The sequence below is a fragment of the Nocardia sp. XZ_19_369 genome (genome assembly GCF_015355715.1).
GTDB lineage: Bacteria > Actinomycetota > Actinomycetes > Mycobacteriales > Mycobacteriaceae > Nocardia.
The window spans coordinates 513,990-569,180 of the sequence record NZ_JACVED010000007.1 but is presented as its reverse complement, the minus strand read 5'-3'; the positions used below and the strand labels follow the sequence as shown (position 1 = coordinate 569,180).

Annotated in this window: 60 protein-coding genes and 3 pseudogenes (2 of these 63 running past the window's edge); 32 read left to right on the top strand and 31 right to left on the bottom strand. The window is 65.7% G+C overall.

All coding sequences use genetic code 11. The features are described from left to right. Window positions 1-108: the 5' portion of a transcription elongation factor GreA gene (greA, locus tag IBX18_RS27905; RefSeq protein WP_040738717.1), read on the bottom strand. It extends 387 nt beyond the left edge of the window; the window shows 108 of its 495 coding nt (coding positions 1-108); it begins with the start codon at window positions 106-108; its stop codon lies beyond the left edge, outside the window. A gap of 299 nt (window positions 109-407) precedes the next feature. After that, entirely contained in the window at window positions 408-905 is a 498-nt protein-coding gene (locus IBX18_RS27900) for a DUF4307 domain-containing protein (protein WP_228541809.1), read from the bottom strand. Between the two features lie 117 nt (window positions 906-1,022). Here IBX18_RS27900 and mca point away from each other — a divergent pair, with 117 nt between their 5' ends. Together mca and IBX18_RS27890 are read left to right on the top strand one after the other, a co-directional pair. After that, window positions 1,023-1,889 carry a mycothiol conjugate amidase Mca gene (gene mca / locus IBX18_RS27895; RefSeq protein ID WP_194836433.1) on the top strand — a complete coding sequence of 289 codons (867 nt, stop codon included), beginning with the start codon at window positions 1,023-1,025 and terminating at the stop codon, window positions 1,887-1,889. Continuing rightward, window positions 1,889-2,155: a hypothetical protein gene (locus IBX18_RS27890; RefSeq protein ID WP_194836432.1), complete on the top strand. Its 267-nt coding sequence runs from the start codon at window positions 1,889-1,891 to the stop codon at window positions 2,153-2,155. The genes mca and IBX18_RS27890 overlap by 1 nt, the downstream gene beginning before the upstream one ends. Before the next feature lie 25 nt (window positions 2,156-2,180). On the opposite strand, the gene rnc is transcribed toward IBX18_RS27890, so the two are convergent. Further along, window positions 2,181-2,915, bottom strand: a complete 735-nt coding sequence (rnc, locus tag IBX18_RS27885; protein WP_194836431.1) for a ribonuclease III — start codon at window positions 2,913-2,915, stop codon at window positions 2,181-2,183. Between the two features lie 406 nt (window positions 2,916-3,321). On the opposite strand from rnc, the gene IBX18_RS27880 reads away from it, so the two are divergent. Further along, window positions 3,322-3,612, top strand: coding sequence for a hypothetical protein (locus IBX18_RS27880; RefSeq protein ID WP_194836430.1), 291 nt, complete (start codon window positions 3,322-3,324; stop codon window positions 3,610-3,612). A 10-nt stretch (window positions 3,613-3,622) separates the two neighbouring features. Here the strand turns inward: IBX18_RS27880 and IBX18_RS27875 are convergent, their stop codons facing one another. After that, the gene (locus IBX18_RS27875) at window positions 3,623-4,015 is read right to left on the bottom strand and encodes a VOC family protein (protein ID WP_194836429.1); all 393 of its coding nucleotides are present in this window, start codon (window positions 4,013-4,015) and stop codon (window positions 3,623-3,625) included. Between the two features lie 432 nt (window positions 4,016-4,447). Here IBX18_RS27875 and IBX18_RS27870 point away from each other — a divergent pair, with 432 nt between their 5' ends. Next, entirely contained in the window at window positions 4,448-5,026 is a 579-nt protein-coding gene (locus IBX18_RS27870) for a TIGR03086 family metal-binding protein (protein WP_194836428.1), read from the top strand. 4 nt (window positions 5,027-5,030) lie between these two features. On the opposite strand, the gene IBX18_RS27865 is transcribed toward IBX18_RS27870, so the two are convergent. Further along, a complete protein-coding gene (locus IBX18_RS27865) occupies window positions 5,031-5,216 on the bottom strand; it encodes a hypothetical protein (protein WP_194836427.1) in 186 nt (61 codons plus the stop codon). A 342-nt stretch (window positions 5,217-5,558) separates the two neighbouring features. Here IBX18_RS27865 and IBX18_RS27860 point away from each other — a divergent pair, with 342 nt between their 5' ends. Then, a complete protein-coding gene (locus IBX18_RS27860) occupies window positions 5,559-6,479 on the top strand; it encodes a serine hydrolase (RefSeq protein ID WP_194836426.1) in 921 nt (306 codons plus the stop codon). On the opposite strand, the gene IBX18_RS27855 is transcribed toward IBX18_RS27860, so the two are convergent. Beyond that, a complete protein-coding gene (locus tag IBX18_RS27855) occupies window positions 6,431-7,375 on the bottom strand; it encodes a LysR family transcriptional regulator (protein ID WP_228541951.1) in 945 nt (314 codons plus the stop codon). The genes IBX18_RS27860 and IBX18_RS27855 overlap by 49 nt on opposite strands. A gap of 89 nt (window positions 7,376-7,464) precedes the next feature. Between IBX18_RS27855 and IBX18_RS27850 the strand changes: the two genes are divergently transcribed. The 7 genes and pseudogenes from IBX18_RS27850 (at window position 7,465) to IBX18_RS27820 (ending at window position 13,090) form a co-directional block, all read left to right on the top strand. Next, window positions 7,465-8,445, top strand: a complete 981-nt coding sequence (locus IBX18_RS27850; protein WP_228541808.1) for an MBL fold metallo-hydrolase — start codon at window positions 7,465-7,467, stop codon at window positions 8,443-8,445. Between the two features lie 172 nt (window positions 8,446-8,617). Further along, window positions 8,618-9,352, top strand: a complete 735-nt coding sequence (locus tag IBX18_RS27845) for a hypothetical protein (RefSeq protein WP_194836424.1) — start codon at window positions 8,618-8,620, stop codon at window positions 9,350-9,352. A gap of 415 nt (window positions 9,353-9,767) precedes the next feature. Further along, window positions 9,768-10,406 carry a virulence RhuM family protein gene (locus IBX18_RS27840; protein WP_194836423.1) on the top strand — a complete coding sequence of 213 codons (639 nt, stop codon included), beginning with the start codon at window positions 9,768-9,770 and terminating at the stop codon, window positions 10,404-10,406. A gap of 227 nt (window positions 10,407-10,633) precedes the next feature. Continuing rightward, a complete protein-coding gene (locus IBX18_RS27835; RefSeq protein WP_194836422.1) occupies window positions 10,634-11,185 on the top strand; it encodes a hypothetical protein in 552 nt (183 codons plus the stop codon). A gap of 85 nt (window positions 11,186-11,270) precedes the next feature. Then, window positions 11,271-11,432 (top strand): annotated as a pseudogene (locus IBX18_RS27830) (DUF255 domain-containing protein); the annotation flags it as partial. Window positions 11,433-11,483: 51 nt separating this feature from the next. After that, entirely contained in the window at window positions 11,484-11,786 is a 303-nt protein-coding gene (locus tag IBX18_RS27825) for a hypothetical protein (protein ID WP_194836421.1), read from the top strand. Beyond that, window positions 11,783-13,090, top strand: a complete 1,308-nt coding sequence (locus IBX18_RS27820) for a recombinase family protein (protein WP_194836420.1) — start codon at window positions 11,783-11,785, stop codon at window positions 13,088-13,090. The genes IBX18_RS27825 and IBX18_RS27820 overlap by 4 nt, the downstream gene beginning before the upstream one ends. A 126-nt stretch (window positions 13,091-13,216) precedes the next feature. Here IBX18_RS27820 and IBX18_RS27815 read toward each other — a convergent pair whose 3' ends face one another. The 8 genes from IBX18_RS27815 to IBX18_RS27780 all read right to left on the bottom strand — a co-directional run bounded on the left by IBX18_RS27815 (window position 13,217) and on the right by IBX18_RS27780 (window position 18,030). Continuing rightward, window positions 13,217-13,759 (bottom strand): hypothetical protein, encoded by a 543-nt coding sequence (locus IBX18_RS27815; protein WP_194836419.1) that lies wholly within the window; start codon window positions 13,757-13,759, stop codon window positions 13,217-13,219. A gap of 792 nt (window positions 13,760-14,551) precedes the next feature. Beyond that, window positions 14,552-15,700: a hypothetical protein gene (locus IBX18_RS27810; RefSeq protein WP_194836418.1), complete on the bottom strand. Its 1,149-nt coding sequence runs from the start codon at window positions 15,698-15,700 to the stop codon at window positions 14,552-14,554. Window positions 15,701-15,925: 225 nt separating this feature from the next. Continuing rightward, window positions 15,926-16,447, bottom strand: a complete 522-nt coding sequence (locus IBX18_RS27805; RefSeq protein WP_194836417.1) for a hypothetical protein — start codon at window positions 16,445-16,447, stop codon at window positions 15,926-15,928. Window positions 16,448-16,526: 79 nt separating this feature from the next. After that, window positions 16,527-16,793, bottom strand: coding sequence for a hypothetical protein (locus IBX18_RS27800; protein WP_228541807.1), 267 nt, complete (start codon window positions 16,791-16,793; stop codon window positions 16,527-16,529). An 86-nt stretch (window positions 16,794-16,879) separates the two neighbouring features. Further along, entirely contained in the window at window positions 16,880-17,098 is a 219-nt protein-coding gene (locus tag IBX18_RS27795) for a hypothetical protein (RefSeq protein ID WP_194836416.1), read from the bottom strand. Beyond that, window positions 17,095-17,349, bottom strand: a complete 255-nt coding sequence (locus IBX18_RS27790; protein ID WP_194836415.1) for a hypothetical protein — start codon at window positions 17,347-17,349, stop codon at window positions 17,095-17,097. Before IBX18_RS27790 ends, IBX18_RS27795 begins: the two co-directional genes overlap by 4 nt. Further along, window positions 17,346-17,603: a hypothetical protein gene (locus tag IBX18_RS27785; RefSeq protein ID WP_194836414.1), complete on the bottom strand. Its 258-nt coding sequence runs from the start codon at window positions 17,601-17,603 to the stop codon at window positions 17,346-17,348. Before IBX18_RS27785 ends, IBX18_RS27790 begins: the two co-directional genes overlap by 4 nt. Continuing rightward, complete coding sequence (locus IBX18_RS27780) at window positions 17,596-18,030, bottom strand: DNA-directed RNA polymerase subunit beta (protein WP_306796447.1); 435 nt, start codon at window positions 18,028-18,030, stop codon at window positions 17,596-17,598. Before IBX18_RS27780 ends, IBX18_RS27785 begins: the two co-directional genes overlap by 8 nt. 284 nt (window positions 18,031-18,314) lie before the next feature. Between IBX18_RS27780 and IBX18_RS27775 the strand changes: the two genes are divergently transcribed. From IBX18_RS27775 to IBX18_RS27755, 5 genes and pseudogenes are all read left to right on the top strand, one after another. Next, window positions 18,315-19,520 (top strand): helix-turn-helix transcriptional regulator, encoded by a 1,206-nt coding sequence (locus IBX18_RS27775; RefSeq protein WP_194836412.1) that lies wholly within the window; start codon window positions 18,315-18,317, stop codon window positions 19,518-19,520. A 1,152-nt stretch (window positions 19,521-20,672) separates the two neighbouring features. Continuing rightward, window positions 20,673-21,116, top strand: coding sequence for a hypothetical protein (locus IBX18_RS27770; protein WP_194836411.1), 444 nt, complete (start codon window positions 20,673-20,675; stop codon window positions 21,114-21,116). A gap of 132 nt (window positions 21,117-21,248) precedes the next feature. Continuing rightward, window positions 21,249-22,697, top strand: a complete 1,449-nt coding sequence (locus IBX18_RS27765; RefSeq protein WP_194836410.1) for a cell division protein FtsK — start codon at window positions 21,249-21,251, stop codon at window positions 22,695-22,697. Window positions 22,698-23,002: 305 nt separating this feature from the next. Further along, window positions 23,003-24,688, top strand: coding sequence for a helitron helicase-like domain-containing protein (locus IBX18_RS27760; protein ID WP_228541806.1), 1,686 nt, complete (start codon window positions 23,003-23,005; stop codon window positions 24,686-24,688). Window positions 24,689-24,834: 146 nt separating this feature from the next. Further along, window positions 24,835-26,911: pseudogene (locus IBX18_RS27755) on the top strand (thioredoxin domain-containing protein). A 10-nt stretch (window positions 26,912-26,921) separates the two neighbouring features. Here the strand turns inward: IBX18_RS27755 and IBX18_RS27750 are convergent. Both IBX18_RS27750 and IBX18_RS27745 read right to left on the bottom strand, forming a co-directional pair. Next, window positions 26,922-28,508: an adenylate/guanylate cyclase domain-containing protein gene (locus tag IBX18_RS27750; protein WP_194836409.1), complete on the bottom strand. Its 1,587-nt coding sequence runs from the start codon at window positions 28,506-28,508 to the stop codon at window positions 26,922-26,924. 96 nt (window positions 28,509-28,604) lie between these two features. After that, complete coding sequence (locus IBX18_RS27745) at window positions 28,605-29,228, bottom strand: hemolysin III family protein (RefSeq protein ID WP_107660924.1); 624 nt, start codon at window positions 29,226-29,228, stop codon at window positions 28,605-28,607. Window positions 29,229-29,442: 214 nt separating this feature from the next. Between IBX18_RS27745 and IBX18_RS27740 the strand changes: the two genes are divergently transcribed. Next, window positions 29,443-30,222 carry an isoprenyl transferase gene (locus tag IBX18_RS27740; RefSeq protein ID WP_107659192.1) on the top strand — a complete coding sequence of 260 codons (780 nt, stop codon included), beginning with the start codon at window positions 29,443-29,445 and terminating at the stop codon, window positions 30,220-30,222. A gap of 30 nt (window positions 30,223-30,252) precedes the next feature. Then, window positions 30,253-30,864: a hypothetical protein gene (locus tag IBX18_RS27735; protein WP_228541805.1), complete on the top strand. Its 612-nt coding sequence runs from the start codon at window positions 30,253-30,255 to the stop codon at window positions 30,862-30,864. Window positions 30,865-30,870: 6 nt separating this feature from the next. On the opposite strand, the gene coaA is transcribed toward IBX18_RS27735, so the two are convergent. Then, window positions 30,871-31,803 (bottom strand): type I pantothenate kinase, encoded by a 933-nt coding sequence (gene coaA / locus IBX18_RS27730; protein WP_107659191.1) that lies wholly within the window; start codon window positions 31,801-31,803, stop codon window positions 30,871-30,873. Window positions 31,804-32,038: 235 nt separating this feature from the next. On the opposite strand from coaA, the gene IBX18_RS27725 reads away from it, so the two are divergent. After that, window positions 32,039-33,235 carry a DUF885 domain-containing protein gene (locus IBX18_RS27725; RefSeq protein ID WP_194836408.1) on the top strand — a complete coding sequence of 399 codons (1,197 nt, stop codon included), beginning with the start codon at window positions 32,039-32,041 and terminating at the stop codon, window positions 33,233-33,235. Window positions 33,236-33,555: 320 nt separating this feature from the next. Here IBX18_RS27725 and IBX18_RS27720 read toward each other — a convergent pair whose 3' ends face one another. Then, on the bottom strand, window positions 33,556-34,005 hold the full coding sequence (locus tag IBX18_RS27720; protein WP_135233228.1) for a nitroreductase family deazaflavin-dependent oxidoreductase: 450 nt from the start codon (window positions 34,003-34,005) through the stop codon (window positions 33,556-33,558). An 18-nt stretch (window positions 34,006-34,023) separates the two neighbouring features. Beyond that, window positions 34,024-34,482, bottom strand: a complete 459-nt coding sequence (locus tag IBX18_RS27715) for a PaaI family thioesterase (protein ID WP_194836407.1) — start codon at window positions 34,480-34,482, stop codon at window positions 34,024-34,026. A 95-nt stretch (window positions 34,483-34,577) separates the two neighbouring features. Here IBX18_RS27715 and IBX18_RS27710 point away from each other — a divergent pair, with 95 nt between their 5' ends. From IBX18_RS27710 to IBX18_RS27700, 3 genes and pseudogenes are all read left to right on the top strand, one after another. Continuing rightward, window positions 34,578-35,210: a TetR/AcrR family transcriptional regulator gene (locus IBX18_RS27710; RefSeq protein ID WP_194836406.1), complete on the top strand. Its 633-nt coding sequence runs from the start codon at window positions 34,578-34,580 to the stop codon at window positions 35,208-35,210. 9 nt (window positions 35,211-35,219) lie between these two features. After that, window positions 35,220-36,515, top strand: coding sequence for a serine hydroxymethyltransferase (gene glyA, locus IBX18_RS27705; protein WP_147133938.1), 1,296 nt, complete (start codon window positions 35,220-35,222; stop codon window positions 36,513-36,515). Between the two features lie 244 nt (window positions 36,516-36,759). Continuing rightward, window positions 36,760-37,551 (top strand): annotated as a pseudogene (locus tag IBX18_RS27700) (SGNH/GDSL hydrolase family protein); the annotation flags it as partial. Window positions 37,552-37,606: 55 nt separating this feature from the next. Here the strand turns inward: IBX18_RS27700 and IBX18_RS27695 are convergent. The 5 genes from IBX18_RS27695 to IBX18_RS27675 form a co-directional block, all read right to left on the bottom strand. After that, window positions 37,607-38,350 (bottom strand): ESX secretion-associated protein EspG, encoded by a 744-nt coding sequence (locus tag IBX18_RS27695; protein WP_194836404.1) that lies wholly within the window; start codon window positions 38,348-38,350, stop codon window positions 37,607-37,609. Further along, window positions 38,347-39,564, bottom strand: a complete 1,218-nt coding sequence (locus IBX18_RS27690; RefSeq protein WP_194836403.1) for a hypothetical protein — start codon at window positions 39,562-39,564, stop codon at window positions 38,347-38,349. The genes IBX18_RS27695 and IBX18_RS27690 overlap by 4 nt, the downstream gene beginning before the upstream one ends. A 22-nt stretch (window positions 39,565-39,586) precedes the next feature. Further along, on the bottom strand, window positions 39,587-40,174 hold the full coding sequence (locus IBX18_RS27685) for a DUF3558 domain-containing protein (protein WP_194836402.1): 588 nt from the start codon (window positions 40,172-40,174) through the stop codon (window positions 39,587-39,589). Further along, window positions 40,171-40,560: a hypothetical protein gene (locus IBX18_RS27680; protein ID WP_194836401.1), complete on the bottom strand. Its 390-nt coding sequence runs from the start codon at window positions 40,558-40,560 to the stop codon at window positions 40,171-40,173. The genes IBX18_RS27685 and IBX18_RS27680 overlap by 4 nt, the downstream gene beginning before the upstream one ends. Before the next feature lie 170 nt (window positions 40,561-40,730). Further along, complete coding sequence (locus tag IBX18_RS27675) at window positions 40,731-41,927, bottom strand: FAD-dependent monooxygenase (RefSeq protein WP_194836400.1); 1,197 nt, start codon at window positions 41,925-41,927, stop codon at window positions 40,731-40,733. A 111-nt stretch (window positions 41,928-42,038) separates the two neighbouring features. Between IBX18_RS27675 and IBX18_RS27670 the strand changes: the two genes are divergently transcribed. After that, window positions 42,039-42,770: a TetR/AcrR family transcriptional regulator gene (locus IBX18_RS27670; protein WP_194836399.1), complete on the top strand. Its 732-nt coding sequence runs from the start codon at window positions 42,039-42,041 to the stop codon at window positions 42,768-42,770. Between the two features lie 52 nt (window positions 42,771-42,822). Continuing rightward, window positions 42,823-43,242: a limonene-1,2-epoxide hydrolase family protein gene (locus IBX18_RS27665; RefSeq protein ID WP_194836398.1), complete on the top strand. Its 420-nt coding sequence runs from the start codon at window positions 42,823-42,825 to the stop codon at window positions 43,240-43,242. Between the two features lie 10 nt (window positions 43,243-43,252). Here the strand turns inward: IBX18_RS27665 and IBX18_RS27660 are convergent, their stop codons facing one another. Continuing rightward, window positions 43,253-43,963 (bottom strand): helix-turn-helix domain-containing protein, encoded by a 711-nt coding sequence (locus IBX18_RS27660; protein ID WP_194836397.1) that lies wholly within the window; start codon window positions 43,961-43,963, stop codon window positions 43,253-43,255. Window positions 43,964-44,201: 238 nt separating this feature from the next. On the opposite strand from IBX18_RS27660, the gene IBX18_RS27655 reads away from it, so the two are divergent. Next, a complete protein-coding gene (locus IBX18_RS27655; RefSeq protein ID WP_194836396.1) occupies window positions 44,202-45,386 on the top strand; it encodes a cytochrome P450 in 1,185 nt (394 codons plus the stop codon). Window positions 45,387-45,400: 14 nt separating this feature from the next. Beyond that, on the top strand, window positions 45,401-45,607 hold the full coding sequence (locus tag IBX18_RS27650; protein ID WP_194836395.1) for a ferredoxin: 207 nt from the start codon (window positions 45,401-45,403) through the stop codon (window positions 45,605-45,607). A gap of 39 nt (window positions 45,608-45,646) precedes the next feature. Here the strand turns inward: IBX18_RS27650 and IBX18_RS27645 are convergent, their stop codons facing one another. Next, complete coding sequence (locus tag IBX18_RS27645; protein ID WP_107659177.1) at window positions 45,647-45,919, bottom strand: hypothetical protein; 273 nt, start codon at window positions 45,917-45,919, stop codon at window positions 45,647-45,649. Between the two features lie 316 nt (window positions 45,920-46,235). Between IBX18_RS27645 and IBX18_RS27640 the strand changes: the two genes are divergently transcribed. The 3 genes from IBX18_RS27640 to IBX18_RS27630 all read left to right on the top strand — a co-directional run bounded on the left by IBX18_RS27640 (window position 46,236) and on the right by IBX18_RS27630 (window position 49,317). Beyond that, a complete protein-coding gene (locus IBX18_RS27640; RefSeq protein ID WP_147133975.1) occupies window positions 46,236-47,621 on the top strand; it encodes a PhoH family protein in 1,386 nt (461 codons plus the stop codon). A gap of 214 nt (window positions 47,622-47,835) precedes the next feature. Continuing rightward, window positions 47,836-48,357, top strand: a complete 522-nt coding sequence (locus tag IBX18_RS27635; protein ID WP_228541803.1) for an LGFP repeat-containing protein — start codon at window positions 47,836-47,838, stop codon at window positions 48,355-48,357. Between the two features lie 102 nt (window positions 48,358-48,459). Further along, the gene (locus IBX18_RS27630; protein ID WP_306796446.1) at window positions 48,460-49,317 is read left to right on the top strand and encodes an acyl-ACP desaturase; all 858 of its coding nucleotides are present in this window, start codon (window positions 48,460-48,462) and stop codon (window positions 49,315-49,317) included. A 347-nt stretch (window positions 49,318-49,664) separates the two neighbouring features. On the opposite strand, the gene IBX18_RS27625 is transcribed toward IBX18_RS27630, so the two are convergent. Together IBX18_RS27625 and glpX are read right to left on the bottom strand one after the other, a co-directional pair. Beyond that, entirely contained in the window at window positions 49,665-51,068 is a 1,404-nt protein-coding gene (locus IBX18_RS27625) for a class II fumarate hydratase (RefSeq protein ID WP_194836394.1), read from the bottom strand. A gap of 203 nt (window positions 51,069-51,271) precedes the next feature. Then, window positions 51,272-52,315, bottom strand: a complete 1,044-nt coding sequence (gene glpX / locus IBX18_RS27620; RefSeq protein WP_107659175.1) for a class II fructose-bisphosphatase — start codon at window positions 52,313-52,315, stop codon at window positions 51,272-51,274. Between the two features lie 189 nt (window positions 52,316-52,504). On the opposite strand from glpX, the gene IBX18_RS27615 reads away from it, so the two are divergent. Together IBX18_RS27615 and IBX18_RS27610 are read left to right on the top strand one after the other, a co-directional pair. Beyond that, a complete protein-coding gene (locus IBX18_RS27615) occupies window positions 52,505-53,071 on the top strand; it encodes a DUF4245 domain-containing protein (protein ID WP_194836393.1) in 567 nt (188 codons plus the stop codon). Between the two features lie 104 nt (window positions 53,072-53,175). After that, entirely contained in the window at window positions 53,176-53,397 is a 222-nt protein-coding gene (locus IBX18_RS27610) for a hypothetical protein (RefSeq protein ID WP_194836392.1), read from the top strand. On the opposite strand, the gene IBX18_RS27605 is transcribed toward IBX18_RS27610, so the two are convergent. The 3 genes in view from IBX18_RS27605 to xseA are tightly spaced (at most 2 nt apart) and all read right to left on the bottom strand, a layout consistent with a single transcriptional unit that may run on beyond the window. Then, window positions 53,394-53,738 (bottom strand): VOC family protein, encoded by a 345-nt coding sequence (locus tag IBX18_RS27605; protein WP_194836391.1) that lies wholly within the window; start codon window positions 53,736-53,738, stop codon window positions 53,394-53,396. The genes IBX18_RS27610 and IBX18_RS27605 overlap by 4 nt on opposite strands. Then, window positions 53,735-53,983 carry an exodeoxyribonuclease VII small subunit gene (locus IBX18_RS27600; protein ID WP_194836390.1) on the bottom strand — a complete coding sequence of 83 codons (249 nt, stop codon included), beginning with the start codon at window positions 53,981-53,983 and terminating at the stop codon, window positions 53,735-53,737. Before IBX18_RS27600 ends, IBX18_RS27605 begins: the two co-directional genes overlap by 4 nt. A 2-nt stretch (window positions 53,984-53,985) precedes the next feature. After that, window positions 53,986-55,191 carry the 3' portion of an exodeoxyribonuclease VII large subunit gene (gene xseA / locus IBX18_RS27595; RefSeq protein WP_194836389.1) on the bottom strand. 135 nt of this gene lie beyond the right edge of the window, so 1,206 of the gene's 1,341 nt are visible here — the last part of the coding sequence; the start codon falls outside the window, past its right edge; the stop codon is at window positions 53,986-53,988.

The window sequence follows — 55,191 nt, the reverse complement described above, 5'->3', positions numbered from 1 at the left end:
GTTGATCTCGGCAGCGATAACGGGACGATTGGCAATGAGCGCATCGAGTTCGCCCTTGAGCCTGTCGTGCGACTCCGGGGTCAGCCAAGTCACTTGCGTCTCAGTCATCTCGATCACTCCCTAGTAGTTGTTCCCGGCGGGCCGGGATTCCCTGATAACTGCCGCAGTACCCACCCGTAGGGCGGGCACGCACCAGTCGACGGCTAGAGCGATCCTGGGAAGTTCATCGAACCCCGACAGACCCGGTTCCGGACAAAGCTCGTAACCCGGAACAGATAGCGCTGGCCGCCAATGCAGCAAACACGGCTCCGAACCCCGGAACCGTGTATCAGGCCATTTTAGCATGAATCACAAACGTGCAGGTCGGAGTTAATTTCGAGGACAACCGCTGCGGCAAAAGCGGCAAATCACCCTGCTCGAAGATAGCTGGGCACCTCGGCGCTGCAGCCGTAGATACTGCTCGACGCCGGTCGCGAGGACGCCTTGACCGTGGTGGTCTGCTCGATCGTGCCGCTGGTAGACGGGGCGATCAGGACCTCTCGACGGCCGACCTCGACACTGTCGCGTGCCATGGCCCGAACGAAGCATACGACGGGCTGTGCGGGATCTTTGCGGGTGACCTTGATCCGGATCGTCATCGTCGAGTCGTCGACCACGACGTAGCCCAGTTGTTCGGACTCGATGTCCTTGGGGCCGTACTTCTGGTAGCCGATGTAGGCGATGCCGCAGCCGAGCAACACCACAACGAGGCTGAGCGTCACCGGCAGCCAGCGGCGGTCGACCGGAGGTTTGGTGCCGTACCGGTCGGTCGGCCTGTTATGCGTCGCCGGGACCGTGACGCCAGCAGCGGTCGCGGATTCATCGGGCGCGTCCGCACCGGGCGAGGTTCCATCGCGCTGGCTCAAGGTCGCTCCCGGGGGGTACGTCGGAACAAAAGTCGGTCGAATGGAACTATAGGGAACGAAGACCAGACACCCGCGAGCGAGAGCGATGGTGAACGAGACGTGAGTGGCCTTCGCCTCATGGCGGTGCATGCCCACCCCGACGACGAATCCAGTAAGGGTGCCGCGACGACCGCCCGGTATGCCGACGAAGGACACGACGTCCTCATCGTGACGCTGACCGGTGGTGAACGCGGCAGCATCCTGAACCCCGCGATGGACACCCCCGGTGTCCTCGACCGGATCGACGAGATCCGCCGCGAGGAGATGGCCGCCGCGGCGCGTGCGCTCGGCGTGCGCCAGCACTGGCTCGGATTCGTCGATTCCGGTCTGCCGGAGGGTGATCCGCTGCCGCCGCTGCCCGAGGGCAGTTTCGCGACGGTGCCGCTGGAGGAGTCCACCGAGGCGCTCGTGCGGGTGGTGCGCGAGTTCAAGCCGCACGTGATGACGACCTACGACGAGCTGGGCGGCTACCCGCACCCGGACCACATCCGCTGCCACGAGGTGTCGGTCGCGGCGTTCGAGGCGGCGGGCGACCCGGCCCGGTTTCCCGACGCGGGCGAGCCGTGGACGCCGCTGAAGCTGTACTACGACCACGGGTTCACCGCCCGGCGGATGGAAGTCTTCGCCGAGGAGTACGAGCGGATGGGTGAGCCGTTCCCGCTGCAGGAGTGGCTGGACCGGATGCGCAAGTACGTCCCGGAGCGCGGCGACGTGTTCTCCAGGGTCACCACTCAGATCGACTGCGCCAAGTACTTCCCGCAGCGCGACGACGCCCTGCGCGCGCACGCCACCCAGATCGACCCGAACGGTGCGTTCTTCGCCATCCCGCTCGAGCTGCAGCAGCGGCTCTGGCCGACCGAGGAGTTCGAGCTGGCCAAGACCAGGGTCAAGACGGCGCTGCCGGAGACCGATCTGTTCGCCGGCATCGAAGACGAGCAGCGGTGATGCTGGTTCTGCTCGCCCAGACCCCCGGCACCCCGACCGGGCCGGAGTTCGGCAAAGCCTCCCCGCTCGGGTTCTTCATCATTCTGATCCTGCTCGCGGGCACGGTCCTGCTGGTTCGGTCGATGAACAAGCACCTGAAGAAGCTGCCGGCGACCTTCGAGCCGGACCACCCGGAACCGGACCAGGAGGCCGACGAGGGAACCGAGCGCGGCATCACCACCCGGCCCGACGAGGCCGAGCCGGATGGGCGGACCGACAAGACCTGATTCGCGCGAGCGCGACGCGCAGGTCTTACTCGTCGTCGTCCGGCGCCAGCGCGGCGTAGGCGGCCGCGGCGGCGTTCTGCTCCGCTTCCTTCTTCGAGCGCCCCACCCCTTTGCCATAGGCCACGCCGCCGACCACTGCCGTCGCGGTGAATTCCTTGTCGTGGTCGGGGCCGGTGGAGGTGATCTCGTAGCTGGGGACGCCGAGGCTGTGCTCGGCGGTGTGTTCCTGCAGGCTGGTTTTCCAGTCCAGGCCCGCGCCCATCTTGGCGGCGCGCTGCAGCAGATCGTCGAACAGCCGCAGCACCACGGTGCGGGCGACGCCGATGCCGTGCTGCAGGTGCACCGCGCCGAGCAGCGACTCCATGCCGTCGGCCAGGATGCTGGTCTTGTCGCGACCACCGGTGAGTTCCTCGCCGCGGCCGAGGAGCAGATGCGGGCCGAGCCCGCCGGGGCCGAGGCTGCGGGCGACCTCGGCGCACGCGTGCATGTTCACCACCCGGGACCGGATCTTGGCCAGATCGCCTTCGGTGCGTTGCGGATGCCGCAGATAGAGATATTCGGTGACACTGAGCCCCAGGACCGAATCGCCGAGGAACTCCAGTCGCTCGTTGGTCGGCATGCCGCCGTTCTCGTAGGCGTACGAACGGTGCGTCAATGCCAATGTCAGGAGTTCGTCGTCGAGTGGAACACCGAGCGCGGCAATCAGATCCGTGTGGTCGTCGGAGTTCGCGCTGCGGTACGCACCGGATTCGTCCGTCATAAGCTGCACCGCGCGGTGCCGCGCGAAAGTCGGGGCCGCCCATGGGCGATGCGCAGGTCGTCGACCGACCTGCGGGAGACAACGACACCGGCGCCGCGGTGGGCCCTCAACGATCGCACACTCGACCTTCCTGGTAGCACACCTGCATTGCGCTGCACGAACGTGAGTTTACCCACGTGCGGGCAGCGCGAATGCGTGGTCCGAACCAACATGCTGCGGGCGAAACGCCGATGCTGTGACCGTGGTCACACCACTGGCGGAGCCGTAGGATGGAGCGACCTGTCCGGTCGCGTGGCGCAGCGCGAGCTGTGCTCGAAACATCAAGTGGGGGAATATAAATGCGGACCACACCGGCTCGACCGCCGATCTCGTCGAAGCAGTGATCGGTGCGATGGGTATGGCACCGATGACCACGACGCAGGCGTGTGTCGCAGGCCAGCAGGCCGGATCGCCGGTCGGCCTGTGCGTGGTCGGCGGCGCCGACGGCTATCAGGTTTCGGCGATCGGGCAGGGGTTTGTCGGATTCCTCAGCTTCGCAGGGCCGGGTATCGACCGCGATCTCGCCTCGTCGCCGACCGAGGCGGATCCGAGCTGGATCGTCAACGGCATCGGGCGCGGCAGGGTGTGCGTCGTCGCGTATCAGAAAGACGGTGGCGGATTTCATCAGATCGCCGTGGAGTGTCAGAACGTCGACTGACGGCTGCGGATCAGTTGGGGCCCAGCAGGTCCCACCGGTTGCCTGCGATATCGCGAAATACCGCCACCTTGCCGTAGGGCTCTTGCCGTGGCGCGGTGACGAATTCGACGCCGTGCGAGACCATGCGGCGATAGGCCGCGTCGAAATCGTCTACCTGGAGAAAGAATCCGACTCGGCCCGCGGTCTGGTTGCCGACCACGTCGGCCTGCGCGGTGCCGTCCGCGCGGGCGAGCAGCAGCCCCGTCTGGGCGCCGGGCGGGCGGACGACGACCCAGCGCTTCGGTCGCCCGTCGTTGGTTCGGGACGGGGTGTCCTCGATCAGGTCGAAGCCGAGCGCTTCGGTGAAGAAGGCGATCGCCGGGTCGTAGTCCGCGACGACGACGGTGCAGAGGTCGATGCGCATGGTCACGACATGGTAGGCCGCGCCTGCCTGAAGGCGGCTGGTCGCGTGCTGCGAATCGGCAATGCGTGGCAAGTTGTTTCAACCGGGAGTAACAGGATTGAACCGCACCTGAACTGGTTATCGAAATCTGTACGACCGGGGCGGAAATCGGAAGTGATTGTCATCTGGACGCCCACTACATAGCGCGCTCTACGGTCGCAAGGGTGTCTGCGCAACAGTTTTCAAACGTTGTGGGACGAGCGTTGCATGTGCTCGCACCGCATTGCAGACTGTATCCGAGATGTATTCGGATCGCGCATCCGCTTTTTCCCCTGGCCACCGAGAAGCACACTGCTGGCAACCTATTTCGCCGCGAGCAGCTTTCGCAACGGCCTCCGTATGTCGCCCGCCTGTGTTACCAATTCAGCCAGACCGCTCGACCGAAGGAAGCTCATGGACAACGTGATCGGACAGATCGACCGTGCTCTCGACGCGACGAGCGTGATCGTCGCCGCCTTGGACGACAGCTCCTTGGCCGCGCCGACGCCCTGCCGGGAGTGGGACGTGCGCACCGTGCTGAACCACACGGTGGGTGGCATGCACGTCTTCGCGGCCGCGTTGAGCGGCACGGATTCCGGCGCCGATCACGAATCCGATTGGCTCGGCGGCGATCCGCAGGGCGCTTACGCGGCGGCGGCGGAGGTGGACCGCGCGGCCTGGCATCGGCCCGACGCGCTGGACAACACCGTGCACAGTTCGCTGGGTGCGCTGCCCGCGTCGGCGGCCGCCCTGGTGCACCTCACCGAGCTGGTGGTGCACGGCGTCGATCTCGCGGTGGCCATCGGCAGGCCCGATCTGGCCGACGACGAGTTGTGCGGCGAACTTCTCGCCACCATGCAGAGCCGGGGTGGGATCGACCAGTTCCGCGGTCCCGGTGTCTTCGATGCCGAGGTCCCCGTCGCGGACGGGGAGCCCGGGCATCGTCGACTGCTCGGCTATGTCGGCCGGGAAGTGCTGGCCCGGACGCCGTAGCGCGTTAGCGGATCCGCACCACGGTCGAGGCCGCCAGCAGCAGCAGCTCGCGGGCCGCTGCCTGCTGGTAGTCGAGCCGGCCCGCGTGGTTGCGGTGGAGGGTGTGGTGCTCGGCATGTACCGAGGACGTCGCCGCACCGATATTCCGCGCTGCGTCGTCGTTCGGACGTGCGAAGGTGAAAATGCGCATGGCAATTCCGTCCTTTCCTTCATGGCGGGTATTCGGTCCGATTTCCTGCGCGCTCACCGCATTTCGGGCACACGTCGGAAACGTAGCCGGATACGGTGGGTGCGCGTTCCTGCACGCCGGTGTTCGCGGTTGAAAACGGACACCATCGACTCGATGTGTATTCGAGTCGACGGCAGGTAGCGCTACCGGTCGAGCTACCGAATCCGTCGATTCGGTCGCATCGACCGTTGTCCGCGCACCGGCGCGTTACGAACTGTATCGGGTCGAATTCGACCGGCGCATCCTATTTTTCGGCGGCCCGGCTAGGTAGCGCCGCACCGGTTGCGTTCGATCGCGGCCGATATGGCAGCTTGGGCAGTCGTGCAGGAGATCTTTCGCGACGTCGGTGTGCAGGGCTGGGTGCATGCCCGGTGTTTCGACTGCGGCGCGGAGGTGGGCTCGGGCGCCGACGAGCCGGTGGTGCTCGCGTCGGTGGTGAAGGTGCCGCTGGTGCTGGAGTTCGCTCGGCAGGTGGCGGCGGGACAGCTGGATCCGACCGATCGGGTGCGTGCGGGCGGCGCGGATCGCCTCGGCGGGGTCGGCACGGCGGGTTGCCACGACGACGTCGATCTCAGCCTGCGTGATGCCGCCTTCTTCGCCATCACGCTGAGCGACAACACCGCGGCCGATCTGCTGTTCGAGCGGGTCGGCATCGACAATGTGCGCTCGCTGGTCCGCGAACTCGGGCTCGCCGAGACCCGGATCGTCGGTGCGCCACGGCATATCGTGCAAAGCATGGCCGACGACATCGGCGCGCGGGACGCGGCCGAGTTCGCCGAGCGGTTTCCGGCGCTCGCGGCGTCGGAGATCCTGCGTAGCCGGGCGCTGGATCCGCAGCGGACCACCGCGAGCACGCCACGCGAGATGACCAGGCTGCTCACCCTCATCGGCGAGGATCGCGCGGGCCCGGCCGAGGCCTGCCAGTGGGTGCGCGATCTCATGCGCCAGCAGCTCAATTGGCACCGCCTCGCCGCAGCGTTCCCGCCCGAGGTGCAGGTGTGGGCCAAGACCGGCACGCTACCCGGTGTGCGCAACGAGATCGGTGTGCTCGAATATGCGGACGGAAGTCGCTATGCCGTCGCGGTTTTCACCAGGGCAGGCACGCTCGCCCAGCGGCTGCCCGAGGTGGATCGCGCGATCGGCACCGCGGCCGCGCACGCGATCGGCAGCATTGTTCACGGCCTGCCGTACACCACGTTCCACGGCCGCTGCGCCACCTCCTGAACAGCGGCGGGCCGAGAGTTGCCGTCGCCCTGGACAACTCGCACGATCAGCTCCGCGAGATCGGCCACCAAGGGGTGTGGTGCGTGCGCGGGCCAGGCGAGCGAGAGCCGCCACTGCAATGTGCCCGCCGGTAGTGGACGCCAGACGACCCTCGGCTCCTTCTGCGCTACCAGACCCTGGTCGAAGGCGACGCCGCGACCGGAAAGCACCATGCCCAGCACGAATTCGGGGTTGCGGGCGTGCTGCACCCGGGCGGGCCGGAAGCCGTGCTCCCAGCAGGTGCGCAGTGTCGCGTCGTAGAGACCGGGCGCGGCCGCGCGCGGAAAGATCACCAGACCGAGTCCGGCCAGATCGGCGAGGGTGAGCGAAGCACGCACCGCCAGGGGCGAATCGCGCGGCAACACCACCCCGACCGGGGTGTCGACGGCGGGGCCCAGCTCCAGGCCGACCACGTCCACCGGGTGTTGCACCAGCCCCGCGTCGAGCTGCCGGTCGGCGAGCAGGCGGACCTGTTCGGCCGTGGTCAGCTCCTGCAGATCTACGCGCACCTCGCGACTTTCGAACGCGGTGAGGATCGCGGCGAGCACCCGTCCCGCCAGTTCCGGCGGCACGCCGACCCGCAGCTCGTCCATCTCGCCGCGATGCGCCTTGCCGACCAGCGAGGTCGTGCGCTCCCAGCGGGCGAGCAGATCGCGAGACTCGGCGAGCAGGATCTGGCCCGCCTCGGTGAGCTCGACGCGGCGGCTGTCCCGGTCGAACAGCCGCGCGCCCAGATCGTTTTCCAGTGTGCGGATGCGTTGGCTCAGCGGCGGCTGGGCGATGCCGAGGCGTTCGGCGGCCCGGCCGAAATGTAATTCTTCGGCGACGGCAACGAAGTACCGCAGCTGACGCAGCATGTCCACGCTGCGACGATATCGTTTTCGATATCGCCGAGCAGACCTGTCGGTCTTGGACAGCGGTGGCGGTCCTGTGTTCTTGTGCCCGCATGACAGGTTTCGGACGGCGAGAATTCTTCGGTATGACGGCGGGCGCGTCGGTGCTCGCGGGTGTAGTCGCCTGTGGCGGAACGGAATCCGCGAGCCCGGCGGCCGCCACCTCGGTCACCGGTGCTCCGGCGCCCGGTGGCGTGACGCTGCGCTGGTGGGGCAACAACGGCTGGGAAATACGGCTGCCCGGCGGTAAGACAGTTCTGATCGATCCCTGGCTGACCAGGTTCCATACCGGAACCTATACCGCCGCGGGTGCCGACCCGAACACTCCGATCACCGTCGATACGGCGCTGATCGACCGCTACGTGGACAGCGGTGAACTGCGGGCCGACCACATCCTGGTGACGCACGGTCACTACGACCATCTCACCGATGTGCCGTACCTGGCGAAGAAGACCGGTGCGACGGTGCTCGGCACCGAGACTCACCTGAATCTGATGGCCGCGCTCGGTGCCCCCGAGGATCAGCTCGCCATCGCCACCGGCGGTGAGCACCTGCGCTTCGACGGGTACACCATTCGCGTGCTGCGCTCGCTGCACTCGGCGTCCGGGGCCAGGGCCGCGGTGGCGTTCGCCGGTACCCGGACGGGTCTCGGTGCGGAAAAGCTGCCGGAGCCCAAGGTGATTCGGGATCTGGTCGAGGGCGGCACGCTGGCCTACGAGGTAAGCGGTGGCGAGGTGAGCGTACTGAACCTGGGCGGCTCCAACTACATCGAATCCGAGCTGGCGGGTCTGCGCCCGGACGTGCTGCTGTTGCCTGCGGGCGGCGGCAAGATCGTCGACTACGTCGCGCGGCTACTACAGGTGACCGGCGGCCCGCGCTACGTATTGCCCACGCACTGGGACGATTTCGACTATCCGCTCGCCGAACCGGCGCGTGACTGGGGTGGGCTCGAGGCGCTGCGTAAGGCGGTCGCTGCGGCCGGCCCGGCAAGCAAGTTCGTCACCGTCGATCACCTGGAGACCTTCACGCCCTGAGGTGCGCGGCTCGTGAAGTGAGCAGTTTCTGGTCTGGCACATGGGCTCTGCCGGGGCGGAAGGGTGGCGTAACAAACTGGTCGTTCTACCGATACCAGATGCACGCGCTGCGGATGCAGTAGCGAGAACAGCCAATCGGTGGGGAAATCCCTTGGCAGTGAGGAACTTCGAGATGTTCACAAGGAATACCGCGCGCAGTGTCGCGGCGCTGGCCTGTGGGGCGGCCATGCTGCTCGCCGGGTGTGCTGCCAACTCCGCGGATAGTTCGCCGAAGCCCGGCGCGACCGCCTCGGCGACGAGCGCCCCCGCAGTGCCCGCGCCGGTTCCGGGGGAAACCGGCGCACCTGCACCTGCACCAGCCCCCGCGCAAGCACCAGCACCAGCACCTGCGCCCGCACAAGCGCCCGCACCGGCACCAGCACAAGTGCCTGCACCCGCCCCCGCGACCGCTGCCCCCGAGGGCTCGCCCGCCAAGGTCGAACAACCTGTCGCAGGCGCACTTTGGGACCCCTGCTCCCTCCCCGAATCCAAGATCTCCGCCGCCGCACTGGACACGTCCACCAAGAAGCGGCTCACCCACCCCAACAATCCCACCTGGCAAATGTGCCAGTGGCAAGCCATCGACCGTTCCTTCGAATTGGTGATCGGCACCTCCGACCGCACCATCAACGACCTACTCGAACCAGGAACATTCCAAGATCTCCGCCAAACCGAATACTACGGACGCCAGGTAGTCCTCTACCGCTCAGTCCAGGACACCCACAAACGAACCTGCAACATCGGCACCCCCGCCCCCTTCGGCAGCACCGAACTAGCGCTACGCACCACCAAGATCCAAACCGACGCCTTCGACTCCTGCGCCGACGTCCAGCGCATGGGCGCCGCCCTACTCACCTCGCTGCCCTGACCCGAGCGCCTGCACGAGGGTGCTAACCGCTCGGTCGCCGGGTCTTTCACGCCCGGCGACCCAGCACTTGGTCAACGATCGACGCTGCCGTTTGTGTCGTGGTGATCTGCCGAGCCGGTCAGCCTGACCGTCCAATTGCATACGCGGCCCTGTATCCGTCCCGCGGGTACGGTTCGGTGTCGGTCGCACCGCCTACGATTGCGGCGGGATCGAGAATGGCGGTCCCCGGATACGCCGAGGCCCTGCCAGAGGTGGACTCCAGCAGGGCTTCGGATTTGTCTTGGCGGACGTTTCTGGTTGTTCCTACATGCTACGACAAACCACTGACGAGTTCAGTGTTCGGTTGCGGGCTTGTCGGGCTTCTCCTGTTGGCAGCCCTCGGTGTATCTGCCGTACCCGAAAGCAGGAGATCAGGATGGAAGAACCCTTCGGCGCCGAAGCCGGCGCTGCGGAGAACCCCGATGCTCGGGTTGCCGCTGTCACCCCGGGTGAGTTCGTCGTTTACAACACCGAGGACGGTCGCACCGAAGTGCAGCTCCGCACTGTCGACGGCACGGTGTGGCTCACCCAGCGTCAGATGGCCGAACTGTTCGACAAGGACGTCCGGACAATCAACGAGCACATAAAAACCATCTATGCCGATGGCGAGTGTGTGGTGGAGGCAACTACCCGGAAATTCCGGATAGTTCGCGCAGAGGGGGCTCGCGAGGTCGAGCGCGAGATAGAGCACTACAACCTCGATGTCATCCTTGCGGTTGGCTACCGCGTTCGTTCGCCGCGGGGCGTGCAGTTCCGGCGCTGGGCCACGACCGTGCTGCGCGAGTACCTGATCAAGGGTTTCGCGATGAACGACGCGCGGCTGAAGGATCCGCAGGGGGTTGACTGCTTCGATGAGCTGCTTGCCCGGATTCGGGATATTCGCGCGTCGGAGAAGCGCTTCTACCAGAAGGTCAAGGAGGTCTTCTCGGCATCCAGCGTCGACTACGACCCCAAAGCCCCTGTCGCGCAGACATTCTTCAAGACGATCCAGAACAAGCTGCTGCCGCGGCCGTGACCGCGCGCCTGGTGGCGCACCACGAACCTGCAACGTCGGGACACATGACCCAGCGGACGTAAACCGCTGGGCCACTGTCAGATCCGGGCTGCCGCCAGTAGCCGGCCGCTATTGCTGCTCGGCAGTGGTGCCCCGGCGGGGAATGGCTGGATCGAATTCCCTACGGTCCTCGTGATGCCGGCATACCTGGCAGTCTCTACTGATCTGCTGCTCCGAGGAGTCGTGTCATGAAGATTCCAACCCCGTTGTCGTCGACGAGATCTATCCCTGTCACGGATTTCGCAGATCCGTGCACCCGTACTCTGCTGGCGAACAACGGCACCACCACACTTCTCCTGGAGGCCGCCCTGCGCACCTCGGTCACCGTCGTGGTCCAAGACCAATATCTGCAGAGCGCAGGCGAATTGCCGCCGGAGATCGGTCGGGCACTGCAGCTGCAGGGGCAGCATCGGGTGCTGGTTCGGCACTCGATCCTGATGACGCCCGACCAGCGTCCGGTCTCCTGCAATCGCGCAATCATCGCCACGGCACTCGATAGTCCGCTGTCCGCTCTCGGCGACGACCGGTACACGCCACTCGGCCGGACCCTGCTGTCGGCCGGTGTCGAACAGCATCGACAAGTTTTGACCACCGGTCACCATCCATGGCCCCTCACCGCTGAGTTCCGGGCTGCCGCGGGCAAGACCTACCTCGTCGGTATCGACGGCCGACCTCGGCTGCACCTGACCGAGACCTACAACCCGGATCTGTTCTCGGCCGATCTCGACCCGGTCAACTGACCGGACGGTCGGCCGTCGTGCCGCGCATCTCCGGCGGATCGACCACCTACCGACCTGTGCACCGTGATTGTGAGACGGTGGAGTCATGAATCGGCTCGGGAACGCGACCTCTCCGTACCTGCGGCAGCATGCGGACAACCCGGTGCATTGGCAAGAGTGGGATGCGGCGGCGCTGGGGGAGGCGCGGGAGCGGGATGTGCCGATTTTGTTGTCGGTGGGGTATGCGAGCTGTCACTGGTGTCAGGTGAGTTGCGAAGTACCATAGCCTCCGAAAGGTGTTGCTACCTACGGAGATACGATGCAACCAGATGAAGAAGCTCCGGCTGTCGATGGTGCCGTCCTCGCCAAGCTGGATATGGAGATGCGGGGTGTGCCCGCGAACCTTCCGAGTCCGGCCGAGCTGGTCGAGTTCGGCGCGGTCTGCGTTGTGGCCTACGCCCGGATTTCGGACCTGTCCGGCAAGCGGGGGACGAGCAAGAACGCCAAGGGCGTGACCAACCAGCACGCCACGAACCACAGCACCGCTCGGTCATCGTTCGGTACTACACCGATAACGACCTGTCCGCCTCGAAGGATGCCTACCGTCCGGATTTCGAGATGATGCTGACGCACCTGCACAAGGGCACCACTCCGGAGGGATACCCGATTCAAGGTGTCGTCGCCGTGGACGAAGACCGTATCTACAAGCTCCCGGCCCAATGGCAGCACTTCATCGAGGCATTCCGGTCGGCCCCGGACCGAGTGTTCGCCGACGACTACGGCACCCAAGATCTGTACTCGGAGAACTCCGAAATCATCGGCCTGCTTGGTGTCGCAATCGCCATGGGGGAGAACCGGAAACGACGCAGCCGAACTCGGCGTTGGCACGAAGGCCAAGCGCGGCGAGGAATTGCGCACACTGGGGGTCGGGTTTTCGGCTACGAACCGGTACCGGGGAAACCTGGTGAGATTCAGGTAGTCCCGGAGGAAGCAGTGGTCATCCGTAAGGCGGTTGCCGCATGTATCGCCGGGCAGTCTTGGGGCACAATTACGCAGATCTTTCAACAGTCTGGAATACCGACCGCCAAGGGTGGGCCGTGGCGAGATCAGACCGTGAAACAGATCGTCTCGAACCCGCGGAACGCGGGGCTACGAATCCTCGGGGAGAACAGCGATGTCTGCCGGGACGAGCACGGTGAGCTGAAGCTGGGCCAGTGGGACGCCATCATCACCCCGGCCGAGTGGGAGAAGGTAGCCGGGCGCTATCGCCCGCGAAACCGGATCGGAAAGAACAAGCTCCCGAAGGGCGTTGTGTCGCGGGTCTATCTGGGCAGCGGCTTATACCGGTGTGGGAATCTGCTCGAAGACGGACGCCGTTGCAACTGCGTGATGTCCGGCCGAAAGAACGACAAGGGGCGGGCCAAGTATCGCTATGGCTGCCGCCCGGTCACCAATGGCGGATGTGGTGGCGTCTCCGTTGCCGGAGAGTGGATAGACGAGAAGATCTCTGAGCTCGTCTTGCTTGCGCTGGAGCAACGCCCGGAAATTGTGGTGGAACTCCAGTGGGACAAGGAGTCCGAGCTCGAGGCTGCCTTGCGTCGGCGAGACGACTTCGAAACGCGATGGAACCAAGGCGAGATCAGCGACGAGCGGTTTTACCGGATGTTGCCGAGCCTCGATGAGACTGTGAACAAGCTCCGGCGTGAGCGCACCGCGTTTCAGAAGGCCAGCACCGTGCCGGTGGAGACTGCTGCGCAACGTCGGGAGAGATGGTGCAAGCCCGTTGAAGAGGGCGGCTACGACCTCCAGCAAAAGCGGTCAATCCTCTTCGCGGAGTTGGCGGCAGTCGTGATCTATCCAGTCGGCAAAGGGACACAGAAGCGTTCGCTGGACAGCTTCAAGCCAGTGTGGAAGACGGCAGAATAGGCGCGAAACCAGGAATCGAGAGTTGGTCCGTGGGGATTCGAACGATAAATCCGCCAAGATGTCGTTCGTGGCGGAGGTTGGCTGTCGAATCATACGAACAGTTGGATCTTGTTTCTAAAGTCGCGATCACGATCGCAAGAAATCATGTATGGCTCTGAGTTCAAACCGTATCAAGATGGGGACCTTTGTGATGAATTCGATTATCAGATGCCCTGCAGATTGCATAATTCCCCACACTGTGTCCTGCTGCTCCTTTGGCATCTCCAGGAATGCAGTAACCGCCATAGCGCTCTGAATTTTGCTGATTTCACGGACGATCCGATCATTCATCTGCCGGATCTCGTGGACTGTAGGTTCGGATAGTAGGTGCTCGTGTGCGTCGATCACCTTAAAGGTCTCGTGATACGCTGAATTGAGGTGCGCCAAGAATTCTGCTAATACCGCCTCATCATGGTCACGAATGGCTGGCTGTACTTTTTCAAACACAATTTGCATTAGATCTGAACGATCCAAGCTTTTGATGAGTTCGCTAAGTTCCTTGAATCTGTAGGTTTCGAAATCTGCGCGTGTTTTACGTTGCTCATTGCGCCGCGTCGACCGCATGTTCAGCACCAAGATACTGAGGTTGGCAATAGCGGTGAGCGCGGCCGCTATGACGGTACCTGCCAAGAGAGGATTCGTACTCATTTTCACCCGCCCGGAGGTTGTTAGGCTGCATTGGCGGCCGATCGGTATGCCGCTCTTGAATTATCGCAGTTCGAGCTTCAGGTCGTCGCCGTTTTGCGGTGGTCTGCGCCTGTTGTTTCGATGCTGGGTTACGGGCACCTCCGGCGCATTGATGGTGGCAGGTAGCTGACGGAGAGTTGGTCGTAACTGCTTGCCAGAGAGCGGTTTTGCTTGAGTTGGCTGATGCCACGGTCGACTGCGTGGCTGCCGTCGGACCTCGCCACCGCTCGCCGGAGGGTCGCTGTCTCGCGCGGGTGTTGGTGGCGGGAGGAGACGGTGGCAAGCCCCGGAGGGGTGCGGCAGTACATTGGACCCGATCCAAATGGACAGTTTTGCCATGGAGATTCGTTCCTCCATTCTGGTTCTGCGCCGGGGTGCCTGCCCGGGAGCGGAGCGGGAGGGTGGGCACCCCGGGCGGCGCGCATGCGCGCCGCTCTTGACTTAGTAGAGGTGAATTCGGCAAGTTCTCTTTGTTGGGTTTCCGGTTCCCTTTTCCCTTTCTCTCTTCCGGGGGCTCCCAACTTTTTCATCTTCTCTGCTGGGTTGGTCAAAGATTGCGGCACACCATATTCGCGCATATGACCATGTGCCCGCCTGACCGCGACGCGACGGGCAGCATCCCTGGCGCGCGGGACCGGGGCAGGGGCAACGAATCCACGACAGCACGACCAATTACAGGCAATCCGGTGACGAACCAAGGTGCCACCGAGGACGGCTTGCAGCGCCGCTGAGTCGTCAGCGGTTGCGTGGCCCTATTTCGGGTGTGCGTGGGTCCCGCCCTTGTCCAGTGCCGCCTCGTTCGACGCTGGGTGCTTGTCCAGGCGGAGTCTGTACAGCCGCCTCCGGTGCCTGTGCGTGCGACAGTCCTAGTCGGACATGCTTTGGCACCTGAGCTTGATTCAGCATCTCGCGATACGCCGCGTCCCGCGCCTGGTCCAACTCGGCCTTAGTCCGCGCGGCCTCTCGCGCTTCGGCTTCTCGCTGCTGTGCAGCTGTCTCCCGAGCCTTGTCGGCAGCGTCAGCCAAGTCCGGGGTAGTCCGCTCCCCAATCTCGACGGCTCGTTGCTCTCTAGGCTTATCAGGCACCGGAAACGGGAATTCCCGCGCCGCGAGACGGGCGGCGTCACGTTCCACCTGTTCGACCAGGGCTGCTTTAGCGGCTTCGGGCGACTCTCGTCCCGGAGTGGTCTTCTCGGGTGCTTTGCCCATGGACTGCACGGAGCCGATCTTTAGCCGTTCCTGGAATTCCCTTACGGTTTTTTCGGCAGCTTCGCGGTTAACCCGATCACGCTCGGACTCCGGGGCTTTAGCTCGGTCAGCCGCAGGTGCCTCAATTCGCCGGAGCTGATCAGGAGTCGGGAACTCCAGCGCCACCCGTCTAGCGGCTGCGTCGCCAGCGGCTCTAGCGCGGTCGGCTTCCTCCCGCGCCTTCACGATCTGACGGATGTTCGCGAGCCGTAGACGAGCGCGCTCTTTACGATCACGTGCCTTGGCGATCTCTGCAATTTTCTCCCGACGATTTTCTAGTGCTTGCGCTTTCCCTTCCCGTGCCCTCTCTCTGACGCCGGATAGTTCGAGCTGTTGGCCTAGCCCTCGCTCTATGGCAAGTCCTTTAGCCCACACCTCGCGTGCCTCGGCTCGAGAAATTTCGAGATGTGTGAATCTGCCGGGAAAGTCTCGCTTCAACCCATTTATGAGTTCTTGGCATCGTTCGGATACCCCCTCACGCTCAACTGAGCGTAGCGTGTGTTCCTGTACAACACCCGTTTCGAGAAGGACTCGCAACACCATAAGTTGCTTTACGTCCTTATCTCCTTCGATTCTGCCCGACTTATCCTCAATGGTGTAGGTAAGCCCTTGCTCCCGCTTCACGTGGTCGAACATAATCCGACCTTGCGGAGTCTTATATACGCGGGAATCGGGGTGATATCCGCGCTGACGATCCTTAAAGTGCGCGTCAAGACCTTTCTCGAAGATCCTTCCACGCTCGTTGCTGCCGAATCCGTCGCGGTCCCTGTCGTACCCGTCCAATCTATGCCCCCCCCGAAAGCGCGAAGCGATATCCAGATTTCCTTCGGTCGTAGCCCCTCAGATCACGGCCGAAGCGGCTCAGCGGCCTTGAGATTCCTTGTGGTACGACGCATACTCGCGAATGGCCGCAGCCATGTAAGAGAACATTCCATCGTGATCACCGGGATGATATTCCATCATGCGGCCAATCAATGCCCACACGATTACGACATCCTCCTCGTCGCCCGTATCCATCTCCAAAGCTGGATTTACGTCGTCATAGAAAGTATGTTCTCGACCGAACCATTCTTCGGCGATAAACTTCGCTCCGGCGAACTTTTCGAAACATGCGCCAATAAAACAAACGAATGAGTCGGCCATGTCGGCGTTCTCGGGAGCCATTGCCGTAGCCATATCGGGGAACAATTCCGCGACAATCGGGTCAAGCCGTTTTACCTCCGGCGAGTCTTCGGGCCACGGCTCCGCAGGAATCTCACGGATGCCCGCGTAGTCCATGAATTTCTGCGTTTGCGCCCTACGGCGTTCGGGGTCGACCCATTTACCCCACTCGGTCCGCTCGACGCTGAGATCCATACTCAATTGCTGTTCGTCATTTCCCATAACTTCTACCCCTTCTCGTTGGGTCAGAACCGTTCAGTGTCCCGTGTGCACAGGTCAAGGTACAAGCTGGTTGCCTCCGTCACGCGGGGTCTGGGGTGTCACTGCTCCACCGTGTCGGGTTGAGAGACCAACGCGCGTAAGTCTCTTCGGGTGACACGGTGATTACGTCGACTACCTGAGTGAGTTCACCAGGGATGGCGTTTCCCTCGAAGTGGGTAACGCTGGGCACGATCACCGCGTCAGCCGTCGCCCGTCGAGCCGCCTCGATGAGTTCCTGTATCGGGTCTGCGGTCTTCTCGCTGAAGGCTACGGTCTTGGCGAGGTTGTAGCCGAGTCGCCTTGCCACGCTTCGTATTTAGTTTTCGTTCCAGCCCTGTGCTACTCCGGCGATGTCCCGCCGGAGGTAGCCGACCGCGATAGGTTTGAGCGTCATCATGGGCCCTCGTAGAGTCGTTCGTTCGGGAGTCGATCCAATCCGGTTGTGGCACCGGGGATCACGCGAACGCTGTCGATGTAGCGCCGCTGCTGTTGCTCCTGGACGAAGAACAGCGCCGAGGTAAGGCAGGCGGCGAAGTCCAGCGATTCACCCCCTAGCGTGACCCGCAGGTGGACGTCCGGCTCCTCCGGGTGCGGGGACAGGTGCGTGCTCACCTGGGCACCTCCGCGTTGGTTCCGGACTCGATGTCTAGGGAAGCCAGTTCACGATGTGCGACCGGTGCCAATCGCCACGAGCGAGCGAACTGGACGTAGCCCTCCTGCTGAAGCCAGGTCATCGTCCGTGCCACCACCCGGCTCGGTTTCCCCAAGTCGGCTGCCAGGTCGTCTACGTCGTGGGCTCGGCCGTCGTCCATCGCACGCATGATCAGTAACTGCGTCTTGGTGAGTTCGTTCCGGTCCCTCATGACGGAACCACCGCATCGGAAGCGTTGGCGGTATCGGCAACCGAGATCCGGTCATCACACACCCGTGCACCACCCAGCGAACAATCTCCCGACATGCCGAGGTGTTCGCCGATCATGCCGTCGACAACAGGGACCGTCACACCGCACGCCCGCGACGGGCATACCACCGCCATCAGCGTGACCGTGGCTGCGCGGAACACCGCCGCGCTGCACTGAGACAGCAACACCGTGCGGTCGATCCTGTCATCAGCCACGATGCACCGCCAACGATCGCGAATCGCGATGGATACCGGTACACTCGAGTATCGCGTCAACGACAACACGGCCGGAGGGCCGAAAGCTGTTGCGTGGTAGTTCTATCCACCGCCTGCTACCGCCGCCGAGTTCGCCGGTCGGCGACGGCAATGCGATCGTTCCCTCACCCCAGAACATGACATTGAGCCGGAAAAGATCCTTGAACAGCCCGGTGTCGTCGTCGGGTACGTCCGGCCGAACCAGGAAGGTCCACCGGTTGGAACCGGCATGTGCCACGATCGGGCCGACCGCGACGCCGTGACACTGCATGTATTGGAGTACAACGATTCCCAACGAACCAGGCATGCTCAGCACGGCGGTGCTCCCGGCGAGGAAGGTGATGCGCCCGGAGCCGGGTGGGTCGATGTTGGCGGCCAGTCCGCACACCAGGCGGTAGTAGACACATCGAGAGACTGGTGTATCCCCAAACGAAATGTTCTTCATCGACCTAGGCCCCCTGCTCGCGTGGAGTGGATTAGGTGGCCCGGCCCCTAGCGGTTCGAAAGGGTGAGGGTGACTCGGTCCGACTCGAGGCACCTACCGGGCACGAGTTCAGATCACCACGGGACGGCCCACTGCCTGACGACTACGCTGTTTCCAAACGCGCAGTTCCCAACTGAAAACACATGGGTGGGTGTGCAGTGGACTTGACATCGACACGATTGATCGGGATGGAACCCGAACGAACAGGACGTGCGCTCAGGCAGCTACGCAATGCGCGTGGGCTTAGCTTGCGAGACCTCGCGAGTCTCACCTTCTGTGACTACTCGTACCTGTCGAACATCGAGGCAGGCCGGCGCTGGCCAAAAGATCGTGGTTGGGCCGAACGTGTCGACCTCGCGCTCGATGCCAACGGAACGCTCGTCGCTGCATGGGATGAAGACCAACGCGACCACGCCCGCCGAAACGACACGATGCGGATGCTGGAACAGGCTCGACGTGACTCCGAAGCACTGCTGGTCTCCCCGGACGGCGCGGAGCTTGAAGAAATACACGACGGCATCATCGACATTGCTAAGAACGCCCGGTTCGAGCCGTATGACAAGACTCTGGCGCGCGCTCTGGACATCCGCGGCGAGTTGATGCGGCGTATCAGAGCAGGTGCGTACAGCCCCGACGACATCCGTGACCTGTACGTCGCGCTTGGGCGTGTCTGCGGTGTCCTCTCCTATCTGACTCTCGACCTTGGGCAAGCAGACACTGCCCGTGTCCACGCTCAGGCGGCATTCCGGCTCGGAGATCGTGCGAATCACGATCAGCTACGCGCATGGGCAAGAGGGACACAGGCCCTGGCGTTCCGGTTCACCAAAGACTTCGACCTCGCAGCAGCTGCCGCGACTGACGGGCTCAAGTACGTCGGCGGTTCGACCGGCACTACTGAACCGCGTCTACTTTGCGGATTGGCCGCGTCGGTCGCCAACCTCGGTGACTCGGTCAGGGCACTGGAACTTCTCGACGATGCTGAGCGGGCACGCGATCACGCCAACCCGGACGAAGTGCCCGGACTATTCACGTTCTCGCCAGCGAAGCAGATTTACTATCGTGGCTTCTCGCTCATGTGGGCTGAGGACAAGCAGACGTTGGTGAAGTCGGTAAAGGCATCTGAGGAGGCCATAGAGGCATGGCAACTACAGAGGTCGCCGGGAGACGAGATGCTGAGCCAGATCTACTTAGCAACGGCGAATGCGCGTTTGGGTGAGCTGGATGCGAGCATCGCAGCGGTATCGCCAGTCCTTGCCAATCCGATCAGCGCCCACTTTTCGTGGGTTCGGAAGCGGCTCAAGCAACTAGACGGCTTGCTCGGCAAGCACTTCGCGGATTCAGTGGATGCGGGGGACATGCGCGAGACGCTGGCGGCATACATCCACGCCGCGTAGGGCTTCCGGGGAACGATGAGTACCCGTACGTGGATAGTTCTGCCGGTGGGCATGTGCGTGCCAAAATTGTTCGGCAATGAATGTGGATGGTGGGGCCATCTGTGATGGTGCGCTTATTGAGATGCTTTGCCGGAGAAGTCAAGCCGACACGCCGTTAGTGAAATCGCTTTTTTAGGTGGGGATTTCATTGCGTGGAATGCATTTAACAATGACCGCGTTGCATTAAACAAACCTCAGGTTTTTTCTTGACCTTGATCGGTTTGCCAGGATCATTGAGTTAAGGGACTGCGAGTGCAGTGAGGGTGTGCCCCTGGGACAGTCAGGATTTCGTGTGCGTGCCCAGTCCCTTGCTGCTGGTCCGGGTTGGTTGAGGTGGCCGTATGGCGCTCCTGGCCCGTGTGTGCGGGGTGGTGTTCGTATCGCTGAGGTTTCGCGGTACATGATCGCGGCGGTTCCGCCGAATTCCGTTGCGGTGATTGATGTTCGGCGTCTAAGCGTTCCCTTGTACGAGCCGCGTGCTGGCGTGTGCCCGTGCAGCTGTAATCCACACTGCCGGTGTGGGATCGGTGCCCACGATGGGTGTGGTGGGCGTAGGAAGGGTACAAGCATCCGGAGTTCACAATGGCGTAGTTAACGCAAATAGCGTCAAGTGCGGCACTGGACAGGTACCGCTGACGAGGTCAGGATGGAATGTTGACCACGCGACAGAAGAGAGGTAGGTGAAGCGGTTTCGGTGAGTTGAGTTCGGCAGGGCCGAACAAGGTTTCGTGGCTGTCCCCCCGCGCGAACGAGGGGACAGCATGAACGAAAAGAAACTCCGCCAGGTGTCATAGGGAGACAAGCCCTCGCCCTAGGAGTCCCCACTTTCCATCCATTGCAGAAACGAGGGTCTCTGCTGTGTCCAGAGTAGTCCATGGCTGCTGTCCGCGTCACTTCTTGGCAGCCGATTCGGGGCGTCTACGTCATGTCGAATCGGGTGCGTCGTGGCTGGTGACGGCGCTGCGGTGTGGGCTGTGCGGAGGCCGCGGTCCTCCTGTTGTGGCTGGTAAGTCCCCAGAAATGCGGTTGCTACGGTGCCGCACCACGATCACTACCGCCCCTGGTGGTGATCGGCCAGTCAACACAAGATCGATCACAGAAAGGTTGGCCACCATGGCTAACGATGCGGATAGAGATTTTCGCAAGGATTACCGGCACACGCCCCCGTTCGATGACTTCTACCGAGCTGGGTTGTTCCAGTTGGGAGAGGTCCGACCGGATACCGAATACACCGGTGATCCCAACCGGCCGGGGCCGCAGAAACGCGACCCGGTCACCGGGCAGCTGGTGTGGAAGATCACGGTCACCGATCCGGGCGAGCGCAACCCGCGCCGCGCCAGCTATGAGGTGCTGCTGCTCTCGGATACCGAACCAGTGCCGACAACCAGCGAAATCGCGCCGGGGTTTCGGCCGATCGCGCTGACCGGGCTCATGGTCACCTATCGGGTGGGCGGGCAAGGCGAGTTCAAGTATTTGACTCAGACCGTGCGCGCCACCGGTTACGCCCCTGCTCCGGGCCGGGGTTCCGCGGGTGGCCCGGCATCCAAAAGCGCCTGATTTCTCGAGGCGCTGAGCGCGTAGAGGGGGTGGGTCCGGTGGTCTGCACACCGGAGCCACCCCCGCGCGCAACCCTACCGGCACGGCGAAGTCGTAATCGCCTGTAGGGCAGCAGTATTCGTATCAATCCTGATGGAAGGCACAAAGAAGATCATGGTTCGTTCGGCGGAGTACCAGAAGCCCCCGACCGGGACACCCACGGTCGCTGATGAGGCGGGCAAGGCGTTGTTCTTTGTCCTCGAGCGCGCGATTGTGGGGGTGGCGCATGTGGTGTGGTGGGCGGTGTTGTTCCCGATGTTATCGCTACCGCTGGCCGGGGCCGGGGCGTTGTGGTGGTGGCGCGGGTGGTCGTATGGGGTTGGGGCGGTAGCGTTTTCGGGCGCGATGTGGATGGTGTGGTGGGCGTGGTGGCCGGGTTCGTGGCGACGCTGGGTGTCGGGAAGGGTCCGGGGCCGGTATCTGAGCTGGAAGCGTTACAAAGTCAGCTGGAATACCACGTTGGCGCTCAACGGGCTGACCGCGATGCTCGACAACGGGGTGCTGACCCCGCGACTGGTCTCGATCAGCATCGGCGACACCGCCGACATCTTGAAGATCAAGATGCTCAAATCGCAGACGGTCGATGACTGGGCCGACCGCGCGGACGCACTGCGAAACGCGTTCGGGGCGATCGGGGTACGAGTGCGCACGATCGAATCGGGCTGGGTTCGTCTCGAGGTCATCCAGGTGGATCGGCTCACCGAACCGATCCCGCTGCCGCGCGTGGAACCCGACACCGTGGATCTGGAAGCTCTGGCTATCGGGTTGACCGAGTTGGGCGAGCTGTGGCGGATTCGGCTACTCGGTAATCAGCTGCTGGTTGCCGGGGCCACGGGTTCGGGGAAGGGGTCGGTGGTGTGGGCGACCATCGCGGCGCTGGGTCCAGCGATCCGCGCGGGTGTGGTGCAGGTGTGGGTGCTAGATCCCAAAGGTGGCATGGAATTCGGGGCCGCACGGCGCTGGTTCGCTCGTTTCGCCTACGACAACGGCCCTGGTGCGTTGAAGCTGCTCCAGGACGCTGCCGCCATGGTGCAGGGGCGGGGCGAGAGCTACATGGACTCGTGGGCGCGCAAGATCACTCCCAGCGTCAAGGAGCCGCTGATCTTTCTGATCATCGATGAGGCGGCAAGCGTGAGCGCCTATTTCAGTGACCGCAAGATCAGAGACGAAATCCTGCGGCTACTCGGGGACGTACTCAGCAAGTCGCGGGCGGTGGCGGTGCCGGTGATGGGATGCCTGCAAGACCCGTCCAAGGAAGTGATTCCGCTGCGCCAGCTGTTCCCCACGCGGCTCGGACTGCGGATGAAAGAACGCACCCAACCGGATATGGCACTCGGCGACAAGGCCCGCGACCGGGGTGCATTGTGTGATCAGATCCCGATGTCCATGCCGGGGGTGGGCTACGTCGAATACGACGAGTCCCCCGAAATCACCCGCGTGCGCGCCTATCACGTCACCGACGATGACATCAGATGGATCATGACCACCTATCCGCCCCCACACTGCCAAGGCAAGAACGACCTCGGCAAGGACGCGGGCTAATCGTCACGCGATAACCTGGTAGAAGCCGCGCCAGGTGAATATCTTTGAATCCCCTTTGCGAGCGGCACTTTCAACAGCGCGGGTAGCGCATCCACACACAGTCTCCAGCGCGGGTAGCGCATTCTCAGACTCCTCTATTTTCAGCGCGGGTAGCGCTCGTGGCCTGTCCCGGCAGGTGCACATCATTTATCGATTCCTGTTCCGGCAGAACGATTTTGCAGTGCTGTCTGCGGCATCGGGCCGATCCGCTTCGCGCGTGGTGGGCCTGGTGCCGCAGCTTCCCACGCGACAGGAGCGCTCCACTGATGACTATCCATCTTGATGACATCTCGCACGAACACGACAGCGACGCAGCGATACCGGGGCGGGGTCCGTCGTTCCTCGACATCGCTGTCGCTGCCGCCGAACGCCACGGCGTCTGTACACGCCCGGTACTGCTCGAACAGACCGACACCCACACCGGACACACCACCTTCGTGCCGGTGCCGTGCGGGGCCAGACTGCAATCACGGTGTGGACCGTGTGCCCGCAAAGCACAGGCGCTGCGCAAGGCACAATGCCGGGAAGGCTGGCACCTCAGCACCGAGCCGGTAGCCGCCCGTGCGCGCCCAACCTACGACTTGGAAGGACTTGTGGTCTACCGGGCCGACCTGGGCGCGCTACTCGCCGAAGGACACCCGCACGAGACCGGCGAACTGCGTGCCGAAATCGCGTGGGCCGACAAGCAACTAGCGCTGTTGGGGATGCGGGGATCGACGCCGGTCTCGGTGGATGAGGCAGCGGCCGGCGGGGACGGTGAGGACAGCGCGGGTTCGCGTCGTCGGCGTTCGACTCGCCGCCGTGAAGACGCACCGGATTTGCCGCGCCACCCGGTCTCCGAGCGCACTGTCGGGCGCGCACTGGGAGGTCACTTCTCCTCGATGTACGTCACCGTGACCATGCCCAGCTACGGCAAGGTCTACGCCGACGGTGCCGCACGCGACCCCGAGGGCTACGACTACCAGCGCGCGGCCTGGGACGCGATCACCTGTGCGCGGCTGTTCTCGCGCTGGATACAGAACCTGCGCCGCGCCCTGGGCTGGAACGTCCAATACTTCGCCGTGGTCGAACCCCAGAAACGCGGCGCACCACACCTACACGTCGCGCTACGAGGCGCGATCCCCCGCGCAGTGCTGAGCAAAGTCCATGAAGCCACCTACCACCAAGTGTGGTGGCCCCCAGCAGACGAGCTGCGCTATCCGGGCAAGACGGTCCCGGTATGGGACAGCGAGCACGCCACGTTCACTGACCCGGCCACTCGCAAGCCGTTGCCCGGCTGGGACGACGCGGTCGATGCGATCGGCCCCGACGACGCTCCCGCACACACCGCCCGGTTCGGCCCACGCATCGACATCCAAGGCATTGCGGCAGGCACCCACGCGGCGGACAGAACGATCGGTTACCTGTGCAAGTACCTGACGAAATCAGTAACCGAAGTGCTAGCCGCGCACACCGCCCGCCAGCAAGACCACTACGACCGTCTACACGTCGCACTGTGCCGGACACCGTGTAGTCCGCGGTGCGCTATCTGGCTGCTCTACGGCATCGTCCCCAAAGGCGCGAGCGCGAAAACCGTTCCTGGAGTGTGCAAAGCACGCGCACACCGCCGCGAAACCCTCGCCCTGCCCGGCAACCGAGTACTCACCTCCGAGCAATGGACGGGCAAGACCCTCGAAGACCACAAAGCCGACCGCATCGAATTCGTCCGCCGCACCCTGGCAGCGGTCGGCATCGAGAAACCCACCCAAGACCCCCGCCGCTACGTATGGGCCACCATCGCACCCGGCACCCGCACACCCTCCCGAGCGAAACTCCTACTCGCCGCGATCAGCCAACGCATCACCTGGCGCGCGGAATACGACCGCGCGATGCTTGCTGCCCAAGACCGACCCGGTGACCAGGATTCCGGCGGGGGCGGGTGGGGTGAAACTGTTCGGCAACCGGCCCGGTGACCCCGTGACGGAGCACGAAAAGCCTGATGGAGACGCACCGGAAGAAGAGTGGCTTCGATGGCACCTCCGGGACCGTCCGAGCCGATCGGAGCAGCATTACGACACCATTGCCCGGATTTTGGACGGCCGGGCCGTAAGGTGAGGTCATGAACCGATTAGGTAGTGCTACCTCGCCGTACCTGCGGCAGCACGCCTCCAATCCTGTGGATTGGCAGGAGTGGGGGAAGGAGGCGAGTGCAGAAGCTACCAGGCGAGACGTGCCCATACTGTTGTCAGTTGGGTATGCGTCTTGCCATTGGTAGCTACGGCACTCAACAAATCATTTGGTGTCATGTGATGGCGCATGAGTCGTTCGAGGATGTGGCGACTGCGGAGTTGATGAATGCGAACTTCGTGTGTGTGAAGGTGGACCGGGAGGAACGGCCTGATCTGGACGCGGTGTACATGAATGCGACCGTGGCGATGACGGGGCAGGGGGGCTGGCCGATGACGTGCTTCCTCACGCCAGAGGGGGAGCCGTTCTACTGCGGTACTTATTACCCGAAGTTGCCGCGTGGGGGTATGCCGTCATTCACGCAGTTGCTTACCGCGATCACCGAGACTTGGCAGCTGCGGCGCGATGAGGTGCACAAGGCGTCGGCGCAGGTGACCGAGGCGCTGCGGGCGCAGGCCGGTGGGTTGCCCGACTCGGATCTCACGCTCAGTGCGGAACTGCTCGATCATGCGGTGGCGGCGGTGCTGCGGGATGAGGATCCCGAGCATGCGGGATTCGGTGGGGCGCCGAAGTTTCCGCCGTCGGCGTTGCTGGAGGGTCTGCTGCGCAGTTGGGAACGGACCGGTGATCCGGCTGTTCTCGCGGCGGTGACTCGGACGGCCGACGCTATGGCGCGGGGTGGGATCTACGACCAGTTGCGCGGGGGTTTCGCGCGTTACTCCGTCGATCCGGCTTGGGTGATACCGCATTTCGAGAAGATGCTGTACGACAATGCTCAATTGCTGCGCGCCTATGGGCATTTGGCCCGGCGGGCACCGGTGGATGAGCCGGAGTCGTTGGCGCATCGGGTTACTCGGGAAACTGTGCAGTTCCTGATCGATGACCTGGGAACCGAGCACGGCGGCTTTGCCTCCGCTCTCGACGCCGACACTCATCTCGAACCCGGCAAGCCCGGTGTGGAGGGCGCGACCTACGTCTGGACACCGGCCGAGCTGGTCGGTGAACTCGGGCCGATCGACGGTGCCTGGGCCGCAGAGTTTTTCGGCGTGAGCACTGCGGGGAACTTCGAACAGGGCACCTCGGTGCTCACCCGATACACCGATCCCGCGCCCGGTGACGTCGATCGGCTCGAACAGATCCGCGACGCGCTCCGGAAGGCGCGCGACGGCCGGCCGCAACCGGACCGCGACGACAAGGTGGTCACTGCCTGGAACGGGATGGCCATCACGGCACTGGCCGAGGCGGGAGCCGCGCTCGGCGCGGACGACTGGGTGTCGGCCGCGGTCCGCTGCGCTCGATTCCTGTTGTCCGAGCACGTGGTCGACGGCCGGGTGCGCCGCGCCTCGCTGAACGGTGTCGCGGGAGCGTCGCCCGGCGTGCTGGAGGACTATGCCTGGCTCGTCACCGGTCTGCTGGCCCTGCATCAGGCGACCGGCGAACTCAGCTGGCTCGACGAGGCGCAACGGTTGCTGGACAAGGCAATTCAGCGCTTCGCCGACCCGAATATCCCGGGCAGCTGGTTCGATACCGCCGACGATGCCGAAATCCTGGTCACCCGCCCCCGTGATCCCATCGACGGTGCCACCCCCGCGGGCGCGTCCTCGCTCGCCGAGGCACTGCTCACCGCGGCCGCCGTCAGTGAGGCGGACCGGGCCGTTCCGTACTTCGCGCTGGCCGAGCAAACCCTGCAGCGCGGTGCCGTAGTGCTGGCACGCGCTCCGCGGTCGGCGGGCCAATGGCTCACTGTCGCCGAGGCCGCGCTCCGTGGCCCCCTTCAAGTCGCCATCGCCGCCGAAACTCCGGGCGAGTCCAGCGAACTGCTCGCGGCTGCTCGTGCCGCGGCGCCCGGCGGCACGATAGTCATTGCCGCCCCAACGAACTCGGTACCCCTGCTGGCCGACCGACCGCAGGTGCACGGCGAGCCTGCTGCCTATGTATGCCGAGGCTCGGTCTGCGACTTGCCGGTATCCACCGTCGCCGAACTACAGGAAGCCTTGGCGCGGCCGTAGCGGTGCGGCGTCAGTCGGTTTCCGTTGCGGCGGTACGAACCTCGACCACCGCACTGCGCTCGATCGTCGGGTCGGCGGTCCCGGACGGTTCCATGTCGGCCCCCGGTACGGCGGCGGCCGGGTAATCCAGATCGGTCCAGCAGGCCGTCGGCTTCTTCATACCGCGGAGCAGGATCGTCTCGTAGAGCGTCCATTTCGCGCGCTCATGATCCGCAGCAGCCTCGATGACGGCCCCGCTCACCAGGATTCGGTGCGGCACCTCTTTGGCCTCGGTGGTGAGCCGAGCGGCCTCGTTGACGGCATCACCGATGACGGTGTACTCCAGCCGAGTATCGGAGCCGACATCGCCCGCGAAGACCCGACCGTGCGCGACACCGATGCCGATATCGAGTTCACCGGCCGCGACCACCTCGTCCCGGATCCGGCGAGCCGCGCGCAGAGCGGGGGTCGCGTTGTCCCGCAAGGCGATCGGTGCACCGAAGATGCACAGCGCGGCATCACCCTCGAACTTGTTGACCAGCCCGTTGTTCTCCTCGGTCGCCGTGACGACGGTCGCGAGCAGCCGGTTGAGCTTGGCGACGAACTCCTCGGGCGGCAGCCCGGTGGACAGCTCGACCGAGCCGGTCACGTCGACGAACAGCGCGGTCACCACCCGCACGTCACCGGTCAGATCCAACCCGCCGGCCAATGCGCGTTCGGCCACCTCGGTGCCGACGTGCCTGCCGAATAGGTCCCGCATGCGTTGGCGCTCACGCAGATTGGCGACCAGCTCGTTGACCGAGTTCTCCAGTCGCCCGATCTCGCTGGTGCTGCCCACCGGGACGCGCACATCGAGATCGCCCCTGGTGATGCGGTCCAGCGCCCGGCGCAAGGTGCGCATCGGCGTGGCCACCGCGCGGGCCAGGAAGGCGGTGGCCAGCGCGCCGACCCCGAGACCGACCACCGAGAGGTAGATGGCGGTGCGAACCCGGTCGGACGGGTCGGCTACCGGATTGGCCAGCACCACGATCAGCATCAGCAGCGGCAATGCCGCCGCGACCGCCCAGCTCACCACCACACGGACCAGCACCGAGGAACTCCAGTGCATGGTGGGCCCGAGCACCGCGGCCACAATCGGAATGGTCGGCCGGATCAGCCGATCGACGATGAGGAACGTCAGCCCGACCGATTCGAACCCGCCGAAGGTGAACAGGGCCGCCATCACCGCCGGATCGTTGTCCGGCGTCAGCCGCATCAGCATCACCGTGGCGACGATGACGCCGGTGATCCACACCACGAACGCGCGTGCGGTGATGGTGATCGGCAGCCGAAGCAGCTGCCGCGCCTCCTCCTCGGTCGGTTTGCGCCCCTGATCGAGCCAGCCGAAATGCGAGGACCGGTCCCGGATGGCGAGCGCGACCCCGGCCACGAAGCCGATCGAGGGATAGATACCCACCAGCGCGGTGGAGCGGATCCAGTCGGGGCCGAGCCTGCTGAGCGATCCGCTGAGCCACAGCTCGGTGATGATGACGGCCAGGCCGCTGAGATTGGCGGTGATCACCACCGCCGCCAGCCCCGCGCGGGCTTTGAGGGCCCAGATGACCAGCCGGGCGATCATGGCGTTCGCACGCGCACGACGGCCCGTCCGGGCAGCGCGACGCTGCGAACGGCAGTGACTAGGAACACGATCGAGCAGCTTAGCCGTTGGCGCTGGTCAGCGGAGGACGACGAGCCAGACCGCCACGTAGTGGGTGAGGGCGGCGAGCACGGTCGCGGCATGGAAGAACTCGTGATGACCGAAAACGGTCGGCCACGGGTTGGGCCACTTGGTGGCGTAGAGGATCGCGCCACCGCTGTAGAGCAGGCCGCCGACCAGCAGCAGGATCAGCGGCGCGATGCCGATCTGGGTGTTCAGCTGCCCGGCGACCGGCACGATCGCCCAGCCGAGCAACAGGTAGAGCGGCACGCCGACCCAGACGGGAGCGGTGGGCCACAACAGTTTCAACGCGACACCGGCCAGCGCGCCTGCCCACACCACGAGAAGCAGCGTCTGTCCGGTGCGGCCGGGCAGGCCGAGCAGTGCGAACGGCGTGTAGCTGCCCGCGATGAACAGGAAGATCATCGAGTGATCCGCCCGCTTCATCCGGATCCGCGCCTGCGGCGTCGGCCAGGTCACCCGGTGATAGATGGCACTGATGCCGAACAGTCCGCACACCGTCAGCCCGTAGATGGCGGTGGACCAGCCTGCGGTCGCGGAGAGGGTCGAGGCCTTGGCGACCAGCACGATCGCGGCGATCGCCGCGATGCCGACCGCCCAGGTGTGGATCCACCCGCGCATCCTGGGTTTGACCAGCGCGTCGGGCGCCGGCTCGGCGGCTGACCCCGATCCTTCGGTCACCCCGGTGTCTGCCGCACCGACCGATTCGGACACGAGCTACCTCCTGGTTGAACTCACCGGTAACCTACGGAACCGTAGGTTTCGGTCCTCCGTCACTGTACCGGGAGCACCCGGTCGCTGCCGGGATCGTGCCGGTGGGGCGTAGGGTGGCCGCGTGGAGCTTCCGGTTCAGGTGCGGGGTTTGCCGTATCGCATCTACGAGGCCCGGCTCATGAAGCAGCTGGCCGGCAAACAACATCCCCGACACGTCGCGGTGATGTGTGATGGTAATCGGCGGTGGGCCCGGGAAAACGGATTCACCGATGTGAGCCACGGACATCGGGTCGGCGCGGTGAAGATCGCCGAGCTGGTCGGCTGGTGTCAGGCCGAGGGCATCGAGATGGTCACCGTCTACCTGCTCTCCACCGAGAACCTGCAGCGCGATCCCGACGAGCTGGAGACGCTGTTCGAGGTGATCACCGACGTGGTCGAGGAACTCTCGGCGCCGGAACAGAATTGGAGCGTGCGGATCGTCGGCTCGCTCGACGGATTCCCGGAGCTGATCGCGAAGCGCATGCGCACCGCCGCCGAACGCACCGAGGGCCGCGACGGCGTGCACGTGAACGTGGCCATCGGCTACGGCGGCAGACAGGAGATCACCGATGCGGTGCGCTCGCTGGTGCGCCAGGAGATCGCCGCGGGGGAGACCGGCGAGGATCTCGTGCAGTCGATCACCGTGAACGCCATCGGCCAGCACCTCTATACCTCCGGCCAACCGGACCCGGACCTGGTCATCCGCACCTCCGGAGAACAGCGACTCTCCGGATTCCTGCTGTGGCAGAGCGCATACTCGGAGATATGGTTCACCGAGGCATACTGGCCGGAATTCCGGCGTGTGGACTTCCTGCGAGCACTGCGCGACTTCGCCGCACGGCACCGCCGCTTCGGGATCTGACGCCCGCCCTGCGACACCGCGGGGTGCGTCATGAGTGAGCTCGACAGCCGCTCCGACGGACAACAAGCACCCGCCAAGTCGAACGAGCCGGTGCCCTACATCAGCTACGAGGCGTTCGGCCGGCGGTTCCTCGAATACGCCGCCACCGAACAGCGCATCCTCGGCGCCTTCGACCAATTGACCGGCGCTGCCTTCGATTTCGGCCCGATCGGGGTCGGTCCCGGTCGGCTGGCCAAGGCGAGCGCGCAGGTGCAGCTCGGTCAGGCCGTGGTGCGCCGCGATCTCGACGAGGTGATCTCCTTCGCGCTGAAGATCCCGCTGAGCGTCGACATGCTCATCGACCTCGCGCTGGACAAGCACCGGTTCGAGGTGGACGGCCACATCCATCTACAGCTGATCGTGCGCGCCGCCGAACCGCTGCGCGTGGTCATCGACATCGCCACTCCGCGCTCCAGCGACGTCCGGATCAATGTCGCCACCGACACCATTCGCGGGCAACTGCTGCGCATCCTCGCCAGCGTCGACCAGGAGATCCGGCGATTCATTGCCCGCTATATCGCCAAGGAGATCGACAAACCGCACATTGCCGCGGCCCGCGATATCAATGTGGCGAAACGCCTCGACGAAGCCTGGAAATTGTAAGCGGGATCACAATTTACGCAGACGCAGCCTATTGATGCTGTGGTCGGCGTCCTTGCGCAAGACCAGGGTGGCGCGCGGCCGGGTCGGCAGAATGTTCTCCACCAGATTCGGGCGGTTGGTGTTGTTCCAGATCTCCTGGGCCGCGCCGGTCGCCTGGTCGTCGGTGAAGGCGGCGTAGTGGTGGAAATGCGCGTTCGGGTCCGCGAACGCGGTCTTGCGCAGCGCCAGAAACCGTTGCACGTACCAGTTCTCGATGTCCTCGATGCGGGCGTCGACGTAGATGGAGAAGTCGAACAGATCCGAGACCATCAGCCGCGGCCCGGTCTGCAGCACGTTCAGGCCCTCGACGATGAGAATGTCGGGTTGGTGCACGCAGTGGAACTTGCCCGGCACGATGTCGTAGGAGATGTGCGAATACACCGGCGCGCACACCTCGGCCGCGCCTGATTTCACCTCGGTGACGAATCGCAGCAGCTTGCGGCGGTCGTAGCTCTCCGGGAACCCCTTGCGGTGCATGATGCCGCGGCGGGTGAGTTCGGCGGTGGGATAGAGGAATCCGTCGGTGGTGACCAGATCGACGCGCGGGTGGTGGTCCCAGCGGGCCAGCAGCGCCTGCAGCACGCGGGCGGTGGTGGACTTACCGACCGCGACGCTGCCCGCGACACCGATCACGAACGGCACCTGCTGATCGGGGTGGGTCTCGCCGAGGAAGGTCGCGGTCGCGGCGAAGAGCCGCTGGCGCGCGGCGACCTGCAGATGGATGAGTCGAGCGAGCGGCAGATAGACCTCCGCGACTTCTTCGAGGTCGATCTGTTCGCCGAGACCGCGCAGGCCCCGCAGTTCTTCCTCGGTGAGCACCAGGGGAGTCGACTTTCGCAGTGTGCGCCACTGTTTCCGGTCGAATTCCACATACGGACTGGGCTCGCTCATTCGTCCCACTTACCCGACGCTCCAGTTCGGCAAACGCGTACACATACCGTGCCGGCTCCGTGTGATTCGGTCTAACTCTCGCCGCATAACCGAATTCTGCTCTGCGTCAACGGCGTGCGAAAAGCGGGGTACCGATAAGGGGCTATCCGGGACGATGCCGACGGCTTTCACCCGGGCGAGCGCAGGGCAGCCGCACGCGATTATGCCGCGCGCGGGCGCCCGCTGAGCGACTAATGTCGGGCGGATGGCAGCGCACCCACTGGTGACCGAGTACCTGCGGCTCGGCTTGGCCTTCGACCGGCTAGAGGATGGATTCGTCGACGCGTACACCGGCGATCCGGCGCTGCGCCGCGAAGTGGAGAACGCCCCCGCGCCGGAGCCCCGGCAGCTGGCCCGCCGGGCGGCCGAGCTGCGCGCCGAGTTGCCCGAGGCCGGACTGAGCGCGGAGCGCACCGAATTCCTCGACGTGCACCTGCGGGCGCTGGAATGCTCCGGCCGCAAGTTCGCCGGGGACGACATCGGTTTCGTGGACGAGGTCCGCGCCTACTTCGACGTGGACATCGCGCCGGGCGACGTCGAGACCTACCGGGACGCGCACCGGCAGATGGACGAGGTGCTGGCCGGGGACGGCCCGCTGGCCGAACGGATGGCCGCGCACCGTAAAGCCGACGAGATCCCGCCGGAGCGCCTGCCCGCCTGCGTCGAAGCCTTCTCCAGCGCGCTGCGTGAGCTGGTCCGCGAGCGCTATCCGCTGCCCGACCACGAGCACGTCACCTACGAGGTGGTCGGCGACAAGCCCTGGTCCGGCTTCAACTACTACCTCGGCAACTTCCACTCCCGCGTTGCGATCAACTCCGACCTCAAGCAGCACATGACCCATTTGCCGACGCTGATCGCGCACGAGTCGTATCCGGGGCACCACACCGAGCACTGCCGCAAGGAGGCCGGGCTGGTCGCCGCAGGCCAGGCGGAACAGACCCTGTTCCTGGTGAACACGCCCCAGTGCCTGATGGCCGAGGGCCTGGCCGACCTGGCCCTGCATTCCATCGTCGGACCCGGCTGGGGCAAGTGGGCCCAGGAGATCTACGCCGACCTCGGCCTGCGCTTCGACGGCGAACGGGCGGAACGACTTTCGACCGCGGCGTCCGCGCTGATCAGCGTCCGTCAGGATGCGGCCCTGCTGCTGCACGATCAACACCGCAGCGAGGACGAGGTCGCCGAGTTCCTGCAGACCTGGAGCCTGGTCACCCCGGTCCGCGCCCGCCAGTCGTTGCGCTTCCTGTCCTCGCCGCTCTGGCGCGCCTACATCTCCACCTATGTGGAGGGCTACCGACTGCTCGGCGACTGGCTCGACCGCGCCATCGACGCGGACGAGCGCGCCGATCGTTTCCGCCGCCTGCTCGACGAACCACTGACACCGGGCGCTGTGCGCCGCGCCTGATCCGGAACGGATTCGCCTCCGCTGCCGGGCAGTGGCAACGGGGGCGAATCTTCGGCGCGTACAGCGGCGGTCTTACTGGATGACCGAGCAGTTGGTGCCGGAGGAGATGGAACACATGATGAAGGCGAGCTGCCGGAGCAGGCCTTCGAGCGGGTTGGTGGGAACCGCGATCAGACTGAACATATAAACAATCCTCGTGATGTTGAGATGGACAACCTCACGAGATTAACCGGTCGGATTCTGGCGCCTGTTACGGCTCTGCCTGCCCCGAAATCCGGTGCTGGGAGAAGCGCTGTCGACGGTGCGACCGCGCTGCTGCTTCAGGCGTCAGCAAAGGTGATGCGCACCGAAATCGGGTCGCTTTCCAGCGCTTTCATGGTCCATTCCGCGGCGGACTCGGGCACCCGGCCCTTGGCGAAACTGCGGGCGCGGGCCACCACGTCGTCGTCAGGGACGAAGGCGGCGGTGCCGGTGTACCAGCGTTTGCCTTGGCGCAGGCGGACTTTCGGATCCGCGACGATATTGCGGGCCCAGCCGGAGCGGCGGCCGTGCTGTGAGATGAGCCAGGCGCCCTGCTCGTCTATCGAGACGGTGACCGGAACGCGGCGCGGCTGACCGGTTTTCGCGCCGGTGGTCTCCAATTCAGCGAGCAGTGCCGAGCGGATGCCGAGACGATCGAGCAGGCCGACGGCGGGGTTCGCCAGATAGCGGCCGACGAGGCGTTCGCGCCGGAACTTGCGGACGGCGGCGCTGGTGCTGCGTTCACGCATGGCGGTACTCCTTGTGTCTCAACGGTTTCCACGGAAGATGACGCAGGTGGTGGTGGCGTGCGCGACCAGGCGGCCCTGCTCGTCGACGACCCGGCCCTCCGCGGTCGCGGTGGTGCGGCCGACGTGGATGGTGGTGCCGGTGGCGGTGAGCCGCTGGCCGTCGGTGGGCACGGCGCGGATGTAGTTGATCTTCAGTTCCAGCGTGGTGTAGCCGACGCCTGCCTCGAGCGTCGAGTGCACCGCGCAGCCCATCACCGAGTCCAGCAGGGTGGCGCAGATGCCGCCGTGCGTGGTGCCGAGCGGGTTGGCGAAGTCGGGCCGGGTCCGCAGCGCGAACACCACCTTGCCCTGCTCGAGCAGGTCCACCTCCATGCCGAGCAGGTCGCCGATGAACGGTGGGCGACCCGCCATGGTCATGGCGGTCCGGAGCAGCTCCAGGCCGGACAGTTGCGCCAGATCAAGCGTGGTTTCCGACATTGATTCGTCCTTTCGGTGAACCGATCGGTCCACATCTGTCATGATTGGAGCATGAACCGATCGGTTCACGCAAGCAGGTACCGGAGGGAGCTGGCATGACCGGCCCACGCGCGCGGCTGATCGAGAGCGCCATCGAACTGGTGCGCGTACAGGGCGTGCACGCGGCGGGCCTGACCGCGCTGCTCGACCGCAGCAAGGCCTCACGCAACTCGCTCTACCAGCACTTTCCGTCCGGAAAGAGCGAGCTGGTCGCCACCGCGACCACCATCGCCGGTGCTCGCCTCACGGCCGTGATCGAGAAGATCACCGCGTCCCGGACGCCCGATCGGTGGCTGGAGGCGCTGATCGGCTGGTGGGTCACCACGTTGCAGACCAGCGCGTACCGCACCGGCTGCCCGATCGTCGGCGCGGCGCTCGCCGAATCCGAGCCCGACATCCAAGCCGCGGCCGGTGCGGCATTCGCCGACTGGCACGACACACTCGGGGCAGGGTTCGCCACCGCAGGCATGCCCGCCGCGGAAGCGAAGTCCTTCGCCAGTTTCGTGATCAGCGCGCTGGAGGGCGCCATCGTGCAGTCGCGCGCGGTGAAGTCGACCCAGCCGCTGATCGACGCGCAAAAGCACCTCTCCGTTCTGCTCGACCACTACCTCCCTGCCCCGGCCGAAGGCGATGGCGCGGTCGCGACATCGGGCGAACCCCGTGCCGAACAGCACAGCGGCGGCCAATAGACTGAGGCCGTGACGCAGACGACGGCCTCGGTCAATACTCAGTCTCTCGGTGAGCTCGATCCGGAGCTCGCCGCCGCGATGGCGGGTGAGCTCGCCCGCGAACGAGACACGCTCGAGATGATCGCCTCGGAGAACTTCGTGCCGCGCGCGGTGCTGCAGGCGCAGGGCAGCGTGCTCACCAACAAGTACGCCGAGGGTTACCCCGGCCGGCGCTACTACGGCGGTTGCGAGCACGTCGACGTCGTCGAAACCCTCGCCCGCGACCGCGTCAAGGAACTCTTCGGCGCCGAATTCGCCAATGTGCAGCCGCATTCCGGCGCGCAGGCGAACGCCGCGGTGCTGATGGCGCTGATGAACCCCGGCGACCGGCTGCTCGGCCTCGACCTCGCGCACGGCGGGCACCTGACCCACGGCATGCGGCTGAACTTCTCCGGCAAGCTGTACGAGACGCACTTCTACGGCGTCAGCAAAGAAGACCACCGCATCGACATGGACGAGGTGCGCAAGACCGCGCTCGACGCCCGGCCGAAGGTGATCGTGGCAGGCTGGTCGGCCTACCCGCGCCAGCAGGACTTCGCCGCGTTCCGCTCGATCGCCGACGAGGTGGGTGCCTACCTGTGGGTGGACATGGCGCACTTCGCCGGTCTGGTCGCGGCCGGCCTGCATCCCTCGCCGGTGCCGCACGCCGACGTGGTGTCCTCCACCGTGCACAAGACCCTCGGCGGTCCGCGCTCCGGCGTGATCCTGGCCAAGCAGGAATTCGCCAAGAAGCTGAACAGCGCGGTCTTCCCCGGCCAGCAGGGCGGCCCGCTCATGCACGCCATCGCCGCCAAGGCCGTCGCCTTCAAGATCGCCGCGGGTAGTGAGTTCAAGGAGCGCCAGGAGCGCACCCTGTCCGGTGCCAAGATCCTGGCGGAGCGGCTCACCGCCGACGACGTCAAGAACAAGGGCGTCAGCGTGCTCACCGGCGGCACCGACGTGCACCTCGTGCTCGTCGACCTGCGCAACTCCGAGCTCGACGGCCAGCAGGGCGAGGATCTGCTGCACGAAATCGGCATCACGGTGAACCGCAACGCCGTTCCGTTCGACCCGCGCCCGCCGATGGTCACCTCCGGTCTGCGCATCGGCACCGCCGCACTGGCCACCCGTGGTTTCGGTGACACCGAGTTCACCGAGGTCGCCGACATCATCGGCACCGCGCTCGCGGGTACCTCCGATGTGGAGACGCTGCGCGGCCGGGTGACCAAGCTGGCGCAGAGCGTCCCGCTGTACGACGGGCTGGAGGACTGGCGCCTGCTCGGCTGAGTCGCCGCGAATCAATGCAGCACAGGCTCGTACTTCCGGTCATATCCGCCGGAGGTACGAGCCTGAGCCCTCTGCAGGCGCGTACACCTGGAGACGTCTCTGCACGTGCCGCGTCGAAATCGTTCGGCTGCGTGTCGTCGCGGAGCAGCGGCGAGCGGTCCCGCTAGGGTTTGCGCAGATCACCCCTCGTCGCAGGGTTGGCAGCGCAGTCTGAAGTTGTGCGGTTGCTCAGGTAGGTGACTCGACTCGACGCGGAGGCAACCTGGTGGTCGGCAGGCGGGTGTACCGGGTGGTCTGCGTGCTGACGGTGCTGGCTGTGGGTGCTGCACCTACCGCGGCCGGGGAATCGTCCGGCGTTTATGTGTCCGTCGGGGAGTCCAGCGCGGCGGGGCCTTTCATCGCCGTTCAGCTCGACCCGCTCGGCTGCTTTCGTTCCGACCACAACTATGCGCACCTGGCCGCCGGCGCGCTCGGGCTGACGTTGCGTGACCCGGCGTGCTCTGGCGCGAAAATCGCGAACATGTATGTGGCACAGCCTGTTCCGTTCGGCGGCTCGAACAGTCCACAGATCGACGCGGTGACCGAGGACGCGACGATCGTGTCGGTCGATTTCGGCATCAACGACTACGCCGACGACGGCTGGACCGCCACCGCCCTCGCGCCGAAAATATCCGCACTGCTGAACGATATCCGCGGTCGCGCACCGCGGGCCGAGATCTTCGTGATGGGCAAGATTCAGCGGATCCGCGCGGGCGGCTGCTTCCCCGCGGTGCCCTTGCTCCCCGCGCAAGCCGACCAAATCTTCGTCGGCATCGAAGCCGTCAACGCGGTACTGGCCGCACGGGCCGCCACCCATGACGCAATCTTCGTCGACGTCTACCCGGCGAGCGTCGGCCATGACGCCTGTGCGCCGGAAGACATCCGTTGGGTCGAAGGCATATTCCCGAGCTCGCCCGCACAACCGTTGCACGCCAACGCCGTCGGTCACCAGTACGAAGCACAGCTGCTCACCGCCTCGATTCGCGGCAACAGCTGACCGGACGAGCGGCGTCGGCCCGCCGGCATTCCGATGCGCTTGGCGGCGGCCGCATTCAGGCCGATTCCATTCTGGCTCTGGCGCGGACAATCGCCTCGTCCAGATATCGGATGATGTCGGCGCTGGTGCCGGGGCGGATCATCAAGGCGCGGTTGGCCGGGACCTCGTAGTACCGGCCGTCGGCGGCATCGATCCAGCGGAGGCGGCCGGTGCGTAGCGGTTCGGCGTTGCGTGGGCCGAGCAGGACCGTCGCGGCGCCTCGGGTGGCACAGGGCTGGCGCCAGAAGCGGCGGTAGCGTTCCTTCACCTCACTGGCCTCGGCGTTGCCGAAGAGGTCGGGGCGTTCATCGGTGAGATCGTCCAGCAGGAACGACTTTTCGCCGGTGGTGCCCGCACCGGTGTTCGGTAGCAGGCGCACCAGCTCGGTCGCGAGCTGCTCGGTTCGGCAGCGGCGCAACTGGACCCGGCCGCCGGTGGGGGCGGGGGTCTGCTGCGCGATTACGCCAGCTCCGCCGCGGGTGGCACAGCCGATCGCGCGCAGTTCGATGCCGTCGCGGGTGTTGTCGTAGCCGAAAAGCTCGATGCGCCAATCGGGTCGGGCGAGCACTGTGATGGCACGCGAGAGCGGGAGGCGTTCCGGGCGGGCCAGCTCGTCCCGGAATTCTTGCTGGTAGGTCTGGTATTCGCGTAGGCAGGGGAAGCGGCTGGTGAAGCGGAAGGGAAAAGGTAAGCGGTCGAGTCCGGTACCGAACCAGGCCGCCGCGAACTGCTCGGCGGACAGCGACCACTGCGCCGTCATTTCTCGCCGATCACCGGCGGCACAGTCTTCTCCCTTTCGCCCAGTAGTTCTTTGGCGTGCTCGGCGGTGCGCAGGTAGCCGGGGGACTTGTGTTCGTCGTCGTCCTCGCCGCGGCTGCGGGCTCCGTGCGGAAACATGCCGGGATAGCCGGCTACACCCGGGGTGCCCGGTCGGCCGGGGGTGGCGGCGGGCTGTGGTCCGGCGGCGCCGGTGGTGGTGGCGGGCGGCGCGGGGCGTGAGGTGCCGGGTTGGGCTTCGCTGCGCGGGCTCGCGGCAGTGCTCGGGCTCGCGGAGGTGCTGGGGTTGCCGGAGGTACTGGGTGTGCCCGTCCGGCTCGGAGTTCCGTTGGCCGCGGCGGCCGCGACCGTCGCCGGGGTGGATGGGAGCGTGCTGGTGGGGAACGCCGAACTGATCGGGCTTGCCGTGCTGGCCGGGGTGGCGATCGGGGAGTTCGTGGTCGCGGCCGTCGTTGTGGCGGCAGGGGTGGTCGGCGCCCCGTTGTTGCCCTGCTCCTGCGAAACCGCCTGCGGAGTGGTCTCTTCCGAGGTTGTCTCGATTTCGGGTGTACCGGCTTCCGTCGGGTTGTCGGTTGTCGCTGCCGCGGTCTGCTTGGCGGAATCCCCGGTGCCCGAGCCGTTGTCGGCGGGACTCGTGCTCGTGCCGGGGGTGGTCCCGGGGTCGATACTGCTGTCACCGCCGGGCGTCGGTATGGCGATCGGGTTGATCGGCGGCGGCAGTGTCGGAATGGCGGGGGCGGTGGTCCCGTACGGCTGGATGTACTGGGAGGTCATCTCGTCGCGGGCTTGCTCTTCGCTCGAGTTTCGCAGCTCGGCTCCGCGGGGATTGGTCGAGGTGTCCACCACGTCGGGCACCGACATCTTGAACTTCGCGGCCGCGCTCGCCGCCTGCGACAGGGGCGTGCTCTGCGCGTTCAGCGTCTCGCCGAACTCCCCGACCCTGGTCGCGTAGTCCCGGATGCCACGCACCGCACTGTCGGCCGCCGCACCCTCCCAATGCTGTTCGACCGCCTGCTTGATGGCCGTCTCGAATTGATGACCCGCGTTCGTCACCGCCGCCGCGATCTTCGACCAGGCGTCGAACGCGCTGCCGAGCCCGGCCGGGTTCATCTCGTCGGCCGCCTGCTTGATCTCGGCGTGCGTAAAGCTCTGCGCGTTCTCGGGATTGGTGATCGCGCGGCCATCGGTCTGTCTCATGATCGCTCCCCCGTGGGGTTGTTCAGCTGCCCGCGGGCAGCAGTGGTGCGACTGCTTGGGCGATTTCGGTGGCGGTGTCGCAGGGCGACAGTTTGCGTGGATGCTTGCCGGTCGGGTCGTCTACGAGCAGATACAGCGAGCCGCTCTTCGTCTCGACGTTGATCGAGCATCCACCGGGGACGTCCGGCCTGGCTTCATAGCGCAGCGCCTTACGGCCACTGATCGAGATGTCCACGGCCGCAGGGAACTTCTGGCGTACTTGATCGAGGGTTCCATTGGTGGTCTCGACGGTGAAGCCGTAGCCGGCCTTGGCGACGTAGCGGCAGCCCTTCCAGCTGATACCGCCCGCGGTGTTCTGCTTCGGCGAGGGCGGCAACGCGTCCCATTGGTGCGTACCGAGGAATTGCGGTGTGAGTGCTGCACACGGATCGAAGGCGGCTTGTGGATCGGATCCCGTTGCCTTGGTGGCGGATGGCGCGGTCGCCGTCGACGTGGTCGGTGTGCCGGACGTCTTCGCCTCGGTGCCGCATCCCGTCAGCAGAGCCGCGAGGAGTGCCGCAGCTGCGAAACCGATTCCTGGCGAACGGCTCCCGTGCTGGACAAGGCTCATGCGCTGATCTCCAGCAACTTTGCCGCGAATTCGGCATCGGTGCGCTGGTAGGTCTCGCAGATGGTCTTGAACATCGCCCTGATCTCCTCCGCGACCGTGACGTAGTCGCTGAGGGTGTCGTAGGCGTTGTTCGGTCCACCGAATGCCTTCTCGCGGAACAGTTGTACGAGTTCGACGGCCGACGACAGCCGCGGATTGCTCTCGCCGAGTCCCCAGGAGGTTTTCTCGCCGAGGTCACGCGCGTCGGCCCGGATGCCGGTGAGCTGATTGATCAGCTCTTCGCACGCCTTGTCGATATCGACGAATCCCTGCGGATCCATCCGCACGGTCAACGCCCCGGCCTTCGCATCCTCGATGTACCCGGGAAACGGGCTGTCCACCGCCATCACCGTCCCCTTTCATGAGTGCCTCTGACCCTATAGACGCGCCCCGCCCCGCTTCGGTTCCATCGAAACACAGCGGATTCTCCGGTGCGACCGGATCGGCGCATCGTCCGCGCATACCGGTCGGCCTCGATTCCTCGTGAAAGATCGAAAACTCGCTGCGGCCAACGCTTTCAGTTGATCTCGCGTTCCCGCGCCATGGCCGGGTAGTCCTGGAGGTCGATGTCATTAGCAGCCTTGTCGGCGTACTTCGCCATGAGGGTGAACAACCACGATCCGAGGAACCAGTTGCGCACCCGGATACCGAGGGCCGTCTTCGGCGCGAGGAACTTTCCCGTGTTGTTGTTGTCGGCGATCTTGGCGTAGCTCCGCATGATCTCGTCGTAGCGGGCGAAGGCCACCGTGTGATCGCCGTCGGCCACGGCGAGTTCGCCGGCGATGACGTACGCGCCGATGAGCGCGAGCCCGGAGCCGAACCCCGCCAACGTGTTTCCGTAGGCCGAGTCGCCGACCAGCGCGACCCGCCCCTTGGTGTAGCCGCCCGTCAACCGCATCCGGCTGAGCGAATCGAGGTAGATGTCGTCGAAGTCGGCCAATTCGCTGAGCATCTGCGGTACGTCCCAGCGCACATCGGCGAAGACCTGCTCGATGATGCGCCGCTGAGCCGCGGTGTCGTCGCGGGAGTAGTCGAGTTCGGGGGACGCGAACATGTAGAACTGCTGCGCTTTCGGGCCGCCGCTGATGGCGAGTTTGCCCGGCGCGTTGTGGCCGTAGGAGGTGGCGCGTGCCCGCGGTCCGGTCGCGTCCGCGGTGGCCGGGGCCGCGCCCGCGATGCAGTAGTAGTGGCCGAGGTATTCGACGAAGTCCTTTTCCGGTCCGAAGACGAGTCCGCGTACCCGGGAGTGGATGCCGTCGGCGCCGAAGACCAGGTCGAAGGTGCGCGCGGGTCCGTGCTCGAACTCGACGTGCACGCCGTCGGCGAGTTCGGTGAGCGCGCTGATCGAATCGCCGAACAGATATTCGCAATGGTCGGCAGTGTGCTTGTACATGATCTCGGCGAGATCGCCGCGCAGGATCTCGAGGTCTCCGCCGGTGAAGTCGCCGGACATGGTGGCGAGCCGGTTGCCGTTCGCGTCGACGAAGACGGTGTCGGTGGTGCCGGTTCTGCGCTGCTCGAGCTCGTCGCGCAGGCCCATGCGGTCCAGCACGGTCAACTGGGTGCGGCCTTTGAAGTCGATGGCTTGACCGCCCGCCCGCAGTCCTCGGGCCCGCTCGACCACGGTGACGGCGAAGCCGTAGCGGTGCAGCCAGTAGGCGAGGGCAGGGCCCGCGACGCTGGCGCCGGAGATGAGAACGGTCTGGTTACGCATGAGTGCTCCATCCAAAGTATCTGTGTCCAGAGGATTCTGTTTCCGTCGGACGCAGATCAGCGTATGGTAGACACAGTTTCCGAGTCAAGCTGCCGTCGAAAGGATCCGGTCATGCCGACCCCGACCACCGTGCAGCTGCTGTGGGGCACCCAGCAGCGGCCCAAGCGCGGTCCGAAGCCCTCGCTGTCGCTGGACGGGATCGTGGCCGAGGCGATCGCCCTCGTGGATGCCGACGGCCTGGCGAACCTGTCCATGCAGCGGCTGGCCGAGCGGCTCGGTTTCACCAAGATGTCGCTGTACCGATACGTGCCTGGCAAGGAGCAGCTGACCGCACTGATGCTCGACGCCGCGATGGGCACACCGCCGGATATCACTGCGATGCAAGATGATCCGTCCGCCGAGCGTTGGCGAGCCGGGCTGCGCTGGTGGGCCGAGACGCTCTACCAGCGCTACAGCGCGCATCCCTGGGTGATCGAACTGACCGTCGGTGCGCGGCCGTTCGGCCCCAATGAAATGGGCTGGCTGGAAAGCGCCCTCGTCGCGCTCGCGGACACCGGACTCACCGGTCCGGAGCAGCTCGACACCATCGTGCTGGTCAACGGCCACCTCCGCAGCCTGGTTCAGCAGACCCAACCCCTGGGCGACGACCCGACCCTGCAGTTCGCGGAAATGATGAGCGTGGCGGGCGATCGCTACCCGGCCGTCGCCGCCGCTTTTACGGCGGAGGCGGCGGCAGCGGGCGCACCACCGGAGTCCGGCGGTGCGAACAACGCCCTGCGCTTCGGTATCGAACGCGTGCTGGACGGTTTGGGCGTCCTGATCGCCCGCCGAGCGGGCGGCTGAATCGGCCCGCCGGGACTCCCCACTGCCCTCGGCCAGGGCCTATCGTCGGACCATGACCCAGGATCTCGAACTTCAGCAGGACGCGATCACCACGGTGCGGGAGTTCCTTTCCGCGCTCGAACTCGGCGCCGTCGACGAGGCGTTGGAACTGCTGCACCCGGACATCGTTTGGAAGAACACCTCGCTGCCCGATGTCGGCGGCGGGCTGGCGCGCAAGATACTGCGGAACCTGAATCGGGACCCGTTCGGTTTCGAGGTGGACGTGCACCACATCGCCGCCGACGGCAACATCGTGCTCACCGACCGCACCGACTTCCTGCAGTTCGGCCCGCTGAAGATCGGGTTCTGGGTGACCGGCACCTTCGAGCTGCGCGACGGCCGGATCATCCTGTGGCACGACCACTTCAGCTGGGAGAACTTCCTGCGCGGCACCGCCGTCGGGCTGTGGCGCGCCGCGTTCTCCCGCGACTGAACCGGCCGGCTCAGTCCTGAGTCCGCTGCTGCTGGAGCAGTTTTCGCCAACGCTCGGCGGATTCGACCATGTCGTGGCCGACGAAGTCGAGGAATCGACTGGTGTTGTGCGCGCGTACCCCTGCCGGTGTGTCGTTGCCGAGTAACTCGGCGCCGCGTCGGGTCACCGCGGCCAACTCGCATACCTGTTGCGCGCTGACCACTGTCGCGTGGACCCAGATGTTGTCGTCGACAAAGTAGCGATCCCGGCGGCTGCGGGCATCGCGTTCCCGGTGCACGAGCCCCTGTGTTTCGAGCATGTTGACGGCCGAGGAGATGGTGGCCGGGCTGATCCGAAGTCGTTGCGCCAGTTCGGCGGCGGTGAGGCTGCCGCTGTCGGTGGTGTAGAGGCAGGCCAGCGCGGCCGCCGCGGTGCGCGGAACTCCGGTCCTGGTGATCTGCGCGACGAACTGCGTCACGAATTCGGCGAGCACCGTATCGCCTGCCGCCGGGGCACTTTCGGCGGTCGCACCGCGCGATCGGTGGCGACGCGCGCGTAACTCGGTTGCTCGGTGCGCCCGCCCAGGGTGGTAGCGACCGGGTCCACCGTTGCGGATGACTTCCCGGCTGACGGTCGAGGTAGGCCGGTTCAGCTGCCTGGCGATCTCGGCGTACCCGAGACCTTCCGCGAGGCCCTCGGCGATCTGCCTGCGATCGTCCTGGGTCAACCTGCCACCCGGCATGAGCCGCCTCCCTCGCGATCGAGTGGTTCGTCGCGCCGAACCCTTCCGCGATTATTGCGCTCAGTGGCAGACCATTGCAATACCTAGGTCAGCTGGGTGCATTCAGTGGCATATTCATTGCAATTCAGTTCTGGAATCTACCTGCTGAAATGGCTTGATAGCCTGCTTTTATCGTTGGAACACAATTGAATGCAACGTAGCGTTCGGGCATATCCAAAACTCGAACGAAGTAGGAATCATGGTGCATCAACCACTCTCCGAATCCGTCGAACTCCCCACCACGCGCCCGGCCGGTTGCCCCTTCGACCCGCCCGCGGAACTGGCCGCACTGCGCCCGCTGGTGCGCATGACTTTCCCCGACGGCCATCAAGGCTGGCTCGCCACCGGGCACGCGACCGTCCGCACGGTCTTCGCCGACCCACGCTTCAGCGTGCGCTACGAACTCGGGCACAACCCGCTGGCCGATGGCGGCCCGATGCCGCCCGCGACGCCGGGCGACCTGCTCGGTGTCGACTCGCCGGAACACACGCGCTATCGAAAACTGTTGTCCGGCAAGTTCACCGTGCGCCGGATGGCCATGCTCACCGAGCGCGTCCAGGAGATCACGGCCGGCCATCTGGACGCCATGGCCCGCAACGGCGGGCCGGTCGACTTGATCGAGGCGTTCGCCTTCCCCGTACCCGCGCTGACCATCTGCGAGTTGCTCGGCGTTCCGCCCATCGAGCGCGACACCTTCCGCGAGTGGGTCGCCGTGGCCAACGACATGACCGCGTCCGTAGACGAGCGGATGGCGGCCTTCGCCGACGGCGAGAAGTACCTGCGCACCTTGGTGCTGGCCAAGCGCGCCGAACCCGCCGACGACCTGCTGAGCGACCTCGCCGACACCGACCTGACCGACGACGAGCTCGCCGGTATCGGCACCCTCCTACTCGGCGCGGGCCTGGACACCACGGCGAACATGCTGGCGCTGGGCACCTTCGCCCTGCTGTCGCATCCCGACCAGCTCGCCGAGCTGCGCGCCCGGCCCGAACTCGCCGATCAGACCGTCGAGGAGCTCATGCGCTACCTGAGCATCGTGCACACCTCGTCGCGGACGGCGCTCGAGGATGTCGAGCTGGACGGTCAGTTGATCAAGGCGGGGGAGACGGTCGCGCTGTCGACCCAGGCGGCCAACCGCGACCCGGCCAAGTTCGACGATCCGGACACCTTCGACATCCGGCGCAACGCGGTCGGACACGTCGGCTTCGGGCACGGCATCCACCAGTGCCTCGGTCAGCAACTCGCCCGCGTCGAGATGCGAGTCGCGTTGCCCGCCTTGGTGCGTCGCTTCCCGACGTTGCGGCTGGCCGTCCCGGCCGAAGAGGTCCCGTTGCGGCACGACATGGACATCTACGGCGTGCACCGGCTCCCGGTCACCTGGTAGGGGGGCGGGCACCGATGAAGATCACGATCGACCGGCACCGCTGTATCGGCGCGGGCATGTGCGCGCTGCTCGCACCCGAGGTTTTCGATCAGGACACCGACGACGGAAAGGTGCGGCTGCTCGACCCCGCGCCGCTGCCCGCTCGGCATGCGGCGACACGAGAGGCGGAGCACGCTTGTCCGTCCGGTGCCATCGACGTCGTTCCGGATGGAGCATCGTAATCGCAGCTCAGGTGGGATAAATCACACCTGTCCGGACACTCAGCTGTGCTCGTTCAGGTACTCCAGATAGAACGGCCGCAGCACCTCGGCGACCTCCCCGTCACCCGCGTGGATGTAGTCGTCGATCATCGGCAGCACGTACTTGATGTCGGCTTCGCTCTCGCCGAGGTTGCCCGCGGCGGCCTCGGCGGCCGGGATCGAGGTGAGCAACCGCCACAGGAACTTGACGTCCCCGTGCCGCACGGCCAGCTTCACCGCGCGATCGTGCAGTTCCTTCGACGACAGCTTCTCCAGGTCCTCGTTACCGGCCATGCCAGCGACTCTAACCGGCGCCTCGGCGCGGCGGCCACGGCCCGGTCGTTCGCGTCGGCGAGTGAGGTTAACGACAAATTCACGGACACGCCTACCTGTGCGGGAGCGGGGAAGCGTAGTTCGGCGGTAGCGTCGATGGTGCGGGCCGCGGCGGTGTGGCTCGTACGGGAGGTCCTGACCGTGACTGAGCTATTCAGTACGAGGGGGCCGGCACCCGGCCCTCGTGGCATCTGACGGCAACGTCAGGTCCCATCAGGACGGACCGGTCCAGCGAGATCGTTCGCGCGGGTGCCGTGCGGACACAGAGGAGCCCACCGTGACTGCTTCACGCTCCGTTCCCGCTCCCTCGGCGCAATCCCGTTCCGCGAAAGGCGGAACCGCCGCGAAGGGTGCACACCCCTCGCATTCCCTCGCCAATACCTTCGTCATCGACACGTCGGTCCTGTTGTCCGATCCCTGGGCGTTCACCCGGTTCGGCGAACACGATGTGGTGCTACCGCTGGTGGTCATCAGCGAACTCGAAGGCAAACGGCATCACCACGAATTGGGCTGGTTCGCACGGGAAGCCCTGCGCAACCTGGACGATCTGCGCCTGCTGCACGGCAGGCTGGATCAGCAGGTGCCGATCGGCACCGAGGGTGGAACGCTGCAGGTGGAACTGAACCACACCGATCCCGCGGTCCTTCCGGTCGGATTCCGCACCGACACCAATGATTCCCGAATCCTGGCCTGTGCACTCAATCTGGCGGCCGAGGGCCGTCAGGTGGTGCTGGTGTCCAAGGACATTCCGCTACGGGTCAAAGCGAGTGCGGTGGGCTTGCAAGCCGACGAATATCACGCACAGGACGTCGTCACCTCCGGCTGGTCCGGCATGGTGGAGCTCGACGTCAGCTCGGGACAGATCGACCAGCTCTACTCGGAGTCCGTGCTGGACATCGACGACGCCCGGGAACTGCCCTGCCACACCGGAATCCGGTTGCTGGGTAGCAGCTCCAGCGCGCTCGGCCGGGTCACCCCGGACAAGCGGGTTCAGCTGGTGCGCGAACGCGAGGCGTTCGGCCTGCACGGCCGCTCCGCCGAGCAGCGCATCGCGCTCGATCTGCTGCTGGACGAGAGCATCGGCATCGTCTCGCTCGGCGGCCGGGCCGGCACCGGCAAATCCGCGCTCGCGCTGACCGCGGGCCTGGAGGCGGTGCTGGAGCGGCGAACTCAGCGAAAGGTGGTTGTCTTCCGCCCGCTCTACGCGGTCGGTGGTCAGGAACTCGGTTACCTGCCGGGCAGCGAGAGCGAGAAGATGGGCCCGTGGGCCCAGGCGGTCTTCGACACCCTCGACGGGCTGGCCAGCCGCGAGGTGATGGAGGAGGTGCTCGCCCGCGACATGCTGGAGGTGTTGCCGCTCACCCACATTCGCGGCCGGTCGCTGCACGACTCGTTCGTGATCGTGGACGAGGCCCAGTCGCTGGAACGCAATGTGCTGCTCACGGTGCTCAGCCGGCTCGGCACCGGTTCGCGGGTGGTGCTCACCCACGACGTCGCCCAGCGTGACAACCTGCGGGTCGGCCGGCACGACGGTGTCGCCGCGGTGATCGAAAAGCTCAAGGGTCACCCGTTGTTCGCCCACATCACGCTGACCCGCAGTGAGCGCTCGCCGATCGCGGCGCTCGTGACCGAGATGCTGGAGGAGTACGGCCCCAACGCCTGAGTCGGTTGGTGTGTTTCCCCGCACAGTTGCCGGGTAATATCCCGGCGATAGCTGTTCGGTATGACCCGGCGTGTCCCTGGTGGATTCGCCGGGTCATTGCTGAACATCGGCCTAGGCTGCCAGCGGCGTCACCGAGTCGGCGACGTTTTCGGTAGCCACTTTCGAGAGGATGGAAATGCACCACTTCGCTCGACGAACGGCTGGATACACTGCCTTGCTCGCCGCCACCGGCCTGATCATCGCCGGCTGCAGCAGCAATGACGACGACGACAAGAACGACAGCGCGGCCTCGGCGGGAGCGTCGGCGGCCTCGGCGCTGATGACCACCACGGTCCCGATGGGCACCACCGAGGAGCACACCTCCGGTGCCGCGGAGGAGACCAAGATCGCGACGCAGCGTGGTGACATCGCCGTCTCCGGGCACATTTTCGACAAGTACGTGCAGACCGGCGGCCCGACGGGCCCGCTCGGCGCTCCGCTGGAAGCGCAGGAAGACGGACCCGACGACGGCAAGTACCAGGACTTCGTCGGCGGCACCGTGTACAAGGCCAAGGACGGCCAGCCGCACATCGTCTGGGGCGAGATCCGCAAGGCGTGGGAAGACAACGGCGGCGCCAAGGGCAAGCTCGGCTACCCCACCAGCGACGAGAAGGACATCGCGGGCGGCAAGGAGAGCGACTTCTCCGGTGGCACCATCACCTGGGTCGACGGCAAGACGACCGTCACGCCGAAGTAGGTAGTCGGTTCGGCGCCCGGGACGGCTGAGCCGGTCCCGGGCGCCCGTCCAGTCTTATCCAATGAATGCCCGTATTTCGGGCTCAACCGCTAGGTTGGCTAGGTGCAAACTCTCTTGACCGATCGCGAGTTGCTCGAATCCCTCGCGCTGGACGTGGAATCCATTCTGCGTCGCCACATCGACGCCGCCGACGGATGGCAGCCGCACGACTTCGTGCCGTGGGACGACGGCCGTAACTTCGCGTTTCTCCACGGGACCGACTGGGCGCCGGAGCAGTCCGAGCTCAGCGAGGTCGCCAAGCTGGCGTTGACCGTCAGCGTGCTGATCGCGGACAACCTGCCCTCGTACCACCGGGAGCTCGGCAAGTACCTGCGCACCGGCGCGTGGTGGCGCTGGGTCGGCCGGTGGACCGCCGAGGAGAACCGCCACGAGATCATGATCCGCAACTTCCTCATGGTGACTCGGGCGGTGGACCCGGTCGAGCTGGAGCGGATGCGGATGAAGCACATGACCGACGGCTTCCGCCGCCCGGGCATGCACCTGCTCGACGTGCTGGCCGCCTGCGCCTTCGAAGAGGTCGCCGCCGCCATCCGGCATCGCAACACCGCGGCGCTCGGCGAGAGCCCGATGGTCACCGCGATCGCCGAGCGCATCGCGCTCGACGACGAAATGCAGGCGGTCGTGTTCGCCGAGCTGGTCGAGGCGGGCCTGAACGTGGCGCCCGATCAGGCGATGCGCGCCATCGCCGACCAGGTCGCCGACTTCAAGGTGCCCTCGGTGACGCTGGCCGACGGCCGCACCAGCGACGAGGTGCTCGCCGTAGCCGGGATCTACGACCCGGCGAAGGAGAACGAGTTGGTCTTCAAGCCGCTGTTGCAGCGGTGGAACGTCTTCACTCGGACCGATCTCGGCGAAGCGGGCGAAGCGGCTCGCGCCGAACTCGCGCATCTGCGCGACTGAATTATCCCCGGTCGGCGCGTGGTTTTACCGCGCCGATCGGATTCTTTTCTTTTCCGCGTAGTTGTGATGAAACACACGCGGTGTCGCCAGCGATTAGCTGAGTACATCCGCATTACGCGGAAGAAGGAAAGGAAAGAATCATGATCACTGCATTTCTTGGCGCTGTTTCCGCTCTGGCCGCACTCGGCGCGGGCGCATTCCTCGCAGCACTCGGCATCTTTTTGTGATGCCCCGCGCGGGTACGTCGACTTCGGCTGACATACCCGCGCACACGCTTGTTCGGGCGTCACGTTGGACCGGTATGAGGGTGTCCAACGTGGCGCTCGACGCGGCGTCGAAAGTACTGACTATTTCTTGCCTTCGACCTTAGCCATCGACAGCACATCCAATCGGCGGTCGAGTTCTTCCTCGGTGAGCTTCTCATCGAGCAGACCGCGATCGATAACCGTCTGGCGAATTGTCTTCTTGTGCTTCAACGCTTCTTTGGCAACGGCTGCCGCCTCCTCGTAACCGATCGCCGAATTCAGCGGGGTCACAATGGAGGGCGAGGACTCCGCCAAGGTGCGCAGATGATCGACATTGGCAACAAGCCCGCGCACACACTTATCGGCGAAGAGCCGGGAAACATTGGCGAGCAAGCGAATCGACTCGAGCAGATTGCGCGCCATCACCGGGATATAGACATTCAGTTCGAAGGCGCCGTTCGCGCCGCCGAACGCGACAGTGGCGTCATTACCGATCACCTGCGCCGCGACCTGCGTAACCGCCTCGGGCAGCACCGGATTGACCTTGCCGGGCATGATCGAACTACCGGGCTGCAGATCGGGCAGCTGCAGTTCGCCCAGGCCGGTCAGCGGGCCCGAGCCCATCCAGCGAATGTCGTTGGCGATCTTGGTGAGACTCACCGCGACGGTGCGCGCCGCACCCGACGCCTCGACCAGTCCGTCCCGGGCCGCCTGCGCTTCGAAGTGATCCCTGGCCTCGCGCAGCGCGTCGAGTCCGGTCGAACGGACCAGTTCGGCAACGACCTTCCCGCCGAACCCATCTGGCGCATTGAGGCCGGTGCCCACCGCGGTGCCGCCGATGGGCAGCTCGCCGAGGCGCGGCAGCGTCGCCATGAGACGGTCGATGCCCGCGGCGATCTGGCGGGTGTAACCGCCGAACTCCTGGCCGAGGGTCACCGGCACCGCGTCCATCAGATGGGTGCGCCCGGACTTGACCACGGTCCGCCACTCGGTCGACTTGTCCAGCAGGGCCAGCCGCAGGTGCTCGAGCGCGGGCACCAGGTCGGTGATGATCGCCTCGGTCGCGGCGAGATGCACCGCGGTGGGGAAGGTGTCGTTGGACGACTGCGACATGTTCACGTCGTCGTTCGGGTGCACGGTGACGCCGTTCGCCTTGGCGATCGAGGCGATCACCTCGTTGGCGTTCATGTTCGAGCTGGTGCCCGAGCCGGTCTGGAAAACATCGATCGGGAACTGGTCGTCGTGCTGGCCCGCGGCGATCTCGTCGGCGGCGGCGATGATGGCGTCGGCCTTCGCGGGGTCGAGCAGCCCCAGATCCCGATTCACCTTGGCGCAGGCGGCCTTCAGCAGGCCGAGCGCGCGGATCTGCGCGCGCTCCAGGCCGCGTCCGCTGATCGGGAAGTTCTCCACGGCCCGCTGGGTCTGCGCCCGCCACAGCGCGTCCACCGGGACCCTGACCTCGCCCATGGTGTCGTGCTCGATGCGGTACTGCGTCTCCTCCGTCATGTTTCCGACCATATGCCCGAGACGACCGTCATGGGGCTGCCACGCCTGTAGTGATTCGCACACCCTCGACTGTGTCGCACCCGGAATATCCGCGGGGCGGTCGACAGGTCGCGGCGCGTGACCGTTCGACTCGCCTCGCTGGGCCCGAAAAGCAGAGACGCGCAGGGGATACCTGCGCGTCTCCGGATCTCGATGGTGCCGGATCAGGGCAGCGGCGGCACCGCGTGCTCGTCACCGATGAAGTCGACCGAGGAGTACTCGCGCAGCTTGGTCAGCCGGTGGTAGGCGTCGATCATCCGGACCGTGCCGGACTTGGAGCGCATCACGATCGACTGGGTGGACGCGCCGCCGCCGTAGTAGCGCACGCCGCGCAGCAGGTCGCCGTCGGTGACGCCGGTGGCGCAGAAGAAGACGTTGTCGCCGGCCACCAGATCCTCGGTGGTGAGCACCCGATCCAGATCGTGGCCCGCGTCGATCGCCTTCTGCCGCTCGTCGTCGTCGGTGGGGGCCAGCATGCCCTGCAGCTCGCCACCCATACAGCGCATCGCGGCGGCCGCGATGATGCCCTCGGGAGTACCGCCGACACCGACCAGGATGTCGGTGCCCGAGTCGGGCCTGGCCGCGGCGATGGCGCCCGCGACGTCGCCGTCGGAGATCAGCCGGATGCGCGCGCCCGCGTCGCGGACCTGCTGGATCAGCTCGGCATGCCGGGGCCGGTCCAGGATGCAGACGGTCAGGTCCGACTTCGACAGGCCTTTGGCCTTGGCGACCCGCCGGATGTTCTCGCCGATCGGGACCGAGATGTCGATCACGTCGGCGGCGTCCGGGCCGACCGCGATCTTGCTCATGTAGAACACCGCGGACGGGTCGAACATCGCGCCGCGCTGGGCGACCGCGAGCACCGCGATGGCACCGGGGGAGCCCTTCGACATCAGCGTGGTGCCGTCGACCGGGTCGACCGCGAAATCGACCTCGGGTCCGGTGCCGTCACCGACGAGCTCGCCGTTGAACAGCATGGGCGCCTCGTCCTTCTCGCCCTCGCCGATGACGACCACGCCGCGCATGGAGACCGAGTTGACCAACTGGCGCATCGCGTCGACCGCGGCGCCGTCGCCCCCCTCCTTGTCGCCGCGCCCGACCCAGCGCCCTGCGGCCATCGCACCGGCCTCGGTGACGCGGACCAGCTCGAGCGCGAGGTTGCGGTCCGGCGCCTCGCGGCGGCTCGGTGTCGGGGAAGATGCCGTCATTGCGGGGTGCCTCCTGTGCGTCGGTACAAAAGCTGTGCGCCGCGCGCGGGGTCCTGGGGTTACGCAAGCTGCATGACCGCGCGCGTCGGTCCGGACGATTGTCTCACTCGAACTGAGACGGGCGTACACCCTGCTCGGTCGATCGGGGTGCGTGCGGGGGCGCCGGACGCGCGAGTGGATACTGAGTGCGTGTCCCCGCAAAAGCCACGCATCATGAACGACTACCGGGATCTGTTCTGGTCACTGATCCCCCTCGTGTTGATCGCCGTGGTTTTCGCCGGCCTGGCGAGCCAATGCAGTTTCGCCGCAAAGGGTCCGACGCAGGGGCAGATCCCGCACTTCGATGCGAAGGCCGCGCTGACGTCCGACGCGCGCAGCCTGCCGTTCCCCATCCGGAACCCGGCCGTGCCCGCCGACTGGACCCCCAACTCCGGCAGCCGCGAGAACATCAGCGGCACCGGCGGCGGTCCGATCAGCACTGTCGGCTATATCACTGGCCACGGCGCCTACATGCGCTTCAGTCAGAGCAGCGCGACCGAGGAAGCCCTGTCCCGCTTCGTGCTCGGCTCCCGCTACGCCACCGGTACCGAGCAGATCGGCGACCAGAAATGGATCGTCTACGCCGAGCCCGGCTCGGAATCGGCCTGGATCACCGACCTGGGCCAGGTGCGGGTGCTCATCACCGGCGCCGGTCAGCGTGAGTCGTTCGTCACGCTGGCGCAGGCCATCACCGCGGCACCGCCGATCAAGCCCTGACCCCGGGTGCGCGGCGAGCCCTGATGAATGGGGTCGTGCGCAGCGGGCGAAATCGTCGAATACTGCTTGCTGGGCGGGGATTCGGACGAACTCGGACAGAGCTTATGAAGAAAACCATTGCAGGCCTCGCGGTCGCGACCATGCTGCTGGCACCGGTGACGGCGACCGCCGCCACCCCGCTCGATCACTCGACCCCGACGCTCGTCGCCGACAGCGGTTCGGCCGCCCCTGGTTCGGCCGGCGACTACCTGTGCAGACTGCTGAAGATGTTGCGCGCCGGCTGGGTCGACAGCTCCGGCGGCGGCCCCGCCTGCACGTTTCCCTAGCGGTGGTTGACCACGTTGACGATGGTGCCGCTGGGGTCGCGGACGAAGAAGCGGCGCACGCCCCACTGTTCGTCGGTCAGCGGATAGACGATGTCGGCGCCCGCGGCGGTCATCGCCGCGTGCACGGCGTCCACGTCTTCGACCTCGACGCTCATGTTCGGCTGCAACTTCTCCGCGCCGGGGCCGATGAGCAGCACCTGGGCGGTGGGGTTGGCGGGAGAGGCCATCGTGACGACCCAGCCGAGGTCCATCGCCTCCTCGAAGCCGAGCAGCCGGTAGAAGTCGCGGCTGCGCTCGATGTCGGTGGCGTGGATGTCCGGCGTCGCCCGGCGGATCGTCATTTCTCGCTCTCCAGGTCGGTGCGGGACAGCGCGTCCTCGACGCGCTTCCTGGCACCGGCCAGGTGTTCCTCGCAGCGGTTGGCCAACGCTTCGCCGCGCTCCCATAGAGCAAGCGACTCATCGAGGTCGAGGCCGCCCTGTTCGAGCATCTTCACGACATTGACCAGTTCGTCACGGGCACGCTCGTAGCCGAAGGTGGCGATCTCAGCCAATTCGGTCTCGGCATCCTTGCCGGGCTCGGCCAAGGTCAGCTCCTTGTTGTGGTGTCGGTCTTGTCCTGGGTGCGGGGGCCTAGTGCTTGGGTGCCGAGCGCGGCTGCGGTGACCGCGCCGTCGGCGACCCTGATACGCAGCTGGCTGCCCGCGGGTGAGTCCTCGATCGTGCGTACTACGTGCCGTTCCGGGCCGGCGACGCGCTGCACGACAGCGTAGCCACGGGCCAGGGTGGCGGCCGGGCCCACCGCGGTCAGCTTCTCGCGCAGGTGGCGGGTCGCGGTGGCCTCGGTGCGAATGAACTGCTCGGCACAGCGGCGGGTCGAGGCGCGCAGGCGCTCGATTTCCTCACGGCGCCGGTCGATTTCGCGCAGCGGATCGGCGAGCACGGGGCGCGAACGCAGTTGGGTCAGCGCGCGGGTCTCGCGGTCGACCCAGCCGCGCAGCGCGGCGGCGGAGCGGGCGCGCATATCGCGCACACCGGCCAGTTCCGCGGCGGCGTCGGGCACCACGCGCTTGGCGGCATCGGTAGGCGTCGCGGCGCGTAAGTCGGCGACGAGATCGCTGAGCGGGTTGTCCGGCTCGTGGCCGATCGCGCTCACGATGGGGGTGGTCGCGGCGACGATGGCGCGGCACAGCGCCTCGTCGGAGAAGGCCAGCAGGTCCTCGACGCTGCCGCCGCCGCGGGCGAGCACGATCACCTCGACGGACGGGTCGCGGTCGAGCTGGGCGAGGGCCTCGAGCATCTGCGGCACCGCGGTCGGACCCTGCACGGCGGTATTGCGGATCTCGAAACGCACTGCGGGCCAGCGATTTCTGGCCACCGTCAGAACGTCGCGTTCGGCGGCGCTGGCCCGGCCGGTGATCAGGCCGACGGTCTTGGGCAGGAACGGCAGCGGCCGCTTGAGCCGCACGTCGAAGAGGCCTTCGGCGGCGAGCAGGGCCTTCAGCCGCTCGATGCGGGCGAGCAGTTCACCGATGCCGACCGGGCGAATCTCGATGACGCGCAACGACAGGGTGCCGCGGCCGGTGAAGAACGAGAGCTTGCCGTAGACCACGACCCGGCTGCCTTCCTGCAGCGGGATCGGGGACTTACGGATGAGGTCCGGATCGCAGGTCACCGACAGCGACATGTCCGCGGACGGGTCACGCAGCACCAGGAACGCGGTGCGGGTGCCCGGGCGCAGGTTGATCTGGGTGATCTGGCCCTCGACCCAGATGCTGCCGAGCCGGTCGATCCA

Bases quoted from the DNA above. Each gene is read 5' to 3' on its own strand.
- IBX18_RS27835 (WP_194836422.1), top strand. From the start codon at position 10,634: ATGAAGATTCCAACCCCGTTGTCGTCGACGAGATCTATCCCTGTCACG.
- IBX18_RS27810 (WP_194836418.1), bottom strand. From the start codon at position 15,700: ATGTTCGACCACGTGAAGCGGGAGCAAGGGCTTACCTACACCATTGAG.
- IBX18_RS27710 (WP_194836406.1), top strand. From the start codon at position 34,578: ATGACCGGCCCACGCGCGCGGCTGATCGAGAGCGCCATCGAACTGGTG.
- IBX18_RS27720 (WP_135233228.1), bottom strand. From the start codon at position 34,005: ATGCGTGAACGCAGCACCAGCGCCGCCGTCCGCAAGTTCCGGCGCGAA.
- IBX18_RS27850 (WP_228541808.1), top strand. From the start codon at position 7,465: ATGACAGGTTTCGGACGGCGAGAATTCTTCGGTATGACGGCGGGCGCG.
- IBX18_RS27765 (WP_194836410.1), top strand. From the start codon at position 21,249: ATGGAAGGCACAAAGAAGATCATGGTTCGTTCGGCGGAGTACCAGAAG.
- IBX18_RS27745 (WP_107660924.1), bottom strand. From the start codon at position 29,228: ATGCGCGGGTGGATCCACACCTGGGCGGTCGGCATCGCGGCGATCGCC.
- IBX18_RS27605 (WP_194836391.1), bottom strand. From the start codon at position 53,738: ATGACGATCCGCCGGGCGACGCCGGACATCCACGCCACCGACATCGAG.
- IBX18_RS27660 (WP_194836397.1), bottom strand. From the start codon at position 43,963: ATGCCGGGTGGCAGGTTGACCCAGGACGATCGCAGGCAGATCGCCGAG.
- IBX18_RS27610 (WP_194836392.1), top strand. From the start codon at position 53,176: ATGAAGAAAACCATTGCAGGCCTCGCGGTCGCGACCATGCTGCTGGCA.
- IBX18_RS27695 (WP_194836404.1), bottom strand. From the start codon at position 38,350: ATGACGGCGCAGTGGTCGCTGTCCGCCGAGCAGTTCGCGGCGGCCTGG.
- IBX18_RS27625 (WP_194836394.1), bottom strand. From the start codon at position 51,068: ATGACGGAGGAGACGCAGTACCGCATCGAGCACGACACCATGGGCGAG.
- IBX18_RS27690 (WP_194836403.1), bottom strand. From the start codon at position 39,564: ATGAGACAGACCGATGGCCGCGCGATCACCAATCCCGAGAACGCGCAG.
- mca (WP_194836433.1), top strand. From the start codon at position 1,023: ATGGCGGTGCATGCCCACCCCGACGACGAATCCAGTAAGGGTGCCGCG.
- IBX18_RS27880 (WP_194836430.1), top strand. From the start codon at position 3,322: ATGACCACGACGCAGGCGTGTGTCGCAGGCCAGCAGGCCGGATCGCCG.
- IBX18_RS27750 (WP_194836409.1), bottom strand. From the start codon at position 28,508: ATGATCGCCCGGCTGGTCATCTGGGCCCTCAAAGCCCGCGCGGGGCTG.
- IBX18_RS27875 (WP_194836429.1), bottom strand. From the start codon at position 4,015: ATGCGCATCGACCTCTGCACCGTCGTCGTCGCGGACTACGACCCGGCG.
- IBX18_RS27650 (WP_194836395.1), top strand. From the start codon at position 45,401: ATGAAGATCACGATCGACCGGCACCGCTGTATCGGCGCGGGCATGTGC.
- rnc (WP_194836431.1), bottom strand. From the start codon at position 2,915: ATGACGGACGAATCCGGTGCGTACCGCAGCGCGAACTCCGACGACCAC.
- IBX18_RS27825 (WP_194836421.1), top strand. From the start codon at position 11,484: ATGCAACCAGATGAAGAAGCTCCGGCTGTCGATGGTGCCGTCCTCGCC.
- IBX18_RS27865 (WP_194836427.1), bottom strand. From the start codon at position 5,216: ATGCGCATTTTCACCTTCGCACGTCCGAACGACGACGCAGCGCGGAAT.
- IBX18_RS27680 (WP_194836401.1), bottom strand. From the start codon at position 40,560: ATGGCGGTGGACAGCCCGTTTCCCGGGTACATCGAGGATGCGAAGGCC.
- glpX (WP_107659175.1), bottom strand. From the start codon at position 52,315: ATGACGGCATCTTCCCCGACACCGAGCCGCCGCGAGGCGCCGGACCGC.
- IBX18_RS27715 (WP_194836407.1), bottom strand. From the start codon at position 34,482: ATGTCGGAAACCACGCTTGATCTGGCGCAACTGTCCGGCCTGGAGCTG.
- IBX18_RS27870 (WP_194836428.1), top strand. From the start codon at position 4,448: ATGGACAACGTGATCGGACAGATCGACCGTGCTCTCGACGCGACGAGC.
- IBX18_RS27860 (WP_194836426.1), top strand. From the start codon at position 5,559: ATGGCAGCTTGGGCAGTCGTGCAGGAGATCTTTCGCGACGTCGGTGTG.
- IBX18_RS27655 (WP_194836396.1), top strand. From the start codon at position 44,202: ATGGTGCATCAACCACTCTCCGAATCCGTCGAACTCCCCACCACGCGC.
- IBX18_RS27675 (WP_194836400.1), bottom strand. From the start codon at position 41,927: ATGCGTAACCAGACCGTTCTCATCTCCGGCGCCAGCGTCGCGGGCCCT.
- IBX18_RS27855 (WP_228541951.1), bottom strand. From the start codon at position 7,375: ATGCTGCGTCAGCTGCGGTACTTCGTTGCCGTCGCCGAAGAATTACAT.
- IBX18_RS27645 (WP_107659177.1), bottom strand. From the start codon at position 45,919: ATGGCCGGTAACGAGGACCTGGAGAAGCTGTCGTCGAAGGAACTGCAC.
- IBX18_RS27820 (WP_194836420.1), top strand. From the start codon at position 11,783: ATGATGCTGACGCACCTGCACAAGGGCACCACTCCGGAGGGATACCCG.
- IBX18_RS27760 (WP_228541806.1), top strand. From the start codon at position 23,003: ATGACTATCCATCTTGATGACATCTCGCACGAACACGACAGCGACGCA.
- IBX18_RS27775 (WP_194836412.1), top strand. From the start codon at position 18,315: ATGGAACCCGAACGAACAGGACGTGCGCTCAGGCAGCTACGCAATGCG.
- IBX18_RS27805 (WP_194836417.1), bottom strand. From the start codon at position 16,447: ATGGGAAATGACGAACAGCAATTGAGTATGGATCTCAGCGTCGAGCGG.
- IBX18_RS27840 (WP_194836423.1), top strand. From the start codon at position 9,768: ATGGAAGAACCCTTCGGCGCCGAAGCCGGCGCTGCGGAGAACCCCGAT.
- IBX18_RS27735 (WP_228541805.1), top strand. From the start codon at position 30,253: ATGAGTGAGCTCGACAGCCGCTCCGACGGACAACAAGCACCCGCCAAG.
- IBX18_RS27790 (WP_194836415.1), bottom strand. From the start codon at position 17,349: ATGAGGGACCGGAACGAACTCACCAAGACGCAGTTACTGATCATGCGT.
- IBX18_RS27845 (WP_194836424.1), top strand. From the start codon at position 8,618: ATGTTCACAAGGAATACCGCGCGCAGTGTCGCGGCGCTGGCCTGTGGG.
- IBX18_RS27725 (WP_194836408.1), top strand. From the start codon at position 32,039: ATGGCAGCGCACCCACTGGTGACCGAGTACCTGCGGCTCGGCTTGGCC.
- IBX18_RS27670 (WP_194836399.1), top strand. From the start codon at position 42,039: ATGCCGACCCCGACCACCGTGCAGCTGCTGTGGGGCACCCAGCAGCGG.
- IBX18_RS27665 (WP_194836398.1), top strand. From the start codon at position 42,823: ATGACCCAGGATCTCGAACTTCAGCAGGACGCGATCACCACGGTGCGG.
- IBX18_RS27685 (WP_194836402.1), bottom strand. From the start codon at position 40,174: ATGAGCCTTGTCCAGCACGGGAGCCGTTCGCCAGGAATCGGTTTCGCA.
- IBX18_RS27770 (WP_194836411.1), top strand. From the start codon at position 20,673: ATGGCTAACGATGCGGATAGAGATTTTCGCAAGGATTACCGGCACACG.
- IBX18_RS27890 (WP_194836432.1), top strand. From the start codon at position 1,889: ATGCTGGTTCTGCTCGCCCAGACCCCCGGCACCCCGACCGGGCCGGAG.